The organism is Pseudomonas sp. TH31, from assembly GCF_016650815.1.
Lineage (GTDB): Bacteria > Pseudomonadota > Gammaproteobacteria > Pseudomonadales > Pseudomonadaceae > Aquipseudomonas.
In genome coordinates, this window is sequence record NZ_JAEKEZ010000038.1 from 230687 (window position 1) to 288357 (window position 57671).

36 protein-coding genes and 12 pseudogenes (2 of these 48 running past the window's edge) are annotated in these 57671 nt (G+C 61.3%); 33 read left to right on the plus strand and 15 right to left on the minus strand.

Annotated elements, in window-relative coordinates:
• The 7 genes and pseudogenes from JFV26_RS33940 to JFV26_RS31540 all read left to right on the plus strand — a co-directional run.
• Positions 1-1189 carry the 3' portion of a type I polyketide synthase gene (locus JFV26_RS33940; protein WP_242487961.1) on the plus strand. It extends 2345 nt beyond the left edge of the window, so 1189 of the gene's 3534 nt are visible here — the last part of the coding sequence; the start codon falls outside the window, past its left edge; its stop codon occupies positions 1187-1189.
• A pseudogene (locus tag JFV26_RS33945) lies at positions 1135-2555 on the plus strand (beta-ketoacyl synthase N-terminal-like domain-containing protein); the annotation flags it as partial. The gene JFV26_RS33940 and the pseudogene JFV26_RS33945, both read left to right, overlap by 55 nt.
• 271 nt (positions 2556-2826) lie before the next feature.
• The gene (locus tag JFV26_RS35085; protein ID WP_446739959.1) at positions 2827-3315 is read left to right on the plus strand and encodes a beta-ketoacyl synthase N-terminal-like domain-containing protein; all 489 of its coding nucleotides are present in this window, start codon (positions 2827-2829) and stop codon (positions 3313-3315) included.
• Positions 3204-4130: a beta-ketoacyl [acyl carrier protein] synthase domain-containing protein gene (locus JFV26_RS34305; protein ID WP_446739962.1), complete on the plus strand. Its 927-nt coding sequence runs from the start codon at positions 3204-3206 to the stop codon at positions 4128-4130. Before JFV26_RS35085 ends, JFV26_RS34305 begins: the two co-directional genes overlap by 112 nt.
• A 44-nt stretch (positions 4131-4174) precedes the next feature.
• Entirely contained in the window at positions 4175-5566 is a 1392-nt protein-coding gene (locus tag JFV26_RS31530; RefSeq protein WP_201197467.1) for an alpha/beta fold hydrolase, read from the plus strand.
• Entirely contained in the window at positions 5563-6369 is an 807-nt protein-coding gene (locus JFV26_RS31535) for a 4'-phosphopantetheinyl transferase family protein (protein WP_201197468.1), read from the plus strand. Before JFV26_RS31530 ends, JFV26_RS31535 begins: the two co-directional genes overlap by 4 nt.
• Positions 6366-7971: pseudogene (locus JFV26_RS31540) on the plus strand (ABC-F family ATP-binding cassette domain-containing protein). Before JFV26_RS31535 ends, JFV26_RS31540 begins: the two are co-directional and overlap by 4 nt.
• Positions 7972-7987: 16 nt before the next feature.
• Here JFV26_RS31540 and JFV26_RS31545 read toward each other — a convergent pair.
• From JFV26_RS31545 to JFV26_RS31575, 7 genes and pseudogenes are all read right to left on the minus strand, one after another.
• Complete coding sequence (locus JFV26_RS31545) at positions 7988-9628, minus strand: BatD family protein (protein WP_201197469.1); 1641 nt, start codon at positions 9626-9628, stop codon at positions 7988-7990.
• Positions 9625-11364, minus strand: a complete 1740-nt coding sequence (locus JFV26_RS31550; RefSeq protein ID WP_201197470.1) for a tetratricopeptide repeat protein — start codon at positions 11362-11364, stop codon at positions 9625-9627. Before JFV26_RS31550 ends, JFV26_RS31545 begins: the two co-directional genes overlap by 4 nt.
• A complete protein-coding gene (locus JFV26_RS31555; protein ID WP_201197471.1) occupies positions 11361-12440 on the minus strand; it encodes a vWA domain-containing protein in 1080 nt (359 codons plus the stop codon). The genes JFV26_RS31550 and JFV26_RS31555 overlap by 4 nt, the downstream gene beginning before the upstream one ends.
• A pseudogene (locus JFV26_RS31560) lies at positions 12433-12925 on the minus strand (DUF4381 domain-containing protein). The gene JFV26_RS31555 and the pseudogene JFV26_RS31560 overlap by 8 nt, the downstream one beginning before the upstream one ends.
• Positions 12922-13864: pseudogene (locus tag JFV26_RS31565) on the minus strand (DUF58 domain-containing protein). Before JFV26_RS31565 ends, JFV26_RS31560 begins: the two co-directional pseudogenes overlap by 4 nt.
• 5 nt (positions 13865-13869) lie before the next feature.
• Positions 13870-14829: an AAA family ATPase gene (locus JFV26_RS31570; protein WP_003218556.1), complete on the minus strand. Its 960-nt coding sequence runs from the start codon at positions 14827-14829 to the stop codon at positions 13870-13872.
• A gap of 243 nt (positions 14830-15072) precedes the next feature.
• Positions 15073-15429: a hypothetical protein gene (locus JFV26_RS31575; RefSeq protein ID WP_201197472.1), complete on the minus strand. Its 357-nt coding sequence runs from the start codon at positions 15427-15429 to the stop codon at positions 15073-15075.
• Positions 15430-15934: 505 nt separating this feature from the next.
• On the opposite strand from JFV26_RS31575, the gene JFV26_RS31580 reads away from it, so the two are divergent.
• Entirely contained in the window at positions 15935-20800 is a 4866-nt protein-coding gene (locus tag JFV26_RS31580; protein ID WP_201197473.1) for an NAD-glutamate dehydrogenase, read from the plus strand.
• 173 nt (positions 20801-20973) lie between these two features.
• Here JFV26_RS31580 and JFV26_RS31585 read toward each other — a convergent pair whose 3' ends face one another.
• The 4 genes from JFV26_RS31585 to pdxR all read right to left on the minus strand — a co-directional run bounded on the left by JFV26_RS31585 (position 20974) and on the right by pdxR (position 24429).
• On the minus strand, positions 20974-21669 hold the full coding sequence (locus JFV26_RS31585) for an ATPase (protein WP_201197474.1): 696 nt from the start codon (positions 21667-21669) through the stop codon (positions 20974-20976).
• A gap of 231 nt (positions 21670-21900) precedes the next feature.
• Positions 21901-22299 carry a cupin domain-containing protein gene (locus JFV26_RS31590; RefSeq protein ID WP_201197475.1) on the minus strand — a complete coding sequence of 133 codons (399 nt, stop codon included), beginning with the start codon at positions 22297-22299 and terminating at the stop codon, positions 21901-21903.
• A 279-nt stretch (positions 22300-22578) separates the two neighbouring features.
• Positions 22579-22872 (minus strand): putative quinol monooxygenase, encoded by a 294-nt coding sequence (locus JFV26_RS31595; protein ID WP_201197476.1) that lies wholly within the window; start codon positions 22870-22872, stop codon positions 22579-22581.
• 123 nt (positions 22873-22995) lie between these two features.
• Positions 22996-24429: a MocR-like pyridoxine biosynthesis transcription factor PdxR gene (gene pdxR, locus JFV26_RS31600; protein WP_201197477.1), complete on the minus strand. Its 1434-nt coding sequence runs from the start codon at positions 24427-24429 to the stop codon at positions 22996-22998.
• A 205-nt stretch (positions 24430-24634) separates the two neighbouring features.
• Here pdxR and JFV26_RS31605 point away from each other — a divergent pair, with 205 nt between their 5' ends.
• The 3 genes from JFV26_RS31605 (at position 24635) to JFV26_RS31615 (ending at position 27168) form a co-directional block, all read left to right on the plus strand.
• Entirely contained in the window at positions 24635-25075 is a 441-nt protein-coding gene (locus JFV26_RS31605) for a carboxymuconolactone decarboxylase family protein (RefSeq protein ID WP_201197478.1), read from the plus strand.
• A 372-nt stretch (positions 25076-25447) separates the two neighbouring features.
• Positions 25448-25927, plus strand: coding sequence for a YbjN domain-containing protein (locus JFV26_RS31610; RefSeq protein ID WP_201197479.1), 480 nt, complete (start codon positions 25448-25450; stop codon positions 25925-25927).
• Between the two features lie 260 nt (positions 25928-26187).
• Positions 26188-27168: a LysR family transcriptional regulator gene (locus JFV26_RS31615; RefSeq protein WP_201197480.1), complete on the plus strand. Its 981-nt coding sequence runs from the start codon at positions 26188-26190 to the stop codon at positions 27166-27168.
• Positions 27169-27211: 43 nt separating this feature from the next.
• Here the strand turns inward: JFV26_RS31615 and JFV26_RS31620 are convergent, their stop codons facing one another.
• Positions 27212-28162 (minus strand): SphA family protein, encoded by a 951-nt coding sequence (locus JFV26_RS31620; RefSeq protein ID WP_201197481.1) that lies wholly within the window; start codon positions 28160-28162, stop codon positions 27212-27214.
• 205 nt (positions 28163-28367) lie between these two features.
• Between JFV26_RS31620 and JFV26_RS31625 the strand changes: the two genes are divergently transcribed.
• The 11 genes and pseudogenes from JFV26_RS31625 (at position 28368) to JFV26_RS31675 (ending at position 39530) form a co-directional block, all read left to right on the plus strand.
• The gene (locus JFV26_RS31625; protein ID WP_201197482.1) at positions 28368-29408 is read left to right on the plus strand and encodes an AraC family transcriptional regulator; all 1041 of its coding nucleotides are present in this window, start codon (positions 28368-28370) and stop codon (positions 29406-29408) included.
• Between the two features lie 227 nt (positions 29409-29635).
• Positions 29636-30523, plus strand: coding sequence for a Dyp-type peroxidase (locus tag JFV26_RS31630; protein ID WP_201197483.1), 888 nt, complete (start codon positions 29636-29638; stop codon positions 30521-30523).
• A gap of 16 nt (positions 30524-30539) precedes the next feature.
• Positions 30540-31508 (plus strand): Gfo/Idh/MocA family protein, encoded by a 969-nt coding sequence (locus JFV26_RS31635; protein WP_201197484.1) that lies wholly within the window; start codon positions 30540-30542, stop codon positions 31506-31508.
• Between the two features lie 189 nt (positions 31509-31697).
• On the plus strand, positions 31698-32468 hold the full coding sequence (locus tag JFV26_RS31640; RefSeq protein ID WP_201197485.1) for a GntR family transcriptional regulator: 771 nt from the start codon (positions 31698-31700) through the stop codon (positions 32466-32468).
• Positions 32461-34190: pseudogene (locus tag JFV26_RS31645) on the plus strand (fumarate reductase/succinate dehydrogenase flavoprotein subunit). Before JFV26_RS31640 ends, JFV26_RS31645 begins: the two are co-directional and overlap by 8 nt.
• 36 nt (positions 34191-34226) lie before the next feature.
• Positions 34227-34472, plus strand: a complete 246-nt coding sequence (locus JFV26_RS31650) for a 4Fe-4S dicluster domain-containing protein (RefSeq protein WP_007946457.1) — start codon at positions 34227-34229, stop codon at positions 34470-34472.
• 588 nt (positions 34473-35060) lie between these two features.
• Positions 35061-36479, plus strand: a complete 1419-nt coding sequence (locus JFV26_RS31655) for an ABC transporter substrate-binding protein (protein ID WP_201197486.1) — start codon at positions 35061-35063, stop codon at positions 36477-36479.
• Between the two features lie 182 nt (positions 36480-36661).
• A pseudogene (locus tag JFV26_RS31660) lies at positions 36662-37442 on the plus strand (ABC transporter permease).
• Positions 37442-38290 (plus strand): ABC transporter ATP-binding protein, encoded by an 849-nt coding sequence (locus JFV26_RS31665; RefSeq protein WP_201197487.1) that lies wholly within the window; start codon positions 37442-37444, stop codon positions 38288-38290. Before JFV26_RS31660 ends, JFV26_RS31665 begins: the two are co-directional and overlap by 1 nt.
• Positions 38287-39249, plus strand: a complete 963-nt coding sequence (locus JFV26_RS31670; RefSeq protein ID WP_201197488.1) for a HEAT repeat domain-containing protein — start codon at positions 38287-38289, stop codon at positions 39247-39249. Before JFV26_RS31665 ends, JFV26_RS31670 begins: the two co-directional genes overlap by 4 nt.
• The gene (locus JFV26_RS31675) at positions 39246-39530 is read left to right on the plus strand and encodes a DUF971 domain-containing protein (RefSeq protein WP_201197489.1); all 285 of its coding nucleotides are present in this window, start codon (positions 39246-39248) and stop codon (positions 39528-39530) included. The genes JFV26_RS31670 and JFV26_RS31675 overlap by 4 nt, the downstream gene beginning before the upstream one ends.
• Positions 39531-39754: 224 nt before the next feature.
• On the opposite strand, the gene JFV26_RS31680 is transcribed toward JFV26_RS31675, so the two are convergent.
• Positions 39755-40492 (minus strand): TorF family putative porin, encoded by a 738-nt coding sequence (locus tag JFV26_RS31680; protein WP_201197490.1) that lies wholly within the window; start codon positions 40490-40492, stop codon positions 39755-39757.
• Between the two features lie 96 nt (positions 40493-40588).
• Entirely contained in the window at positions 40589-42331 is a 1743-nt protein-coding gene (locus JFV26_RS31685; RefSeq protein ID WP_201197491.1) for an amidohydrolase, read from the minus strand.
• A 103-nt stretch (positions 42332-42434) separates the two neighbouring features.
• On the opposite strand from JFV26_RS31685, the gene JFV26_RS31690 reads away from it, so the two are divergent.
• The 10 genes and pseudogenes from JFV26_RS31690 to JFV26_RS31735 all read left to right on the plus strand — a co-directional run bounded on the left by JFV26_RS31690 (position 42435) and on the right by JFV26_RS31735 (position 57042).
• Entirely contained in the window at positions 42435-43370 is a 936-nt protein-coding gene (locus JFV26_RS31690) for a LysR family transcriptional regulator (RefSeq protein WP_201197492.1), read from the plus strand.
• 600 nt (positions 43371-43970) lie between these two features.
• Positions 43971-44587, plus strand: a pseudogene (gene lexA / locus JFV26_RS31695) (transcriptional repressor LexA).
• Positions 44587-45205, plus strand: a pseudogene (gene imuA / locus JFV26_RS31700) (translesion DNA synthesis-associated protein ImuA). Before lexA ends, imuA begins: the two co-directional pseudogenes overlap by 1 nt.
• 7 nt (positions 45206-45212) lie before the next feature.
• Positions 45213-46628 carry a Y-family DNA polymerase gene (locus JFV26_RS31705; RefSeq protein WP_201197494.1) on the plus strand — a complete coding sequence of 472 codons (1416 nt, stop codon included), beginning with the start codon at positions 45213-45215 and terminating at the stop codon, positions 46626-46628.
• Positions 46604-49701, plus strand: a pseudogene (locus JFV26_RS31710) (error-prone DNA polymerase). Before JFV26_RS31705 ends, JFV26_RS31710 begins: the two are co-directional and overlap by 25 nt.
• 423 nt (positions 49702-50124) lie before the next feature.
• Positions 50125-50798, plus strand: a pseudogene (locus tag JFV26_RS31715) (CsgG/HfaB family protein).
• A 30-nt stretch (positions 50799-50828) separates the two neighbouring features.
• On the plus strand, positions 50829-51200 hold the full coding sequence (locus JFV26_RS31720; protein ID WP_201197495.1) for a DUF4810 domain-containing protein: 372 nt from the start codon (positions 50829-50831) through the stop codon (positions 51198-51200).
• A 20-nt stretch (positions 51201-51220) separates the two neighbouring features.
• Positions 51221-51855: pseudogene (locus JFV26_RS31725) on the plus strand (DUF799 domain-containing protein).
• Between the two features lie 284 nt (positions 51856-52139).
• Positions 52140-54250 (plus strand): annotated as a pseudogene (locus tag JFV26_RS31730) (ATP-binding protein).
• Positions 54251-54417: 167 nt separating this feature from the next.
• Entirely contained in the window at positions 54418-57042 is a 2625-nt protein-coding gene (locus JFV26_RS31735; protein WP_201197496.1) for an excinuclease ABC subunit UvrA, read from the plus strand.
• 232 nt (positions 57043-57274) lie between these two features.
• Here the strand turns inward: JFV26_RS31735 and JFV26_RS31740 are convergent, their stop codons facing one another.
• The gene (locus JFV26_RS31740) at positions 57275-57610 is read right to left on the minus strand and encodes a response regulator (RefSeq protein ID WP_274610397.1); all 336 of its coding nucleotides are present in this window, start codon (positions 57608-57610) and stop codon (positions 57275-57277) included.
• Positions 57611-57657: 47 nt separating this feature from the next.
• On the opposite strand from JFV26_RS31740, the gene JFV26_RS31745 reads away from it, so the two are divergent.
• Positions 57658-57671, plus strand: partial view of a hypothetical protein gene (locus tag JFV26_RS31745; RefSeq protein WP_201197497.1) — the 5' end (the start) only. Its footprint extends 247 nt past the window's final position; 14 of the gene's 261 nt are visible here — the first part of the coding sequence; its start codon is at positions 57658-57660; its stop codon lies off the right edge, out of view.

Here is a 57671-nt window from a genome sequence, read left to right on the forward strand (position 1 = left end):
CCTGATCGGGCTGGCGGTCGCCGCACGCTTGATCAGCCAGTTCGATGCCAGGGTCGTATTGGTGGGTCGCAGCCTCGCGGGGGACGCGACCCGACACAAGCTTGCCGGATTGGCCGCGCCGGCAAACGTCGACTACATCAGTGCTGACATGAGCGATAGCGCCGCAGTCGATGAGCTGGTCAAATCGGTCATTGCCCGGCATGGCGCGTTGCACGGTGTGTTGCATGCTGCCGGGATCACCCGGGATGGGCTGTTGCGCAACAAACAGCTGGCGGACTTCCAGAAGGTGATAGCGGTGAAGCTCAACGGCGCGCGTCATCTCGATAGCGCAACCGCCGATGTGGCGCTGGATTTCTTCGTGTTGTTTTCATCGGTGTCCGGGTTGTTCGGCAATGTCGGCCAGGCCGATTACTCAGTGGCCAACCATTACCTGGACCTGTTCGCCGGCGGTCGTCAGCGGCAAGTTGCCCGAGGGCATCGGCGTGGTTTGAGCCTGTCGGTGAACTGGCCTTTGTGGCTTGAGGAACAGGGCACTGGCCCACAGGATCGGGTTGCCCTGGGCCGCTATTTGCAGGACAACTACGGCATGCAAGCGCTGACCCCAGCTGCAGGCGTCGACCTGTTGGTGAGGCTGATCGATGGCGTGGACGCGAGCATGACGCAGATTGCCCCGTTCGTTGGCGACAACGAGAAAATCCGTCGCAGTGTTGCTCCTGACGGATTGCGCAGCAGCTCGGCGCAGACGGCTGGCGCAGTGGCCATCGCTGAAGGCCGCAGCGAATCGGCGACGCCGGAGCAACTGAAGCTTCGGCTCAAGGCGCTTGTGAGTGCGTTGACCGGTTTGCTCCCCGAGAACATCGATGATCGCTGCAGTTTTGGTGACCTGGGGTTGAACTCGGTCATGTTGCAACAGCTGGCACAAGACATAGAGGAACAGTTCAAGGTGCCGATGGCCCCCAATACGCTGTTCACCTACAACTCAGTCGCGCAGTTGATCGATTACCTTCATGAACGGGGGCGCAGTCTGCGGCCCCGGTCTCGGCTCCCGGCCCGGACGCACGCTCGTCGCCGGCACCGGTGGCAACGCCGGCCAGCGCTCCAGACATCGATGACCAACGGATTGCGATCATCGGCATGGACGGCCGCTTGCCCGGCGGCCAGGACCTGGCCGGATTCTGGGAAGGACTGATGGCCAATCGCAGTGCGATCAAAGCGGTGGAACGCTGGCCCGACAAGGCCTGCCATGCCGGGATCATTCCTGAGATCGGGCACTTCGATGCACGTTTTTTCGGGATATCGGCGCGCGAGGCGATGCTGATGGACCCGCAACACCGACTGTTTTTGCAAGCGTGCTACAACGCGCTGCTCGATGCCGGTTACGCGCCGTCCTCGCTCAAGCGCGTGGGGGTTTTTGCCGGCGTTCAGTTCAGTGATTACCAGACCCTGCTGCAGCGTTCCGGACAGAGTTTTCATCCCTTTGCCGCTACCGGGAACGCCCATGCGATGCTGGCTAACAGGGTGTCCTACCTGTTCGATTTCGAAGGCCCGAGCCAGTCCATCGATACCGCCTGTTCGAGTGCATTGGTGGCGGTCAACCGTGCCGTCATGTCGCTGCAGCGGGGGAGTGCGACTACGCGCTGGCCGGGGCAGTCAGCTTGTTGATCGACAGTGACATGACCGAAGCGGCGCAGAGCATGGGCGTGCTATCGCCAAACTTTCGTTGCGCCACGTTCGATAGCGAAGCCGATGGCTACGTTCGTGCAGAGGGGGTTGGCAGCCTGTTGCTCAAGCGTCTGGTCGATGCTCGCCGCGACGGTGACAGCATTCATGCGGTGATCGAGGCCGCCGAGGAGAATCACGGCGGGCGGGCCAACTCGCTGACGGCGCCCAACCCCAACGCGCAGAAACGTCTGTTGCTTGCCGCCTATACGCCGCCGCTGGCAGCCCGAGTCAGTTACATCGAAACCCATGGCACGGGAACCCGCTTGGGCGATCCGGTGGAAATCGATGCCTTGAAGGGCGCCTGGCACACGCTGGCGCCAGGCCAGACGCAGCCGGTTTTGCTCGGTTCGGTCAAGACCAATGTCGGTCATCTGGAACCGGCCGCCGCCATTGCTTCGCTGTTCAAGGTGATTCTGGCCTTCAAACACCGGGTGCTGCCGGCCAACCTGCATTTGCGCACGCTCAACCCTTACATCGACTTCGAGCATTCGCCGTTCCAGGTGCTGGATCGCAACACGCCTTGGGAGGGGCATGATCGCGTCGCCGGAATCAGCTCGTTCGGTTTCGGCGGGACCAATGCTCACGTGGTCCTGTCCGAACCACCGGCCTTCGCCGCACAGGCGTCGTCGACACACGGGGAGCACTTGATCGTCTTGTCTGCGCGCAGTCGTGACTCGCTGCTGGCCATGAAGGAGGCCTTGTTCCTTCACCTTGATTCGCCACTGGGGCGGTCGCAGGCTTTGGCTGACATCGCGTTCACCCTGGGGGTCGGGCGCGAGCATTTTGAATATCGCCTGGCCTGGAGCGTTCCAACCGTCGATGCGTTGTTGCATGCCTTGCGCGCGGAGCATACACCGGATGTTCACCACATTGGACGAGGCGCCGAGCCGGCCGGAATCGACGGGCAATGGCCGGACCCTCGCGAGCGGTATCTGCACGGGGGCAGGTGCAATGGTCGACCTTGTACCCGCTGGCTGGCCGGCTCCATTTACCCGGTTATGCCTTCGATACGCGCCGGTATTGGTTTGACGATGATTCACAGGTTCAGCCGGGCAATCGCTGAAATCACAGGAGCAGAACATGCACACGGACGAGACACACAACATGACAGCACACCTGAAACCGCAACCGGCCGAAAAAGTGGTGATTGTCGGGGCTGCCTGCCGTCTGCCCGGCAGCGAGTCGCTGTCGGCCTATTGGCAGAACCTGATGGCCGGTCAGCGTTGCGTTGCCCCGGTCACGCGATGGGCGTCTCTGCGCGGGACGGCGGTGCATGGTGGCCTGCTGGCGCATGTGGACGAGTTCGATGCGGGGTTTTTCCGCATCTCGCCCAACGAAGCGCGCTGCATGGACCCGCAACAACGGTTGCTGATGGAAACCGTGCAACATCTGATGGATGACTGCGGTGTGCCGGTCCAGACCTTGCGCGACTTGCAGTGCGGGGTGTTTTGCACCGGCCTGCCCGGGACTATAAGTTTCTGCTGGCCCAGGAGCCCGAAGCGGCTTTCAGCAGCCACAGCTTTCTTGGCAACGCCACGTCGTCGTTGGCGGGCAGAGTGTCTTATTTCTACGATTTCCATGGTCCCTCGGTGAGCCTTGATACCGCTTGCTCATCGTCATTGACGGCCTTGCAGGTTGCCGTTTCACAGCTGCGTGCCGGTGAATGCGAGGCTGCGTTGGTGGCCGGGGTCTCGGTGTTTGCCACTCCGGAGGTATTCGAGTTTGCCCAGCGCTCGAACATGTTGTCGGCGCGGGGGCACTGCGACGCTTTCGGTGACGAAGCCGACGGTTTCGTCCCGGCCGAGGGCGTGGCGGCCATCATGTTGATGAGCGCCGGCAAGGCCCGGGAGCTGGGGCTGGAAGTCCTGGCAAGCATCGAGGCGATCAGCCTGAATCACGACGGCATGAGCAATGGCATGATGGCGCCCAACAGCCAGGCTCAAGCGGCGTTGATCGCCGGTTCCTACGAGCGTAGCGGGATTGACGTAGGGCGTATCGGCTACGTCGAGGCCCACGGTACGGGCACACGCCTGGGGGATTCGATTGAGGTGGCGGGGCTGGTCAACGGTTTTCGTGCTCAGGCGCAACCTTATGACGCCTATCTGGGGGCTTCGAAAAGCGTCATTGGCCACACGCTGGTGTGCTCCGGGTTGGCCAGTGTGATCAAGACCCTGCTGATCTTTCGTCACAGCACCATTCCGGCCCAGCCTCTGGCGGGTTCCCTCAATAGCACGCTGGACCTTGATCGGTTCATGATCAGCGAACAGGCCGTCCCCTGGCCGTCCGACAAGACATATGCCTGTGTCAGTGCCTTCGGTTTTACCGGCAGCAACGCTCACCTCGTGCTCGGCAAGCCGGAGCGGCGCCAGCTTGAACCGCAGAACAGCCCGGGCCCCTGGGCTTTTTGATCAGCGCTCAATCCTGCGCCAGCCTTCATGCGCGTGTCCGGCAGGTGCTCGGCATTCTCGATGGGCTGTCGGACGATCAATTGGCGGCGCTCAGCGTGGCGCTTGGCAAAGGAAGCCAGCCGTACCGTCTGCGCCTGGCTGTCACGGCTTCGACTCGTGAGGCCCTGATGACGCAATTGCAGCAATGGCTGGCGACACCGGCAGGGCAGCTCGACGTCAGTTGCTCAAAGGTCGAGGGCCTGGCCGACGCCGTGCTCGCCGAACGTTTGCAGCGATGGCTGGCAGGTATCGACCTGCCGCTGTACGACACCGAGCAAGCGGCTCGATACCCGAGAATCGAACTGCCGGGTTACCCGTTTGATCGCAAGTCCTACTGGGTCGGGGCCGAACTGATCGCTGCTCAAGCACCCGTTGCTACATCGAGCCCACGGCGTGGCAATGTTCTGGAGACGCTGAAAAGTGATCTGGCGCGCTTACTCGGTTTCGATCAGGCCGACATTGATACCAGCCGTTCGCTGCGCGATTACGGAGTCGATTCGATTTCGTTGATTGAGCTCTTGAGCCGATTGGGTGCCGGTGCCAGCCGGATGCAGCCTCATGACGTCTTCGACTTTGCGTCCATTGCCGCACTGGCTCAAGCATTGGAGGCGCTGCAACCCGTTTCGCCAGTCGCCTCCAGGGAGGATGCCGTCGCGCCGGTCGGCCGGTCGCCAATGACCTGGACACAAACCGGGCAAGGGCGCGCCATCGTGCTGCTGCCACCGTTGAACATGAGCGCGCAGGCCTGGATGCAACAGGTCAATGTCCTGACGCGCCAGGGTTTCGCCCTGCATATTCCGTCGTATCCCGGTCATCAGGGGACCCCGCTGGATGAGGGGCGCTTTAGCCTGGAGGGGCTGGTGCTGGAGATCGAGGCCTATATCAATGAACAGCTCGAAGGCCGGCCCGTCCCCGTGGTGGGCTGGTCGTTGGGCGGCTGTCTCGCATTGGCGCTGTGCCGCCGAGCCCCGGCAATGGTCGAGTCGATGATCCTGATCAGCACCGCCGCACGTTTTGGCGATGATATCTTCGGTAAAACCATCGAGTTGAATGCTGAACTGCAGGCCCATGCCGATTACCTGGATATCTTGCTTGAACCTCGGCAGAGCATCGTCGAGCAGGTCGGGGCCGGAGCGTCGATGAGCACGCTGAGCTGCTACTACCAGATGCTCGGGCAACTGGATTTCAGTGCGCAACTCCCCGGCATTGCTGTGCGGACGTTGATTGTTCATGGTCAGCAGGATGTGGTCATCGCCGGTGCGGATGTGAAGCTGTTACAGCACCTGCCCAACGCTCGACTGGAAGTGTTTGCTGGTCAGGGACATTTCATTCCGTTGACTGCCGCGCGGCGCTTCAATGAGCTGTTGCTCGACTTTGTCCAGGCTCGGCAACCTTGAATAACCTGACCTGTACCCAACAGGAGCCGGGCCAATGCGCACTGGACGGGTTCCTCACCGGTATCGAGTCGCTGGACACGGGTCTGGCGGCAGTCACGGCGGTGTCGGGGCGCTTCAACCTGGAGCGCTTCGATCCTGGTTTGTACACCCGTACGGGGGTCGACTGTCCGCCTGCCATTGTCCGGGCTGTGCCTGGCCGCCAGGCTGAATACCTGGCGGGGCGCTGGCTGAGCCGGCAGCTGTGGGCCAAGCGCAATCTCGCGCCGGTGCAGGTTCATTCAGGGGCGCATCGTCAGCCGATATGGCCGAGCGGTTGGGTCGGCTCCATCAGCCACACATCGACTGTCGCCGTCAGTTGCCTGGCCAGGTCTTGCGAGGTTGGACTGCTGGGCCTGGACCTGGAGAACTGGCTGGCGCCAGAGGTCGCCGACAGGATCAGCACCACCATCGTCGACCGCCAGGAAGCTCGCTATCTTGGGATGCTGGGGCCTTTTGAGCACATGTTGACCCTGGCTTTTTCAGCCAAGGAAAGTCTGTTCAAGGCGGTTTATCCGCAGGTTGGCGGCTATTTTGATTTCGATGCGGCGCGCCTGGTCGAGGTACATTGGCCCTCGGGACGTCTGGTGATGAGGGTGACACAAGATCTTTCGACGTCGATCAGGGCCGGTATGCTGTTCGAAGGTCATTTTCAAATGTGGGCAGGTGCCGTGTTCACGCTCATTGCCCATCCGCCGAGTACTGTTGCGCACCATCAGGGAGTGGTTCAGTGCCTATCGGGCCGATCGTTTAAGGAAGCGTCATGACTCAACGGTTACTCCAACTAGATCAAGTGTCGTTCAACCTGCCCGACGGGCGCGTACTGTTCGATCACTTGAACCACACCTTCAGTACCAGGGCCACCGGCATCGTTGGCGCCAATGGCTGTGGCAAGTCCTTGCTTGGCCGGCTGCTGACGGGGAGCAACTGCCCACCAGCGGCATCGTCCGTCGCGAAGGGCGGGTTTACGCCGTGGCGCAGTTACTGGAGCCGGAGCGCTATCCCAGCGTTGCCGCGCTGGCCGGGGTCGACTCTATCCTGGCGGCGCTGGAGCGCATTGCCCAGGGCAGCGTCGACGATGACGACCATGCGCTGGCGGTCGACCAATGGGATTGCGCCACACGCCTTGAGGCGCAGTTGCAGCAGATCGGCCTGGGGCATTTGAACGGCGACGTGCGCACCGACACCCTCAGTGGGGGCGAACGGCAACGGGTGGCGCTGCTGGGGGCGTGGTTATCCAGGGCCGACTGGCTCATTCTGGATGAGCCCAGCAACCACCTGGATATTGATCAGCAACACAAGCTTGCGCAGCAGATCGATCGCTGGCCCAACGGCCTGGTGTTGATCAGCCACGACCGCGGACTTCTGGAGCACGTGAACGAAATCGTCGAGCTTTCGCCCTTGGGGCTGGCGGTTTATGGCGGTAACTACAGTCAGTATGCGGCGGCACGCGAGCAGGAACAGCAGTCGTTCCAGTCGGCATTGCAAGGGGAGCGGGCGCAGGCCAAGCGTGAGCAACGCGAGATGGTCGTGCAGATGGAGCGTCAGCAACGGCGCAATGCCCGCGGCGACCGCCAGGCCCGTGACGGCAATCAGACCAAGCTGATCACCAACGCCCAGAAGGAACGCAGTGAAAACAGCCAGGGAAAATTGCGCCTCAATCAACAGGTGGCCCGGGAGCAGCAGCAACAACGGATCACCGAGGCCCGTGCGCGGTGTGCGCCGGACATTCAACGCATGATGTTGTCCCCGGAAAGCGCAGTGCCCAATGGCAAGCTGGTTGTGCAACTCAACGACGTGATACTCCCGTTCGGTTACACGGCAGCGGTCAATCTGACGCTGACCGGGCCTATGCGCATGGCCATCCTGGGCGCCAACGGCAGCGGCAAGTCGACCCTGTTGCGAGTGATCGCCGGCCAACTGCCGGTGCGTGAAGGCGAACTCATCCGCAGTTGCCATATCGGCTGGCTGGATCAACACGCCGGGTTGCAGTACCCCGAACGCACGCCGGTGCAATGGCTCCACGAGGGTAATCCGCAGTTGCCCGAGGCCGAGGCGCGGACCCGCCTGGCCCAGATGGGGATTGATGCGGATCGTGCGATGCTCAAGACTTGCCAATTGAGTGGTGGAGAACGCCTGAAAATAGCCCTGGCTGCGCAGCTATATGCACAGCACCCCCGCAGTTGCTGTTACTGGACGAACCGGATAACCATCTGGATCTGCCCAGCAAAATCGCGCTGGAACAGATGCTGAATCAGTACCAGGGGGCATTGATCGTGGTGTCCCACGACAGCGCTTTTTTACAGGCCATTCATCTGGACGCCGAGTTCCATCTGGACAGCGAGGCGTTGGTGTCCGGAGCGGGGTGATGATCGGCGACTGGCATCACTTCGGATAAAGCGGCGGCAACCCGCTATCACCCACCGGGTCCTGAACCCGCTCGGCCATCGGAATCGCCCGGGTCGCGCGCCACAGGTCTTCACCTTGCCAATGCTGGCCGGTTTCGCTGTAGAGCGCGCCGTTCAAGCCGTCCAGTGCATCGGACAGCGGCACAAAACGCGCGGCCATGTCGGCCAGGGTCTCCGGTTGTTGCCGGGCCCAGGCGTCGAGGGCCTGGCGGGTGGCGTGGGGGTCGTTGGCCTGGCAGGCGCGCTTGAGGTCGTCGAGCACGGTGCGCGGGCTCGGACCGGTTTGCGCGGCGCGCAGGATCGCCGGTTGCCAGCGGGCGCGCCACCAGAGGCCGAAGCCGAGCAGGGTGGTGCAGGCCAGGATCACGGTGCTGAGTTTCCACCACCACAAGGCTTCGCTGTCGGCGCCGTAACTCACTTGTGGAGAACCCGCCGGGGTGTCGACCACCAGGCTCGGGTTGTTCGTCACTTGCAGGGTGCGAGCCGGCAGGTTGCTGTGTTCCAGGTGATCTTCGAAGGTGTTCCACCAGACCACGTCCACCGTCGGCAACTCGATGCTGCCGCTGTGGGCAGGCACCAGGGCTTCACGGTCTTCGCGACTGCCGATAAGGCCACGCTCGGTGTTCTGGTTGCCCAGCACCGGTTGGTCCGGGTAGCGGCGCAAACCGTTGGCATCGGTCGCAGGCAGCGGTGGCAACTGCGAGCTGGCCAGGCCTTCGGCCTTCAACGTCAGGCTGCGGGTCAGCGAGTCGCCGACCTGCGCATGATCGGGCTCCGGGCTCCAGCTTTCACTCAGGCTCAGGCTGCGCGCCGGCAGCCATGGTACGTCAGCCGGGTAGGTCGCGGGTTTGGCCTTGACCGTCAGTGGAATCTCGGCAGAGCTGACGCGCAGCAGCTTGCCGGATTTCGGCCCTTGGGCGCCGGCGTCCTGGGACGGTTGCGCGTCCACCAGCGTGGCGCTGAACACCTGCGTGGGGATGGTCAGCACGCCACTGTGCTGGGGGAAAATCGCATAGCGCATCTCGATCACGCCATGACGCAGGCCGTTGATGACCTTTTCATAGGTGCGCGACTCGCCCAGTGGCTCGATGCGTGCGTCGGGAATCTGCAGCGGCGTCAGGCTGCTGTCGTCGTACAGCGACACCGAATGGTAGATGCGCAAGGTCAGGATCGCCTGAGCCTGCACATACACGCTGGACTGATCGAGGCTGGCTTCGATGAATACCGGCGCCAGCGTGTTCTGGGTGTCCTGGGTTCGGGTCTCGATCACCTGGATGCTGATCGGCTGACTGCGCACTTCGCCCAGTTGCAGCGACGGTATCTCCACGCTGCCGTTTTGCTTGGGCAGCAGGGTAATGATCCAGCGCGTGGTGGCACGGTTGTCGCCGTTGATCGTGGTCAACTGGTTGACCTGGCGGGTGCCACGCACTTCAAACAACGGCTCCAGCGGCGACAGGTCGGGTTTGCCGAACTGGGTGACGTCGCTGGATTCCAGGGTCAGTTCGACCGTTTCGCCGGTGTTCAGGCGACTGCGATCCACACTGGCGACCAGATCCGCCGCCTGGGCCTGAAAGGTCCAGAACAGCAGAACGAGCAGAAAAGCGGTGAAGCGGGTCATCGAGTTTTTCCCTGATCCTGATGTTGTTGCTGTTCGTACCAGAATTTGCGCCGGAGCAATTCGCCGGGATCATCCGGGATCTTGCGCAGCCATTGCTCCAACGCCTGGGCCTGTTCGCCTTCCAGGCTATCGTTGGCCGGGCGTCGTGGTGGCGTGGTGCTTTGTTCGTCCCCCAGATCGCTGCCCGGTACTTCATTGGCGCCGGGTTGCGGCGGCGCGGCAGACGGTTGTTCGGTGTCGGGCGCGGTGGCCTGGGCGTCGGTTTTCGGCTCGCCGCTGCTCGAAGGCTGGGTGGCGGCGCCGGGCGGCGGGCCATCGCTGGCAGTTCCTGCCTCTTCGCCTTCGGTTTTGTCCGGTTCAACGGCCGGTGGTGTGGTTTTCTGTTTGATCAGGCTTTCCACCAGCGCCTTGTTGGTCAGCGCCGGACGCAAATCCGGTTGGCGTTCAAGGGCTTGGTCATAAGCATCCAGCGCCGCTTCCAGTTCACCGCTCTTGGCCAGGGCGTTACCCCGATTGTAGTGCGCCCGTGCGTCGTTGCCTTGGGCGAAGCGCTCGGCGGCGCCACTGTAGTCGCCGGCCTCATACAGCGCCACACCTTGCCATTGCGGGTCTTCGAAATGCCGGGCCGCCTCGGCCGGGTGCTCCTGATTGAGCAACTGCAGGCCTCGCTGATCGGGGCGCAGCCACAGGTCTGCAAAGTCGAAGGCGTAGCTCGGTTGCGGCATCAGGAACAACAGCGGCAGGCAGAACAACCAACCCCGGCGCCCGGCAAAGGAGGCCAGTAGCAACAGTGGCAGCAACAGCCAGTAACCCTGGTCGGCCCATGTATCCAGGCGTAGGGTCTGGCCGTCGTTGCGCAGAGTGCGCGGGCCATCGAGCAGGCCCAAGGCGCCCAGATCGGCGTCATCGAGCCGTGACGAATGGTAGCGGCCGCCCAGGTCACTGGCGAAGGCTTTCAGACCTTGATTGTCGAGGCGCGGGACCAGAATCGCGCCTTGGGCATCCTTGAGGAAACTGCCGTCCTCCTGAGTGACCGGCGCGCCTTCGGGGGTGCCGACGCCGAGCATCAGAAACTCCGTGGATTTGCCGTCCAGCGCGCGCCGAATGCCCTGGCGTTCCTGTTCGGTCAGGGAGGAACCGATCAGCAGGATCCGGCCTTGGCCCAGAGCGCCCTGATCCAGCAGCGCCAAGGCCTTGATAACCGCCAGATCGGCGCGATGACCGGCCTCGGGCATCAACGACGGCTTGAGCGCGTCCAGCAGGTTGCGGCTGGTGGACAAATCATCCGACAGCGGCACCAGCGTGTGGGCACTGCCGGCGTAGACGACCATTGCGGTCTGGGCATCGCTGCGACTTTGCAGCAAGTCGAACAACTTGCGTCGCGCTTGTTCCAGACGGTTCGGCGGGCTGTCGGTGGCGAGCATTTCCGGGGTCAGTTCCAGCAAAACTACCAGCGGGTCGGCGGGTTTCTGGCTGGTTTGTTCAACCCGTTCCCAGCTCGGACCAAGCAGCGCACCGATGGTCAGCACCCAGGCCAGGCCCAGCACCACCCACGGCAGTTTGCTGTCGTGACCTTTGCCACCACTCAACAGCGCGGCGTGGAAGGCCGGTGGCAGGATCATCTGCCAGCGCCCGGCGCGTTTCTGCCGATGCCAGAGTTGCCAGAGCAACCAGCCCAGCAACGGCAACAGCAACAGCCACCAAGGCCGGAACCAGTAAGGCCAGAGCGCGCTCATCGACGCCTCCTCAGGCGCAGGCGTTTGAGCCGTTGGCGCCAGTCTGGCAGTTGGGTTTGCAAAAACAGATCCTTGCTCAAGAAGCGTTGCAATGGGTTGTCCGGCCAGCGCTCGCGCACCACCAGCACCATGCTCAATAGCAGCGCCAACGCCAGTGGCCAGTGATACAACGTCTGGGCCGGACGGGCCTGGGTCGGTTGCTGGGTTACCGGCTCCAGTTTGTCGAGGGTGGCCCTGATCGCCTCCAGCTCTTTGCCGTCGCGGGCGCGGAAGTACTGGCCGCCGGTGGCTTCGGCAATCGCCTTCAAGGCCGGCTCATCGAGGTCCAGGCTCGGGTTGACGCCGAGCAAACCCAAGGTGCCGCTTTGTTCCGGATCGGCGCCGATGCCGATCGGGTAGATTTTCACGCCTTCACTGGCGGCCAGTCGAGCGGCGGTCAGTGGGTCGATTTCGCCGCCATTGTTGGCACCGTCGGTGACCAGAATCAGTACACGGCTTTGCGCCGGACGCAGGCGCAAGCGCTTGAGTGCCAGGCCAATCGCATCACCGATGGCGGTGTTTTTGCCAGCGATACCGATCCGCGCTTCGTCGAGCCATATGCGCACCGTGCGTCGGTCAAAGGTCAGCGGTGCTTGCAGGTAGGCCTTGCTGCCGAACAGGATCAGCCCGACCCGGTCACCTTCGCGGCTTTCCAGAAAGTCACCGAGCAAATGCTGGACCAGCAACAAGCGGCTGACGTCTTCGCCCTTCCACTGCATGTCGGGGAAATCCATCGAGCCGGACACGTCCACCGCCACCAGCAAATCGCGGCCACTGGCGGCAATCGGCAGCGGTTCGCCGAGCCATTGCGGGCGCGCCGAGGCGATCAATAACAACAGCCACAGCAGAATGAACGGTGCTTGCTGGCGCCAGGCCGGCAGGTGAGCGCGGGCACGGCGGCGGGTCAGGCCTTCGAGGTCGCTGAGGAAGCTGACTTTAAGCGCCGGTTCGCCGCTGTCGGCCACCGGCAGCAGCACGCGCATCAGCCACGGCAATGGCAACAGGGCAAAGATCCACGGCCAGGCGAACTCAAACATGTTTGCGAATCCAGGTATCGACGGCTTGGGTCAGGCCGGCAATGGCCTTGTCGTCGAGTTTGCATTCGGGTTTGTAGGCGCCTTCCACCAGCACCATCCAGCGTGTCAGGCCGGCGGCCGGGCAACGGTTGTCGAGGAACGCCAGCCATTTGCGGCCGTTGAGGGTGTGGCTCTGGCTGTAGGGGTAATGGTTGCGGCACAGGCGTTTGAGCAAACCGTTGAGTTGCTGCAGCCAGGCACCGGCCGGCGCGCCGTCGTAGGGTTTGGGCATCTGCGCCAGCTCGGCCAGGGCGGCGAGGCGCACTGGGTCCAGCGGTTGGTCGGCGCGCACAATGGGGCGTTTGCTCGCAATCATGCGCCGCAACTGCCACAGGCCGAAACCGATCAGTGGCAATAACAGCAGCAACAGCCACCAGCCCGGCGCCGGTGGCCAGAAGGCGATGGGCGGGGGGCATCAGCGGTTGCAGTTGTTCGAGGCTGCTCATCGACCTTTCCCCGGTTTCTGTGGGTTCAGGTACTCGCGCAGTTGCTCGACCATTTCACTCTGGGTGCTCAGGGGCATCAACAGTACCCGCAGCTTTTGCGCGAGCAATTCCCAGCGGGCGATGCGCGCTTCGGCCTGGGCGCGGTAGGCCTGGCGCAGGTCGAAATTCAGGGTGTCGAGTTCCAGCTGCGCGCCACGCTCGGCGAAGCGTAAAAGCCCGGCGGCGGGCAGGGCATGGTCCAGCGGATCGGACAGCGGTAGCAGCAACAGGTCGCAATGGCGCGATAACAGGCTCAGCTGTTGCTCGGAACCTTCGGTCAGCGCGCGTTCGTCGCAGATCACGATCACCAGGCTGCCGGGGCGCAGCACTTCCCGGCGCGGCGCAGGGCCATGTTGAGCGAGTCGCGGTTCTGCTCGCTTTCGGTGTGCAGCGACTGGTTGACCCGCACCAGCCGGTTGAGCAATTGCAGCAGGCTCTGCTTGCTGCGCCGGGGCTTGATTTCGTAGTGCTCGTTGTCGCCGAACACCAGCCCGCCAACCCGGTCGTTATGCCCCAGGGCCGCCCAGCCGATCAGGCTCGCGGCTTGGGCCGCCAGCACCGACTTGAACATCAGCCCGGAGCCGAAAAACAGCCGACGGCTTTGCTCGACCATGATGAAGATCGGTCGTTCGCGTTCTTCGTGAAACAGTTTGGTGTGCGGCTCCTGGGTGCGGGCGGTGACGCGCCAGTCGATGGTGCGCACGTCGTCGCCGGCCTGATAGACCCGCACTTGATCGAAGTCGACGCCACGCCCGCGCAGCTTGAGTGGTGCAGGCCGATCAGCGGGCTGCGCTGGCTCGGCGTGGAAAACAGCTGCACTTCGCGCACCCGATGGCGCATCTCGATCAGCTCGGCGAGGCTGACACGGATGCCCGGCTCGGGCGGCAGGCTGGCGTTCATCGAGGTCAAGCGACGGCTACGACGTCGAGAATCCGCTGGACCACCCGGTCCTGGTCGATGCCCGCCGCTTCGGCTTCAAAGGACAGGATGATGCGGTGACGCAACACGTCGAACAGCACCGCTTGAATGTCTTCCGGGCTGACAAAGTCGCGACCGGCCAGCCACGCGTGAGCGCGGGCGCAACGGTCAAGGGCGATGGAACCACGTGGGCTGGCGCCATAAGCGATCCACTCGGCCATTTCCGGGTCGAATTTGGCCGGCGTGCGCGTGGCCATGACCAGTTGCACCAGGTATTCCTCCACGGCGTCGGCCATGTACAAACCGAGGATTTCCTTGCGCGCGGCGAAGATCGCCTGCTGGCTGACCCGGCGCTCGGGCTTGGTTTCGCCGTTGAGGGCTTCGCCACGGGCCTGTTGCAGGATCCGTCGTTCGACGGCGGCGTCCGGGAAACCTATTTTTACGTGCATCAAAAAGCGGTCGAGCTGGGCTTCGGGCAGTGGGTAAGTGCCTTCCTGCTCGATCGGGTTTTGCGTGGCCATGACCAAAAACAGCGGTGACAACTCGTAGGTGCTGCGCCCGACGCTGACCTGGCGCTCGGCCATGGCTTCAAGCAGCGCCGACTGGACCTTGGCCGGGGCGCGGTTGATTTCGTCCGCCAGCACCAGGTTGTGGAAGATCGGGCCTTGCTGGAACACGAAACTCCCGGTTTCCGGGCGATAGATCTCAGTGCCGGTGATGTCGGCCGGCAACAGGTCGGGGGTGAACTGGATGCGATGGAACTGCGCTTCGATGCCTTCGGCGAGCTCTTTGATGGCCTTGGTCTTGGCCAGGCCCGGGGCGCCCTCGACCAGCATGTGGCCGTCGGCGAGCAAGGCGATGAGCAAACGCTCGATGAGTTTTTCCTGGCCGAGAATCTGCGTTGAAAGAAAGGTTCGCAGCGCAAGCAGCGCTTCACGATGTTCCATCGATGACTGTTCCTGGAAAGGGTGAGCGAAGACGTTCGAATAACGCCAGGGCTGGGGGCGTTACTTTAATGCATCGCAGGGGGTGGCGACTAACGGCATTTTTCAGAAAATGTGTGGTGGGTGGGGAAGATCAAAAGATCGCAGCCTTCGGCAGCTCCTACCGGGGGTCGTGTCGTGCATAGCCATTGCGTGGAACACAGTCGGTGTAGGCGCTGGCGAAGCCTGCGATCTTTTAGCGATCTATCAGGCGAGCTCGCTTATATAGGTGCCTGTCCCCTTGAGAATGTTCTGCAAGGTTTCTTCCACTTCCGCCAGGTCGCTGGCATCGGTGCTGTGAATGATTTCCAGGGAATCATCGCCATTGAGCGCATCGGCATCGCCAGCGGCGATTTCGATCAGCAGGCGGGTAGCGCCGAGGGTGACTTTCACCCCGTCCAGGGTCGATGGTTCGCCGTCGAGGGTGATGTCCAAAGCGTCCTCGTCCGGGTAGCGGGTCATCAGGAACATATCGCCCTGATCGCTGTGGCAGCAGAGCATGGCCATGTTGTCTTCTTCGTCATCGCACGGGTTGACGATCAAGAGGGCGGTGGTCATTTGCATGGGGAATTCCTGGCTCGACGAGCATTGTGAAGACGAACAAAGGGCGATTCTGCCAGCAGACGGGAATTTCTGCTCGTTTGAGTGTCAGAGCCTGTGTCGTGAACATCCTAAGTGTTGCTGGTCATTTCTGGCACGGATGGGTCGTAAAATCGGACTTTAACCTCCGGTTTTGCCCCGTGACTGCTAACGTTGTCCGATGCACAAGGCGCAAGCTGCGTGCCGATGACCGAATATGTCGCAGCACCGCAAGCAGGCACGTTGTCGCACTCGTTAAGCTGCGCATCGAATGGATACCCGTAAAGGCATTGTGCAATTCATCGTACAGTCGCTTTTGCCGATACCCATTCTTGGAAGGTGAATGTGACCTGAGTGTCTCGTCCAGCTTCACCCACCTGTCTCCTTAGTTTCCTCTGCCCGAGAATCAGGAACAGGGTGACGGATCGCCCCGAAAGGGGTTTTGCACGCGACGCTTCCATCAATAACAAGCCCAAGCGGAGTACCACAGATGGCGTTCTTCACCGCAGCCAGCAAAGCCGACTTCCAGCACCAACTGCAAGCGGCACTGGCGCAGCACATCAGTGAACAGGCACTGCCACAAGTGGCGCTGTTTGCTGAACAATTTTTCGGCATCATTTCCCTCGACGAGCTGACTCAACGTCGGTTGTCCGACCTCGCCGGCTGCACCCTTTCTGCGTGGCGCCTGCTTGAGCGCTTCGATCACGCGCAACCACAAGTGCGCGTCTACAACCCTGATTACGAACGCCACGGCTGGCAGTCGACCCACACCGCGGTCGAAGTGCTGCACCACGATTTACCATTCCTCGTGGACTCGGTACGTACCGAGCTGAACCGTCGCGGCTACAGCATCCATACCTTGCAAACCACTGTGCTGAGCGTGCGTCGCGGCAGCAAGGGCGAGCTGCTGGAAATCCTGCCCAAGGGCACCCACGGCGAAGGCATTCTGCAAGAATCGCTGATGTACCTGGAAATCGACCGTTGCGCCAACGCGGCCGAGCTGAATGTACTGAGCAAAGAGCTGGAACAGGTGCTCGGTGAAGTCCGCGTTGCGGTCGCCGATTTCGAACCAATGAAGGCCAAGGTCCAGGAAATCCTGACCGGCCTGGACAACAGCCAGTTCAACGTCGATGGCGAAGAAAAAGCCGAAATCAAAAGCTTCCTGGAATGGCTGGTGGGCAACCACTTCACATTCCTGGGCTATGAAGAATTCGTGGTCAGCGACCAGGCCGATGGCGGCCATATCGAGTACGACCAGGACTCCTTCCTCGGTCTGACCAAACTGCTGCGTACCGGCCTGACCTACGATGACCTGCGCATCGAAGACTACGCCGTGAACTACCTGCGCGAACCGACCCTGCTGTCGTTCGCCAAGGCTGCGCACCCAAGCCGTGTACACCGTCCGGCTTACCCGGACTACGTGTCGATCCGCGAGATCGACGCCGACGGCAAGGTCATCAAGGAATGCCGCTTCATGGGCCTCTACACCTCCTCGGTGTATGGCGAGAGCGTGCGGGTCATTCCGTACATCCGCCGCAAGGTCGAGGAAATCGAACGCCGTTCCGGCTTCCAGGCCAAGGCTCACTTGGGCAAGGAACTGGCGCAGGTCGTCGAAGTACTGCCGCGTGACGATCTGTTCCAGACCCCGGTCGACGAGCTGTTCAGCACCGTGATGTCGATCGTGCAGATCCAGGAGCGCAACAAGATCCGCGTGTTCCTGCGCAAAGACCCGTACGGTCGTTTCTGCTACTGCCTGGCCTACGTGCCGCGCGACATCTACTCCACCGAAGTGCGCCAGAAGATCCAGCAAGTGCTGATGGATCGCCTGAAAGCCTCGGATTGCGAGTTCTGGACCTTCTTCTCCGAGTCCGTGCTGGCCCGTGTACAACTGATTCTGCGGGTTGACCCGAAGAACCGTCTGGACATCGACCCGGTCCTGCTGGAAAAAGAAGTGGTTCAAGCCTGCCGCAGCTGGCAGGACGACTACGCGAGCCTGGTCGTGGAAAGCTTCGGCGAAGCCCACGGCACCAACGTGCTGGCGGACTTCCCGAAAGGCTTCCCGGCCGGTTACCGCGAGCGCTTCGCTGCGCACTCGGCCGTGGTCGACATGCAACACCTGCTGAGCCTGAACGAAAAGAGCCCGCTGGTGATGAGTTTCTATCAGCCGCTGGGCCAGGTCTCCGGTCAGCGCGAACTGCATTGCAAGCTGTACCACGCCGATACGCCGCTGGCGTTGTCCGACGTCTTGCCGATCCTGGAAAACCTCGGCCTGCGCGTGCTGGGTGAGTTCCCGTATCGCCTGCGTCACAACAATGGCCGCGAGTTCTGGATTCACGATTTCGCCTTCACGGCTGCCGAAGGCCTGGAACTCGACATCCAGCAACTCAACGATACCTTGCAGGACGCGTTCGTCCACATCGTGCGTGGCGATGCCGAGAACGATGCGTTCAACCGGCTGGTACTGACTGCCGGCCTGCCATGGCGCGATGTGGCGCTGCTGCGTGCCTACGCCCGCTACATGAAGCAGATTCGTCTGGGCTTCGACCTGGGCTACATCGCCAGCACCCTGAACAACCACACCGACATCGCTCGCGAGTTGACCCGGTTGTTCAAGACCCGTTTCTACCTGGCGCGCAAACTGGCCAGCGACGATCTGGAAGACAAGCAGCAACGTCTGGAACAGGCCATCGTCACCGCCCTGGACAACGTCCAGGTACTCAACGAAGACCGCATCCTGCGTCGCTACCTGGACCTGATCAAGGCCACTCTGCGCACCAACTTCTACCAGACCGATGCGCACGGCCATAACAAGTCCTACTTCAGCTTCAAGTTCAACCCGCACCAGATCCCTGAGCTGCCGAAGCCCGTACCGAAGTTCGAAATCTTCGTTTACTCGCCTCGCGTTGAAGGTGTGCACCTGCGCTTCGGTAACGTGGCTCGTGGCGGCCTGCGCTGGTCCGACCGTGAAGAAGACTACCGCACCGAAGTGTTGGGCCTGGTAAAAGCCCAGCAAGTGAAGAACTCGGTCATCGTGCCTGTGGGCGCGAAGGGCGGCTTCCTGCCGCGTCGCCTGCCATTGGGCGGCGGTCGGGACGAGATCGCGGCCGAGGGCATCGCCTGCTACCGCATCTTTATCTCGGGCCTGTTGGACATTACCGACAACCTGAAGGACGGCGCACTGGTGCCGCCGGTCAACGTCGTGCGTCATGACGATGATGACCCGTACCTGGTAGTGGCGGCGGACAAGGGCACTGCAACCTTCTCCGACATCGCCAACGGCATTGCCATCGACTACGGTTTCTGGCTCGGCGACGCCTTTGCATCGGGCGGCTCGGCCGGTTACGACCACAAGAAAATGGGCATCACCGCCAAGGGCGCGTGGGTTGGCGTACAACGTCACTTCCGCGAGCGCGGCATCAATGTTCAGAAGGACAGCATTACCGTCGTCGGCGTCGGCGACATGGCCGGTGACGTGTTCGGTAACGGCTTGTTGATGTCCGAGACCCTGCAACTGGTCGCGGCCTTCAACCACCTGCACATCTTCATCGACCCGAATCCACAACCGGCCAACAGCTTCGTCGAGCGTCAGCGCCTGTTCGACCTGCCGCGTTCGGCCTGGTCGGATTACGACACCAGCATCATGTCCGAAGGCGGCGGGATTTTCTCCCGCAGCGCGAAAAGCATCGCGATTTCCCCGCAGATGAAAGAGCGCTTCGACATTCAGGCTGACAAGCTGACCCCGACCGAGCTGCTGAACGCCTTGCTCAAGGCCCCGGTAGACCTGTTGTGGAACGGCGGTATCGGCACCTATGTCAAAGCCAGCACCGAAAGCCACGCCGATGTCGGCGACAAGGCCAACGATGCGCTGCGCGTGAACGGCAACGAACTGCGCTGCAAAGTCGTGGGCGAGGGCGGTAACCTCGGTATGACCCAATTGGGTCGTGTCGAATTCGGCCTCAATGGCGGCGGTTCCAACACCGATTTCATCGACAACGCCGGTGGCGTGGACTGCTCCGACCACGAAGTCAACATCAAGATCCTGCTGAACGAAGTGGTTCAGGCCGGTGATATGACCGAGAAGCAACGTAACCAGTTGCTCGGCAGCATGACTGACGAAGTCGGTGGCCTGGTCCTGGGCAACAACTACAAGCAGACTCAGGCACTGTCCCTGGCCGCCCGTCGCGCCTTGCCGCGGATTGCCGAATACAAGCGCTTGATGAACGACCTGGAAAGCCGTGGCAAGCTGGATCGCGCCATCGAGTTCCTGCCGGCGGAAGAGGCTATCAACGAGCGCGTCGCGGCAGGCCATGGCCTGACCCGTGCCGAGCTGTCGGTGCTGATCTCCTACAGCAAGATCGACCTCAAGGAAGCGCTGCTCAACTCGCAAGTGCCGGACGACGATTACCTGACCCGCGACATGGAAACCGCTTTCCCGCCGATGCTGGTGAGCAAGTTCTCCGAAGCCATGCGTCGTCACCGTCTGAAGCGCGAGATCGTCAGCACCCAGATCGCCAACGACCTGGTCAACCACATGGGCATCACCTTCGTTCAACGACTCAAAGAGTCGACCGGCATGAGCCCGGCGAATGTTGCAGGTGCCTATGTAATTGTCCGCGATATCTTCCACCTCCCGCACTGGTTCCGGCAGATCGAAGCCCTGGACTACCAGGTTTCCGCTGACGTGCAACTGGAGCTGATGGACGAGCTGATGCGTCTGGGCCGCCGCGCTACGCGCTGGTTCCTGCGCAGCCGTCGCAACGAGCAGAACGCTGCCCGTGACGTCGCGCACTTCGGTCCACATCTGGCGGCGCTGGGCCTCAAGCTCGACGAGCTGCTGGAAGGCCCGACCCGTGAAGGCTGGCAGACCCGTTATCAGGCTTACGTCGCGGCTGGCGTACCTGAGTTGCTGGCGCGCATGGTTGCAGGCACCACTCACCTGTACACCTTGCTGCCGATCATCGAAGCATCGGATGTGACCGGCCAGAACGCCGCAGACGTCGCGAAGGCTTACTTCGCCGTCGGCAGCGCGCTGGACATCACCTGGTACCTGCAACAGATCAGTGCTCTGCCGGTTGAAAACAACTGGCAGGCGCTGGCCCGTGAAGCGTTCCGCGACGATGTGGACTGGCAGCAACGTGCGATCACCATCTCCGTCCTGCAACAGGGCGACGGCACTCAGGACGTGGAAACACGCCTGGCGCTGTGGATGGAAGCGCACGAAGGCATGATCGAGCGCTGGCGCGTCATGCTGGTGGAAATCCGTGCCGCGAGCGGCACTGACTACGCCATGTACGCAGTCGCCAACCGCGAACTGCTGGACCTGGCGTTGAGCGGTCAGGCGGTGGTGACAGCCTGATTCAACGCTGAATGAAAAAGCCCCCGTATCGAGAGCTGCGGGGGCTTTTTTCTGTGGGCTTTTGTGTTGTCTGGGCAGGCCGCATCGCGAGCAAGCTTTGCTCCTACAGGTTATATGTCGATGGCGTAACCCTGTAGGAGCAAAGCTTGCTCGCGATGCGGCCATTAACCTCACTACAACTTCTGTCCTGTTGTGTGATCAATCATCGATACTTTATCTGTCGACCTGGTCAATAAATTACTGAGCGACTGGTCAAACTTTTGCAGCGCCCGAACTTGCACATCCTGTTGTTGGTTAATATCCGCGACAATCTCTTCGCTGCGTCCAAAGTCGGCCCAGACAGGGCTCAACGATCTAGCGTCATGCCCTTGCGCAGTCCCGATGTAATTGAACTTCGAATCATAGAGGCTCGCGCTGACATCCACCTTGATATCCGAACTGCGCGAAGTCATCAGTTGGCTGTGGGTGTCGACAATGGCGACCACGTCCGGTCTGGCGGCCCGCAGGCTTTGCATGTCCGGATAGACCGTCACCGAGCCGAACTGGCGCTGCAACGAGGCCTTGACGCCATCTACGGCAAAGTCCGGGTTGGAGCTCGCCACGTAGGCGTCGTGGATCGGTTGATCCAGCAGACTCTGGCCGAAACCGCTGCCGGCGTTGGCCTGGTAGTGGCGCAGGTAATCGCGGTTGGCCTGGGTGCTCGGGCTGTAGACAATGCCCAGCGACACCGTTCTGCCGTTGGCGACGCTTGCGGCACTGGAGCGAGTGGCCGGCATATCGAGCGAGGAGAGCGCTTTTGGGGCCGTGGGAATGGAACATCCGGTTAACAGTGCTGCGACAGCCAACGTACTAACAAGCACAAGTTTCATGGTGTCTCTCCAGTGAAACAGCGTGAGGCAAGTGTTTAAGTGTTACCGGTATCGACCGGCAATGAACTTAGACTAAACCTGTATTCGCTGAATGAAACCTGTCTATGCCTGCGCTTATTGAGTGAGTCATAGTTTTGTTTGATGTAAACGCTTCAAGCTAATTGCGAGCAGTCATAAACAGGCCCGAATTGTTCATTCGGGCCTGTTTATTTATGGCTGATGTAACAGGCATCAGTTATTCAAAGGGATCAATACTTTCTCGTCCGGCGACAACACCATGAACACCAACAGTTTGGCCGGTTGGGTCGCACTGGCGTTTTTCGAGATCAAATGCTCGGAACCCGCCGGTTCATACCAGTACTCGCCAGCCTTGTAGGTGATCGCCGTCTGGCCTTTGACCTGAGAGGTGATCTGGCCCGAGAGCACATACGCCATGGCGGTGCCGTCATGTTTATGGGCGATGGAGGATTGGCCGGGTTTGTAGTCGACCTCGATCATCATGGCTTTTTTGCCGGGCACGTTTTGCAGCAGTTCGTCCTGCAACACCGTGATTTTTTCAGACGGGTCGTGGGCGAACGCCGAAGCGGAAACGGTCAGGGCCAGGGCGGCCAGTAAACTCAAAGCTTTCATGGTTGATCACCTGGGGTGGTTAGTCGTCAGGGACCACAGTAAGCCGCGGGTGAAGGCAATAAAACGGCCAATTTTCGCGAAGGTGAGGGGACCAATCCCCTCGTATCACCAGAGCAACCCGTAGCAGCTGCCGAGCAGCGCGAGGCTGCGTTCGGCGGCGAAGCCGTCGTGAGATCAGACACTGAGGTGTATCAGGTAGACGGCATGCTCAGGGTTTTTACGACGGCTTCGCCGCCGAACGCAGCCTCGCGGTGCTCGGCAGCTGCTACAGAGGGGGGGTTACACGATAGGGAAGCTGTTGAAATCGACGGCATTGGCCAATCGGCTATCAATCAACCCAATAAAACCCTGCACTTCAGGGCAGTTGAAATGCGATTGCATGGCCGCTTCCGATTGCCAGCGGGCGCTGACGTTCCAGCGGTTGCTGTCCTCGGGGCAGCGGTCAACCATATAGGAATCACAGCCCGGAAGTTCACGCAGGGTTTCGACAATCTTTTGCAGTTGCTTGCCCAGTTCTTCCGAGCGGCCGGCGGCGGCCTGCACTTGTACGGTGTTGATCACTTCGTTGGACATTACTCACACTCCTGAATCAGGCCGGACGAATCCTGCTCATTGAGGGATAACGCATTTGCAGAATAGGCCTGCATCGGGGGACCGCCAATAGCCAATCGCCGGATAAACCCCCACACCAATGTGTCAGGCGACCTGCTGCAAGATGTCCTTCAAGCGGTCCAGCGCGGTGTCAATGTCCAGGGTTTCGATAGCGCCAAACCCCATGAGCAGCCCGGCACGCGGCGCTTGCTGATAGAAAAAGCCCTCAATGGAATAGAGCCCGACTTCGACTTTTCTGGCCAGTTCGATGATCAGCGCGAGGTCGATCGGCACCTTGCACAGCACCACCATGTGAAACCCGGCGACGGTCGGCACGGCCTCAAACCACGGTGAAAGATCACCGGCCATCCGCGCCAGGATCCGCTCGCGGCGCCCGGCGTAGATCGTGTGGCATCGGCGGATGTGCTTGAGCAGGCAGCCTTCGGCGATGAACTTGGCCAGCGCCCATTGCGGCAGCGTCGAGGTGTGCAGGTCGGTGAGCTGCTTGGCGCGGATCACCGCTTCAAGGATCGCCGGCGGCAAGATCGTATAACCGAGCCGCAACTCTGGCAGCAGGGTTTTCGAGAAGGTACCGACGTAGGCAACCATGCCGCGCTCGTCCATGCTTTGCAGCGAATCGGTCGGTCGGCCCTCGTAGCGGAATTCGCTGTCGTAATCGTCCTCGATGATGATTGCGCCCAGCTCATGCGCCCGTGCCAGCAAGGCGATTCGACGTGTCTGGCTCATCGGCATGCCCAGCGGGAACTGGTGCGACGGTGTGACGTAAATCAGCCGCGTGCCTTGCGCAATCAACTCGACCTGAATGCCTTCGGCGTCCACCGGGACCCCGACCACGGTGGCGCCATGGCTGGCGAACAATAGACGCGCTGGCGGGTAACCGGGATCTTCCATTGCCACCAGACTGGCGGGTTGAATCAGCACCCGGGCAATCAGGTCCAGGGCCTGCTGCGCACCGTTGCACACCACCACATCTTCGTCCTGGCAATTGACTCCGCGGGAAAACGCGATGTGCCGGGCAATCGCATTGCGCAGCGCCGGTAAACCTTCGGGCAGGCTGTAAAAGCCCTTGGATCCGGCCATCTGGCGCAAGGCGTGAGAGGTGCAGCGCCGCCAATCGTCCTGAGGGAATTGGCCCTTGCTGGTGGCGCCACCGATAAAGTCGTAGCGCAGCGAACCTTCCAGCGTCGGATGGCGCAACAACACCGGCAGGTTGCGCCAGGACTCGATGATCTCGGCACTGGCCAGCTCCGAATGGCTTTGCTTGCGCTGGATTTTCGCCGGCCGCGCATTGACGTAGGTGCCTTTGCCGATCACCCCGGTGAGGAAGTTTTCGTAGGTCAGTTGCGAGTACGTATCGGAAATGGTCTTGCGTGAAATCCCCAACTGTTCGGCCAGCAAGCGGCTGGGCGGCAGTTGCGTGCCGGCTGCCAGGCGACCGGTTTCGATGGCACTGCGCAGTTGTTGGTACAACTGGCCTGCCAGGTCTTTGCGGCCGTTGATGACAACGTGAAGTTCCATACCGGCGGGGCTCCTGGGGCAGTGGGGCGACTGTGGGTCGCGCCAGATTACCCCCATTGCGCCGTCGCATAGAAGTTGCGCAGGCAAAAAACGCCGGAGGGGGCTGTTGGCCGGTGGTCCCTGGGTTTTTCGTTGAATTGGATCTGTAACGTCGCGGCATCAACGCCTACCGTGGCAACACCTGTCTGCGCTGCGAGGTCTTTCCATGAATCCGCGTCTGGACTACTACAGCGCGTCACCCAAAGCGATGAAAGCGATGATTGCCATGGAGGCATTGACCGGCAATTTGAGCATCGAGGCCGCTTTGCTGCACCTGGTCAAAATCCGTGCCTCGCAACTCAACGGCTGTGCGTTCTGCACCGACATGCACTCGGTGGATGCCCGGCGCCTCGGCGAGACGGATCGGCGTTTGTATTCGATCGTGGTCTGGCGTGACAGCGGCTTCTTCAACCCTCGGGAGCGGGCGGCTTTCGCCTGGACCGAAGCAGTCACTTTGCTTTCTGAAAGCCACGTGCCGGATGATGTTTACACCCAGGCGCGGGAGCAGTTCAGTGAAGGCGAATTGGTGGATTTGACCATTGCCGTGACCACCATCAATAGCTGGAATCGGCTGGCGGTAAGCTTTCGCCAGACGCCCAGCGATTGAGCATCTCAAGTCGAACACAAAGTCCGCGTACACCACAAATCTCTGAGGAGCGCCGAAGGCTGCGATCTTTGACTTTGATTTTTAAAAACCAGATCAAAAGATCGCAGCCTTCGGCAGCTCCTACGGGGGTGGGGTGGCTGGTGATCTCCGGCTTACGAATAGTTGCTGGTCAGGCCCGCGTCAAAGAGGCAGAACAGTCTAAGCTCCAGACGCAATTGGCTGAACGTGACACACAAGTGCAGCAATAATCAGTCAAGAATCAGCAGATGTACGGCGCTCGGGTCTAGTTCGAAGAACTGGGCCAGCGCTTTGGAAAATGCAATACGACGAGCCCCTGGTGGCGCTCGCTCACTGAATCCAAGGACGACTTTTATGACTCAATTGATCAGCCACGTATCACCACAATCCCTGACCGACGTGCTGCAAGCCGCCGGTTACCGGGTCAACCAGACCGAACAGAACGGCATTGTGCAGTTGCTCAGCGCCAGCCAGGGCATCGGCTATGCCGTGCGTTTCGGTAACCCGGCAGTGGAGCAGGGCAGCTACGTCGACTTCACTTTCAGCTGCGCCTTGCGCGTGCAGGGCGAGTTGCCGGCCGGGCTGGCGGAACTGTGGAACGCTTCGCGGCGCTTTGCCCGGTTGTCGGTGCAGGGCGAGTTCCTGGTGATGGAAATGGACGTGGTAGTAGCTGCCGGGGTCAGCGCCGATCACCTGAAGGGCAATCTGGAGTTGTGGGATCGCCTGCTGCAGGAATTCATCGTGTACCTGCGTGAATACAGCCAGAACGCCGCGCAATTGCAGGCTCAGGCTGAAACCGCCGAGGCTGCCACGCCAGAGGTTTCGACGCTCTGAAAAAACACTGAGCGTCGATGGCACCGACCTGAACAAATGGCTGGAGGAATCCAGCAGGCCCGTGGCCAGGCACAGAAGTGATGAACAACCCCGATTCAATGTGGGAGCGAGTTTGCTCCGGGTAGCGTTCCGACGATGAGGCCATCACATTCAACGATGAAGTTGACTGATCCACCACCATCGCGAGCAGGTTCGCTCCCACGGGGCAGTTCAGTGGGGCAGTTGAAACAACCCAAACAAGGATCGACAGGGAGTCATCGATGGCATTCACAGAACCCGCAGGACGCCAGGGCATTACCGATTACCGCGCGCCGCCGCATACCCCCGACGCCTGGCTGGCGCTGGCCGCCGGGATCGAGGACGAGGTGACGCAGTATTTTATGGTCAGCGCCCGCTGCGGCTGTTTCATGCAGGCGGCGCGCAGCCTCAATGTCCGCGCCACCTTGCTGCGCAAGCAACTGGCGCAACTGGAGGCGCGTTTACAACGTTCATTGTTCAACTTCCAGGGCAGCGCCCTGAGCCTCAGTCGCGAAGGCCAGCAGTTGCATGCGCAGTTGACCGCCCTGGTCCGGGAGCGCCAGTTGCCCGTGGTCGAGCAGCGCTCGATTCGACTGGCGGTGGCGGAATCTCTGCTGCATGACATCCTCGGCCGCGACCTGGTCTCGCTGCTGCGGCGCAATGCGAGCATCCGCCTGGAAATCATCTCGCTGGACAGTGAACTCGCCCTGCAAGCCATCACCGCCGATGTGGTGCTTTGGCTGGCTGCCGGTGATTCACCGCTACCCGGCCCGACATTTGACACCCATGAGCCGCAGCATTTGGCGCAGTTGAGTTATCTGCCGCACATCGCCAAGCGTTATTCGCGGGTTACGACCCGGCCGGCCAGTGTCGATGACTTGACCGATTTCATGTTGGTGCAATGGCAGCGTGATCGCCAGATCGACTGTTTTCGGCCCTGGAACACCCTGGTGGAACAACGCCTGGCCGGGGTGGTGACATTGCAATCCTATGAATTGATGCTCGACATGATTCGATGTAGCGCCTGCATCGGCCTGCTGCCCGGCTACATGAGCCACTACGATCGCAGCCTGGTGGCGTTGCCGGGGTTGTTCCGCGAGCCGATGCAGCATCAGGTGTGGCTGGCGGTGAATGCCGATTCCGGTGACGTGGCCGAGGTGCAGATGATCGCGCAACTGATCCGCGACACCTTCGCCGAGCGACGGGAGTGGTTTGAGTCCTGAATCAATCCAGTGGCCCGATTACCTGGCGATATTGCTTTGTCACTCAAAACGCATACGGAATGCTGACCTTCGCCCAGAGCATGTCGCCCTCCGGACGGTTCTCGACATCAAACTCCCTGGCCCAGCGAATCTCGGCGCTGGCGTACTTGAGGAAGGTCAGGTGCAGCGCCGGGCCGATGGCGAACACCTGGCCGCGCACGCCGTCGTTCACGTCTTCGCCGTTGAACTGCACGGTTCTGCCGAACTGTTTGTCGTCGGTGGTTTGCTTGAGGTAGTAGCCGTTCAGCCCGAGCATCAGGTCGTCGGTGATCTTGTAGCTGGCGGAATAATCGAAGTGGAAAATCTGCCCCGATTTATAATCGGTGTCCTTGTTTTTCTCGTTGAAGCTGTACGTCGTCTTCATCGACACCTCGGTGTTGTCCGTTGGCAGCCAGGTGAAGGAAAACAGCGGCTTGTAGGTGTAGAAATTGTTGCTGGTATTGGCCAGGCGATCAGGACTGTATTCGCCGGTCGGCACGGTGACCTCCACGGCGGCACCGAGGGTCAGGTTTTTACCCATGTCCCAGAGAATGATCGGCGCAATGGTGGTGTCGCCCATGCCTTCACGGGTGTCATGCAAGCCGAACACCGAGACTTCCTGCTTGAGCCAGGGTTGCGCGATGTAACCGGCCAGCCGCCCACCGAAAATGTGCACCGGGCTCAGGTAATCCAGGCGCGGGATCACGGCGGTGGATTCGATATCGACATCCGGTACCTTGCCGCCGAGGGAACTGATATGGAGTTTGGTGGACGTGTAATGGTTGTAGTAGACGTTGAACGCCACCATGTTGTCCGCAAGGCTGTTTACATCCAGCGGCAGCATGAAGAAACCATCGGTGCCCGGGCCGATATTGTCCACGCCGGCCTCGGTGGCCAAGGCTTGCAAGTGAATGGCAAACACGCCGGCCAGGCTGACGGCCAGTCGCAAGCAGAATGTCGTGCGGGTCGGGTTCATGGGTGTACTCATTATTATTGTTAGGGAGGCACCGCCGGCCGCGCGGGCCGTTGCATAGAAATAAGCTGTCCAGGCCTTGGCCGGCAGGGTATTGGCGGCCACATAGGGGGACTTCTGCGGACAGCCGTTAAACCCTGTGCTAACTTTCCTCGACATAACCGGTAACAAAAATAAGAATTCAGCTTGATCCGGGATGTCTTGCGCCATGCAAATGAAAGTCGTCGACCCTACCTACGAACTGGCGCTGGTTTCGCCATTTCTGCTGCAAACACTGGCCGAAGTCGCCGAGCTCAAAGGGGTCAATCCCGAGAATCTTTGCCGAGGTCTGGGCTTCACCCTTGAAGATCTCCAGGACCCGGCGCAGCGTATTTCCTACCGCCAGGCCGTGGCGATGATCCAGCGCGCGCTCAAGGTCTTGCCCAATCGCGGGCTGGGCTTGTGGGTTGGTGCGCAGAACGTGCTCGGCACCCTGGGTTTGCTCGGGCATGTGTTATCGCTGTGCAAGACCTTGCGCGATGCGTTTGAGCTGGGCATCCGCCATCAGCACACCTCTGGCGGCATCGTGGTGTCGAGCGTGGAGGAGGCGGGCGACCGGGTGTTTGTCGATATCGAATGCCGCCTGCCGTTTACCGACGTGCAGCTGTTTGCGGTGGAGGAGTTTTTTGCCAGCCTGCTGGTGTATGGCCGGGCGTTGGTCGGGGCCGATTTCAAGCCGATGGCGGTGGAGTTCGTCCATGCCGCGCCGGATTACGTCGCCGAATATGAGCGCTTACTCGGGCCGGACGTGCGTTTCGGTTGCCTGCAAAACCGCATGGTGATTGCCGCTCACTGGCTGGATGTGCGACTGCCGAACCATCACTCGCTGGCGTTGCGTCAGGCAGTCAAGTTGCTGGAGCTGGAAGCGGCGCAGGTTCACCAGAAAATTGATCTGATTCAAGCCGTGGAGCGGGCGATTGCCCGGGACCTGACCCAAGGCAGCCACATCGAAAAAATTGCCGGCGACCTGAACATGAGCAGCCGCACCTTGCGCCGCCGCCTGACCGAACATGCCCTGACCTTCGAAACCTTGCTGGAGCAGGTGCGCCAGGCGCGCACCCTGAGCCTGTTGGCCAATCCCGAGATGTCGATCGAGCGGATCACCGAGGAAGTCGGCTACAGCGACGTGCGCAGCTTTCGCCGGGCGTTCAAGCGCTGGACCGGGATGAGCCCGAGCGCGTTTCGCCAGGACTCCTGGCCCGCCCTGTAGCAGCTGCCGAGCACCGCGAGGCTGCGTTCGGTGCAGGCCGCGATCGGACGAAGTCGTCGTGAAATCAGACAATGCGGTGTATCAGGTGGACCGCGTAGCCAGGGTTTACGACGACTTCGTCCGATCGCGGCCCGCACCGAACGCAGCCTCGCGGTGCTCGGCAGCTGCTACAAAACACACAGCTGCCTTTGTCCCGGTTAAACTCAGCCTCTTTTTAAGGAGTTCATATGAGTTACTACCAGCCGGGCATTCTCGCCACCCCCGTTCCGCCTCAAGCCCGTCATATGTTCTTCGCCCTCGAATCCGTCGCCGCACTGCCGGCCGCGCTCGACAACTTGATGCAATGGGTGGACGGCAAGTCGGCGGTGGTCGGTTTCGGTGAATCCCTGGTCAAGGCCCTGCACGGTCAGGTCGAAGGCCTGCGAGCGTTCCCGGCCATGACCGGCGTCGGCGTCGACAACCCGTCGACCCAACACGCCCTCTGGTGCTGGCTGCACGGCGTTGACCGTGGCGAGTTGCTCAATCGCAGCACCGTTATCGAAGCCGCACTGGCCCCGGCGTTTCGCCTGGTGCAGATGAACGAAACCTTCCGCCACCTCACCGGCCACGACCTGACCGGTTACGAAGACGGCACTGAAAACCCTCACGATGAAGCCGCCGTAGCCGCCGCACTGGTCAGCGACGGCGCTGAAGGCAGGGTGGGTGGCAGCTTCGCCGCGATTCAGCAGTGGCAGCATGATTTGAAAGGTTTCAATGCCATGCCGTCCCATGAAAAGGACAACATCATGGGCCGTCGCCTGAGCGACAACGAAGAACTCGACGACGCGCCAATTTCTGCTCACGTCAAACGCACCGCCCAGGAAAGCTTCGCCCCCGAAGCCTTCGTGGTACGCCGTTCGATGCCGTGGATCGAAGGCGACCGCGCCGGCTTGATGTTCCTCGCGTTCGGCTTCTCCCTCGACGCCTTCGAAGCGCAACTGCGGCGTATGAGCGGTCTGGAAGACGGCATCACGGATGGTTTGTACCGCATGAGTCGTCCGATCACCGGCGGCTACTACTGGTGCCCGCCGCTCAAGGACGGTCAGCTGGACCTGCGCGCGTTGCGCATCGGCTAAATCTCAAGGAGTGAATATGAACGTGGTGCGCTGGGGCATGATTGGTTGTGGGGATGTCACCGAACGCAAGAGCGGGCCGGCGTTTTACAAGGCGCCCGGTTCGGCGCTGGTGGCGGTGATGGGACGACGGCTGGAGGCGGTGACCGATTATGCCGCACGCCACGGTATCGCCCGGGTCTACACCGATGCCGAGTCGCTGATCAACGACCCCGAGGTGGACGCGGTGTACATCGCCACGCCACCCGACAGTCACCTCGGTTACGCCCTGATGGTTGCCGCCGCCGGTAAACATTGTTGCGTCGAAAAACCGATGTCGCTGAATGCCGGGCAGAGCCGTGAGATGCAACAGGTATTCAGCGCTGCCGGTTTGCACCTGTTCGTTTCCTACTACCGACGTTCGTTGCCGCGCTTCCAGCAAGTTCGGCAATGGCTGGAAGAAGGGCGGATCGGCGAGGTTCGGCACCTGACCTGGACGCTGACCAAGGCTCCGTCGCCGGCCGATCTGGGTGGCAGCGACAACTGGCGCACCGACCCGGCGATTGCCGGCGGCGGCTACTTTGCCGATCTCGCCAGCCATGGCTTCGACCTGTTTCAGTACTTGCTCGGCGACATCACTGAAGTCGCCGGTTTTACTGCGCGGCAAGCCGGGTTGTATGCGGCTGAAGATGCTGTCAGCGCCAGTTGGCGCTTTGCGTCGGGTGCTACGGGGATGGGCTGCTGGAATTTTGTGGCGGATCGGCGTGAGGATCGGGTTGAGGTGATTGGCAGCAAGGGCCGGATCAGCTTTTCGGTGTTTGATCAGCATCCCGTTCAGCTTGAAGCCGAGGAAAACATCAGCCTGCACATCGACCATCACGAACATATCCAGTGGCACCACGTGCTGGGGATGAATGCGCATATCCGTGGCGAAGTGCAGTACCCGGCGGTGGCCGCAGAGGCGCTGAAAACCGATTGGGTGATGGACCAGATTCTCAAGCGCGGCTGAAAAGATCAAAGATCGCAGCCTTCGGCAGCTCCTACAGGTGTACGCAATCCCCTGTAGGAGCTGCCGAAGGCTGCGATCTTTTGATTTTGCTTTTGACCCGAATCTAACCTTATGCTCAAACAGTATTTCTCAACCCCCGCCTCATCTCTCTAAGATCACGTCATAACTCGTTATGACAAGTGATCCCAGATGACCGATAACGTTCTCTCCCTAAGCAGCGTCCCCCTGCACACTCAACTGCGCGACGTGCTCCGTGCCCGGATCCTCGACGGCGAATACCCGCAAGACAGCCAGATGCCGTCCGAAAGCGAACTCGGTGCGCTGTTCAAAGTCAGCCGCATCACCGTGCGCCAGGCCCTCGGCGATCTGCAAAAAGAAGGGTTGATCTTCAAGATTCACGGCAAAGGCACCTTCGTTGCCAAACCCAGGACGTTCCAGAACGTCAGCACCCTGCAAGGCCTGGCCGAGTCCATGACCGGTCGCGGCTACGAGGTGATCAACCGCCTGCGCAGCTTCAAATTCATCGCCGCCGACAAACTGGTCGCCGAACGTTTGCAGGTCGCCGAAGGCGAAACCGTGGCGCAGATCAAACGCGTACGGCTGATCAACCGTGAGCCGATCTCGCTGGAAATCACCTACCTGCCCAACGCCATCGGCGAGCGGCTGGAGAAGGCTGACCTCGTCACCCGCGACATCTTCCTGATCCTGGAAAACGACTGCGCACTGGCCCTCGGACATGCCGACCTGGCCATCGACGCGGTGCTGGCCGACAGCGACCTGGCCCAGGCGCTGAACGTCGAACCCGGCTCGCCGATCATGCGCATCGAGCGCCTGACCCACGACGCCAGCGGTCAGCCCGTGGACTTCGAACACCTTTACTACCGCGGTGATGCCTTCCAGTACCGCTTGCGGATCGACCGGCAAAAGGGGATCAGGCATGACTCGCAACGCCATGACTAGAGCCACTCTGGAGCAGGAATACGACATCGTCGTGATCGGCGGCGGCACCGCAGGTCCCATGGCGGCGATCAAGGCCAAGGAGCGCAACCGCGATTTGCGGGTGTTGCTGATCGACAAGGCCAACGTCAAACGCAGCGGCGCGATCAGCATGGGCATGGACGGGTTGAACAACGCGATCATTCCCGGCCACTCGACGCCGGAGCAGTACACCAAGGAAATCACCATCGCCAACGACGGCATCGTCAATCAGGCAGCGGTGTATGCCTACGCGACTCACAGTTTCGAAACCATTGAGCAACTGGACCGTTGGGGCGTGAAGTTCGAGAAGGACGAAACCGGCGACTACGCGGTGAAAAAGGTCCATCACATGGGCGCCTACGTGCTGCCGATGCCCGAAGGGCACGACATCAAGAAAGTCCTGTATCGCCAGTTGAAGCGGGCGCGAGTGAGCATCACCAATCGGCTGGTCTGCACCCGTTTGCTGAAGGACGAAGAGGGCGCGGTCAACGGTGTGATGGGCTTCGATTGCCGCACTGCCGATTTCCATGTGATCAAGGCCAAAGCCGTGATCCTCTGCTGCGGCGCTGCCGGGCGCCTGGGTTTGCCATCCTCAGGTTACCTGATGGGCACCTACGAAAACCCGACCAATGCCGGTGATGGTTACGCGATGGCGTATCACGCCGGTGCCGAGCTGGCGAACCTCGAATGCTTCCAGATCAACCCGTTGATCAAGGATTACAACGGCCCGGCCTGCGCCTACGTCACCGGTCCATTGGGTGGCTACACCGCCAACAACAAGGGCGAGCGCTTTATCGAGTGCGACTACTGGAGCGGCCAGATGATGTGGGAGTTCCATCAGGAACTCGAAAGCGGCAACGGCCCGGTGTTTCTCAAGCTCGATCACCTGGCCGAGGAAACCATCCAGAACATCGAAGAGATCCTGCACAGCAACGAGCGCCCGAGTCGCGGCCAGTTCCACGCCAATCGTGGCACCGACTACCGAACGCAAATGGTCGAGATGCATATCTCCGAAATCGGCTTTTGCAGCGGTCATTCAGCGTCGGGGGTTTGGGTCAACGAGCGGGCCGAGACCTCGGTAAAGGGTTTGTATTCGGCGGGTGACATGGCGGCGGTGCCGCACAACTACATGCTTGGTGCGTTCACTTATGGCTGGTTTGCCGGCACCAACGCGGCGGACTTTGTCGCCGGGCGCGAATTTTCCTCGGTCGATACCCAGCAGATCGAAACGGAAAAACTAAGGGTCTACGCGCCACTGGACCGCGAACACGGTCTGCCACCAGCCCAGGTCGAATACAAGCTGCGGCGCTTGGTGAATGACTACCTGCAACCGCCGAAAGTGACCAGGAAGATGCAAATCGGCCTGCAACGCTTCAGCGATATCCAGCGCGACCTCGATCAGATCAAGGCCCATAACGCCCACGAACTGATGCGCGCGATGGAAGTCAGCATGATCCGCGACTGCGCCGAGATGGCCGCCGGGCCTCGTTGTTTCGCGCCGAAAGTCGCTGGGGGCTTTACCACTACCGGGTCGACCACCCGCAACGCAACGACAGCGACTGGTTCTGCCATTGCCACCTGAAGAAGGGCGACGACGGCCAGATGAGCAGTTTCAAGAAAGCCGTCGAGCCTTACATCATCCCGCTCGATGCCGAAGAAATGCAGGCTTACGACCGGCTGCGGGTCGGCGCGTTTGCGGCCTGACGCCTAAACCAAGAGAGCACCAGGAGAGTCCGAACCATGGCCTATCAACCCCAGGAAATCTTCTTCCGCTCCAACGCGCCGGTTACGGTCGATGAGGACCTGTGCATCGCCCACAAAGGCTGCACCGTGTGCGTCGACGTCTGCCCGATGGACCTGCTGGCGATCAACCCGGCCACGCAAAAGGCCTACATGGCGTTCGACGAATGCTGGTACTGCATGCCCTGTGAAAAGGACTGCCCGACCGGAGCGGTGAAAGTCGAAATCCCGTACCTGTTGCGCTGAAACACAGTTCCAATGTGGGAGCGGGCTTGCTCGCGAAGGCGTCGGTATATCCAGCATTGATGCCGACTGACCCGCCGCTTTCGCGAGCAAGCCCGCTCCCACATTGGATCGAAGTCGAACACAAATACCGCGCTCACCAACGATCAACTGTGGGAGCGAGCTTGCTCGCGAAGGCGTCGGTATATCCAGCATTGATGCCGACTGACCCGCCGCTTTCGCGAGCAAGCCCGCTCCCACATTGGATCGAAGTCGAACACAGATACCGCGCTCACCAACGATCAACTGTGGGAGCGGGCTTGCTCGCGAAGGCGTCGGTATATCCAGCATTGATGTTGACTGACCCGCCGCTTTCGCGAGCAAGCCCGCTCCCACATTGGATCGAAGTCGAACACAGATACCGCGCTCACCAACGATCAACTGTGGGAGCGAGCTTGCTCCGGGCGGCGTTCCGACGATGAGGCCAGCCCAAACAACGCTAAAAGCCATCCGGCAGCACCGGACGCCAGATTCAAAACACCCCTCGTTTCCCACCGCGCCCTGATCGCGGCGGAGACGAATATCCTGAAAACGATTCGAGGGGATTCACCCATGTCTTTGCAAACATTGCTACGTGCAGCATTAGCCGGTCTGGTACTGGCCTCATTCACCTTGCCGGCTTCGGCTGAAACCATCCGCATTGCCATCGGCACCCAGGACACCACCATCAATTGCGCCGCGGGCGGTCTGTTGATTCGTGAACTCGGGCTGCTGGATAAATACCTGCCCCACGATGGCCAATACAAAGACGCCAACTACGAGGTGGAGTGGAAGAACTTCACCAGCGGCGCGCCTCTGACCAACGAGATGGTCGCCGGCAAGCTCGACTTCGGCGCCATGGCCGATTTCCCCGGCGCGTTCAACGGCGTGGCGTTTGAAACCGTCGGTAAGCACAGCCTGTTTATCAGCGTGCTCTCGGGCAGCATCAAAGGCAGCGGCAACGGCATCGTGGTGCCGAGCGCGTCGGGCGTGCAGTCGCTGGCGGAGTTGAAGGGCAAGACCATTTCCGTGCCGTTCGCTTCCACCGCGCACGGCATGTTGTTGCGTGCCGTGGCTGCCCAGGGCTGGGACCCGCTCAAGGACGTGAACATCATCGCCCAGCCGCCGGAAGTTGCCGGCTCGGCGTTGCAGGCCGGGAAGATCGATGCCCACGCCGACTTTGTGCCGTTCGCTGAACTGTTCCCCAGTCGTGGTTTCGCCCGCAAGATTTATGACGGTGCCCAGGCCAATGCGCCGACGTTCCATGGTGCTTTGGTTGATCAGGCCTACGCCAGGAAGTACCCGGAAATCGTCGTGGCTTACCTGCGGGCGAGCATCGAGGCCAATCAGCTGCTGGCCGCGGAGCCGGAGAAGTACAGCGAGTTGATCGCCAAAGTCACCGGAGTCGACGCCGAGGTCAATTACCTGTTCCACGGTCCACTGGGCGTGCAGACCCGCGACCTGAGCTGGAAACCGGAATACCGTCAGGCGCTGGGTACGGCCATCGATACCCTCAAGCTGCTGAAAAAGGCTGATCGCGGGCTCGATCTCAATACGTTTATTGACGATCAATACATTCGCGCCGCGTTCAAGGCTTCGAACCTGGATTACACCGCGCAACTGGCCAACTACGCGCAGGCGCCGCTCAAGGCAGTGGATGCGTCGAGCGGCAAGACCATCAGCGATTTCAGCCATGTGGCGCAAATTTGGGTGCGCGGCGAGCCGAAAGTCCGGCAGTACGCTTCGGCGGAATCGGCGTTCACTGCGTTGGCTGCCCTGAAGCAGGACGGCAAAAACATCCGCGCCGTGTATGCCCAGGCGAGTGACAGCGGGATCAAGTTGCTGGCCGATCAGGCGTGGTTTGCCAGTGACGCGAAAGGCCGGCTCAGTGCGTTCCTGCTCAAGGGCCAGGCCCAACAATTCGCCACGGCCCAGGGCGGCAAAGTCTTCGACTTCACCGATGCCACCACCCAGGCCGTTGCCACCCGATAAAAGGCCCTTACACCGGTTCCCCGTAGGAGCTGCCGAAGGCTCGGGCCGCGTTCGGACGATCTTTTGATCTTGATCTTTTCGGTGCCGATGAAGATCACAAGCAAGATCAAAAGATCGTCCGAACGCGGCCCGAGCCTTCGGCAGCTCCTACAGGGTGATGTGTTCGTCATTGGAAGTTATGTATGTCCGGATCCTATTTGCGCTGGCTCCCCCGAGCCGCCTCACTGCTGCTCTGCCTTTTATTCTGGCAACTCGCAGCGAGCGGTCACTGGAACCTTGGCCTGGTCACCTTCGCCAACGTCCCGAGCCCACTGGCCGTGATCCACGCCGCGTTGGGCCTCGGCGACTCCGGCAGGCTCGGCCAACATCTCGCCGCCAGCCTCAGTCGGGTCTTCGCCGGTTACCTCGCGGCGCTGATCATCGGCATCGCCCTGGGCCTGGCCATCGGCCGCTCGAAATGGGCCGAGGACGTGTTGCTGCCACCGCTGGAAGTATTAAGACCGATCCCTGCAGTGGCCTGGATTCCCTGGCGATCCTGATGTTTCCCTCGTCAGAACTGTCGATGGTCTTCATCACCTTTACCGGCGCGCTGTTCCCGATCCTGCTCAACACCGTGCACGGCGTCGAAGGTGTCGACCCACGGCTGATTGCTTCAGCAAAAGCCTTGGGGCCGGGCGCCGGGCGATCTTGCTGGAAGTGATCCTGCCCGGCGCCGCGCCGAGCATCATCACCGGCCTGGCCATCGGCATGGGCACTTCGTGGTTCTGCCTGGTCACCGCCGAAATGATCTCCGGCCAGTACGGCATCGGCTATTACACCTGGGAGTCCTACACCATCCAGAACTACGCCGACATCGTCGTCGGCATGTTGCTGATCGGCCTGCTCGGGATGGGCAGCAGCCTGCTGATCAAACGCCTTGGCGGCTTGTTCACGCCTTGGCATCGACCACGAGGAAAAGCCTGATGAGCGTCTTTCAACACCCGCAAGGGCGAATCGAGATTCACGGCTTGTCGATCAGCCTGGGGGAGAGCCGCGCGACGTTCGAAGCCGTTCAAGGCCTGGATTGTCAAATCGAAGCGGGGCAGTTCGTGTGTATTCTCGGACCCTCCGGTTGCGGTAAATCCACGTTGCTCGGCGCTCTGGCCGGGCACCTGCAACCGCGTTCCGGCACCTTGACCGTCGATGGCGCGCCGATCTCAGGCCCATCACCCCAGCGCGGCATGGTGTTCCAGCACCACACGCTGTTCCCTTGGCGCACGGTGCGCGACAACGTCGCTTTCGGCCTGAAAATGCGCGGTATCGGCAAAGTCGAACGCCATAAAGCTGCCGATGAAATCCTGGCGTCAGTGGGGTTGCAAGGCTTTGCCGAACGCTGGCCGGATCAGCTCTCTGGTGGCATGCAGCAACGGGTCGAAATCGCCCGGGTGCTGATCAACCGCCCACGGCTGTTGCTGATGGACGAACCCTTCGGCGCCCTCGACGCCCTGACCCGGCTGAACATGCAGGAACTGTTGCTGGACATCTGGATGCGAATTCGCACCACCGTGGTGTTCGTCACCCATGACATCGACGAGGCGCTGTTCCTCGCTGATCGCCTGCTGGTGATGAGTTCGCGGCCGGGTCGAATCATCGAAGATCTGCACCTGGACTGCCCCCGTCCACGCACCACCGAACGGGTGACAAGCCACGAATTTTCCCGCTTGAAGCGTCATTGCCTCGAGTTGCTGCGTCACGAGGACGGTCGGCAGTTACCCCGCCTGAACCCCCTCGGACTTCCCCCTGAAAACAAACTGCCGCGGTTTGCCCTATGACCTCTCTATTCGATGTGACCGATAACGCCGACATCCTTGTCCTGCAACTGCGCCTGACCGACGAAGACCCTGGCGTGCGCCGCATCGCGCTGATCGAACTGGCTGATCTTGAAGAGCCGGAAGGTTTGCTTTGGCTGGTCGATCGCCTGGCGCAAGACCCGACCGAAGACGTCCGCGCCGAAGCCGCCCGGCTGCTGGAAGCCTGGGAGGATGAACCGGTGGTTGAAGCGTTGTGCCAGGCGCTGACCGATTCATCGTTGACCGTGCAAGCAGCTGCCGCGCAAAGCCTCAGCCTGCTCAAGAGTGAAGCCGCGGGCCGGGTGATTCTGCCGTGGACCGGGCATGCCGAGGTCAACGTGCGCATCGCCGCGTTCAGGGCCTTGCGCGAGTTGCGTTTTGCCGATGCCGCTGGCGCTGCGTTGGGTGCTTTAAACGATAAAGATGCCAGCGTGCGCCGCGAAGCCGTCGGCGTGCTCGGCTGGCTCAAGCAGCTCGATGCGTTGCCGGCCCTGGCCCGATTGGCCAGCGACGATCCGGACACTGAAGTCCGCCGCGCCGCTACCGGCGCCCTCGGCCTGGCGTCCGACAGTCAAGTCCTCCCGGCCCTGCGCCAGGCCTTGCAGGATCACGCCTGGCAAGTGCGCGAAGAAGCGGCCACCACCTTGGGTAAGGTTGGCCACGTTGACGCCGGTCCGGCATTGATCGAGGCCTTGAGCGACGATTACTGGCAAGTCCGCCTGCGCGCCACCCGCAGCCTCGGCCGCTTGCGCTATGTCCCGGCGCTTGAAGGGTTGATCGAAACGTTAGGCCATCGCATCAGCAACCTGCGCAAGGAAGCGGCGCTGGCGTTGGGCGAGTTGAATGATCGCCAAGCCATCGCCGCATTGCAGGCCGCCCAGGATGATGGCGACCCGGAAGTGCGCAAAGCGGTGCGGATTGCCTTGAGTCAGTTGCAATGAATCCGCTGGCCGTCGGTAATTCCCGGAACAAACAGCAATTGCGGTTGAACTGGCCGGATGGGCGCGAACAATTGCTCGACCATGCCGAGTTGCGCCGTCAGTGCCCGTGTTCGCAATGCCGGGCGTTCCGGTTGCAAGGCCTGACGGTGAAAGTCGATTCGCGGATTCGGGTGGTCGAGTTGAATCCCCAGGGTTACGGCCTGCAACTGGTCTTCAGCGACGGCCACGAACGCGGCATCTACCCCTGGCCCTACCTCTCAGGATTGACCCCAAACCTGTAGGAGCGAGGCTTGCCCGCGAAAGCGTTTTGTCAGGTAAGCCGCCTTCGCGGGCAAGCCTCGCTCCTACAGAGGTAGCGTCCTGCCGCCATTCCTGGCACTGCGCAATGGGCGTAGGAGCTGGCGCAGCCTCGGGCCGCGTTCGGACGATCTTTTGATCTTTGTCTTTAAAAAGCAAAGTCAAAAGATCGCAGCCTTCGGCAGCTCCTACAGGGGGGTTGTGGTGGTCAGAAGGATTGGCTGATGCTCGCCACCACCGTCGCCGTACACACATCGCCATAACCCCAATTGCTGATGCACTGGCTCTGCGACAAATCCGTATCGATGTAGCTCAACCCCAGCATCACTCCGGCCAGTTCGTGACTCAGCTTCACTTCCCATTCGTGGTACGCGTCCTCGGCATGGCCGTCAGAGGCGTACAAACGCGGGTCCTTGAAGTCCATTTCGCCGTAGCGCAGCTTCAGGCCCAGCCCATAGGGCAATTCGGTTTCGTAGCCGATGTAGCTGTACAACGTGCTCTGTTTGCTGTCGATGCCCGGTGCATCCGCCGAGTAATAAGCCCCGAGTTTCACGCCGTAGGCACTGAGAATCCCGTAGACCTCGCTCTGGTTGAACTGGCTCTCTTTCGGATAAGCATATTTGAGATAACCGACGTCCAGGCTAACCGCATCGGTCGCCTGCCATAGCCAGCCGGTGTAGTAATCAAGTTCTTGCCGGGTTTTCAGACCGCCGCCGAAGTCGACATTCGAACTCCACACCCCCACATACAAACCGCTGCCATGGGCCAGGGTGGCGCCGGCCTGCACGGCAGGGTCGTTCTGGGTTTGCGAGATGCCACGGGTTCGATAGTCGCTGGCCAGGGTCAGGTCCACTTGCACGGAAAAATCATCATTCAAGGGGATCGCCTGGCTGCTCAAGGGCAACAGGCTCAAGGATCCGAGGGCGAACAGGGTGAGCGCTTTCATGGGGCAGTGCCTTTGTTGTGATTGTTTTGGGCAGATAGCGGACAAGGCTGCGCCATACCCCGGCGACAAGCGCGGGGCGGGCAGCAAAGGGTTTTCTTATAGGGTCGGTGCGTAGACTTCGCGACCGGCGAACCAGGTTTGCAGCACTTGGGTGTCGTGCAGGGCTTTTTCATCGACGGTGAACACATCGCGGTCGAGCACGATGAAGTCAGCCTGCTTGCCAGCGGTCAGCGAACCGATCTGCTTCTCCAGCCCGATGGTCCGGGCAGCGTTGAGGGTATAGGCGTAGAACATCGTTTCCCGGTCGAGACGTTCATCGGCGTTGAGCACGCCCAGCGGGCCGACCCGCGTGATGGCTTGGGCCATGGCATTAAACGGATTTGGCGAGGACACCGGCCAGTCACTGGCGCCGGCAATCGTCGCGCCCTGTTTCAACAGCGAGTGCGCCGGGTATTGATAGCGGAAGGCCAACGCACTGACGTAGGGCTTGATCATGTCCGTGGTGTAATCGTCAGCGCTGGCCCATAGCAGTTGCATTGAAGCGATCACGTTCAGCGGTTTGAAGCGTGCGAACTCTTTCGGGTTGACCATTTGCAGGTGGGTGATCGAGTGAGTGATGCCGCTCTGGCGATCCTTGCGCGCCTGCTCGATGCCGTTCAGGGATTCGCGCACCGCACGGTCGCCAATCGCGTGGATGTGCACCAGCCAGCCGCGTTGATCGATGGCGCTGACCAGTTCGCCGAAATGCTTCGGATCGATCAGCAACTCACCCTGTTTGTGCGAGTTGGTGTACGGGTCGATCATCGCCGCGCTCTGCGCCGGGTATTCAATCACGCCGTCGGCGAAGATCTTGATCCCCGGCAGCGTCAGGTTGGGAATGCCCTGGAATTGCTGGCGGACCTTGTCCAGGGTGTCGAGATCGGCCGGCACGCTTTTCGGGTTGGCCACCAGCAGCGCGGCGACGTGGACGGTCATATCACCGGTTTCGGACAGCGCTTTATAGGCGGGCAGTACGCCAACGGTTTTCTCGGTCGGCTTGAGTGCGAATACCGGTTCGCCGGGCGCGGCGTTGGCGGCGGGGTCCATCCACGCGGTGATACCGAGGCTGTTGTTGTAGCGCATGGCCGATTGCGCGGCTTTGAGCATGTCGGCGGCGCTCGGCACCGGCATTTTCGAGGCGACCCGGTCCCAACCGGCGTCGACCATGAATCCATTGGGGCTGCCATCGGCGAGTTTGCCGAGGGTATCTTTCTCGGCATCAGGCAGGTTTTTCAGCAGCTCGGCATCGATGCTGGCGCGTTTCAGCATGACGTTGTTGGCCCATGCGGTGTGGTGGTCGCTGCCGGTGAACACCACCGGCACCGTGGCCCATTCGCCACTGTTGAATTTCTTGCCGAAGGCTTCGGCCTGCGCCCAGTAAGCGGAACTCATGCCGGCCACGCTCAGCACATCGCCGTGCCTGGCCTTGCCGTCGTCACGCCAGCCACGCAGGCGTTTTTCCAGCTCGTCGAGGTCGACCACCTCGTCTTCCATGTTCGCCGAGACCATTTCCAGTCCACCGAAAATCGCGTGGGAATGGCTGTCGATCAGGCCGGGCATCAGCGTCTTGCCGTCGAGGTTGACGACTTGGGTGCCTGACTCGATCAAGGCCTTGATCTGCGCATCCGTGCCGACTTTCAGCACCTTGCCGTTCTCCACCGCCAAGGCCTGCACCTGCGGTTGGGCGCGGTCGGCGGTGAAAATCTTGCCGTTGAGTAGCACCAGATCGGTGCCCGCCATGGCTTCCATCGAGGCAAAACTAACGGCGGCCACCAACAGATTCGGGATGAATCTTTTCATTGAACATTTCCTTGTTATTGCGTCTGATGGCCAGATTAGTGGCTGCTCAGCCGCAGCAGAACGTCTCCCTCACGAAAAACGTTTTTGCCGGAATGGAAAAAGCATGGACAAGTTGGGTGCATTAAAAATGTTCGTGGTCACCGCGCAGCTCGGCAGTTTCAGCCGCGCCGCCGAGCAACTGGGCAAAACCCCGTCGGCCTTGACCAAAGCGGTCAATCACCTCGAAGCCGAACTCGGCGCCCGGCTGTTTGAACGCAGCACCCGGCGGATTTTGCTCACGGAAGTCGGGCGGCTTTACCTGGAAACCGCGCGGCAAGTGTTGCAGCGACTGGAGGAGGCCGGTGAGGAAGTCGAGCAAATGCAGCATGGTCTGCGCGGCAGCCTGAAAATCACTGCGCCGCTGGCCTATGGGCAGGCGTTTCTTGACCAAGTCTGCGGCGGTTTCCTTGAGCAATACCCGCAGATCAACCTGCAAGTGGACCTGTGCGATGAGTTCGTCAATTTGCTGGAAAGCGGCTATGACCTGGCCCTGCGCGAGGGGCACGACAACTTGCCGGGGTTGATCGCCCGGGTTGTCGGCAGCAATCGCCTGGCGTTGTGCGGCAGCCCGGCCTATCTGGCACGCAAGGGCTTGCCGGTGACGCCGCAAACCCTCGATCAGCACGAATGGCTGCTGTATCGCCACCCGCTGCTCAGCCGCGAATTCTGGTGGGCCGAGCGCGACGGCCAGCGCCTGAGCCTGCCGCAACCGCAGTCGCCGCGATTGCGCAGCGACAATTACGACTTGCTGCTGGCCAATGCCCTGGCCGGGCGCGGCTTGCTGCACACGCCGTTATGGAGCGCCGCGCCGTACATCGCCAACGGTCGGCTGGTGCGGCTGATGGCCGACTATGACATCGACCCGGACAGCTTTGGGCCGCACATTCTGGCGGTGTACCCGAGCCACCGGCGGGCGACGGCGAAAGTGCTGGCGTTTATCGATTACATCGCAGGGTTTCTGGCGGCCCGTGGCTTGGGGGATGACTGCGCTCGTCATTGACTTGGCTTACCCCTGTATCTGGCCCCCTTGTATCTGGACTCCCTTTGTACCGGGTCTCCTTTGTACGGGGTCTTCTTTGTACCGGGTCCCCTTTGTACGGGGTCTTCTTTGTACCGGGTCCCCTTTGTACGGGGTCTTCTTTGTACCGGGTCTCCTTTGTACGGGGTCTTCTCTGTACCGGGTCCCCTTTGTACGGGGTCTTCTTTGTACCGGGTCCCCTTTGTACGGGGTCTTCTTTGTACCGGGTCTCCTTTGTACGGGGTCTTCTTTGTACGGGGTCTTCTTTGTACCGGGTCCCCTTTGTACGGGGTCTTCTTTGTACCGGGTCCCCTTTGTACGGGGTCTTCTTTGTACCGGGTCTCCTTTGTACCGGGTCCCCTTTGTACGGGGTCTTCTTTGTACCGGGTCCCCTTTGTACCAAGTCTCCTTTGTACTGGGTCCCCTGTAGGAGCTGTCGAGTGAAACGAGGCTGCGATCTTTTGACGTTGTTTTTAAAGAGCAAGATCAAAAGATCGCAGCCTCGTTTCACAAGACAGCTCCTACATAAGTTCCTGCACAGTTCCTACAGGTACTTGTCAGGAAAATGCCGAAAGAGTACAAATGTACTCCATGACGACTCTCACTCCCCGCCGCACCGCCATCCTGACCTTTATCCGTGATCGAATCGCGGAGCACGGTCAGTCCCCGAGCCTCGCTGAAATCAGCGAGGCCTTTGGTTTTGCCTCCCGCAGCGTGGCGCGCAAGCATGTGCTGGCGCTGACCGAAGCCGGTTTTATCGAGGTCAACCCACATCAGGCCCGGGCATTCGTTTGCTCGGGCAACCGGCGCGGCCCGAGCTGCTGGAGATCCCGGTGCTCGGTCGGGTGGCGGCGGGTGCGCCGATTGGCGCGGATGCCGAGGTCCACAGCCGTTTGCTGTTCGACCCGTCGATCTTCTCCCAGGTGCCGGACTACATGCTGCGGGTCCAGGGCGATTCGATGATCGGGGACGGCATTCTCGACGGCGACCTGGTGGGCGTGCATCGCAACCCGGAGGCGCTCAACGGCCAGATCGTGGTGGCGCGGCTTGACGGCGAAGTCACCATCAAGCGCTTCGAACGGATCGGCGACAGGGTGCGGTTGCTGCCGCGCAACCCGGCCTATCAGCCGATCATTGTCGAAGCCGATCAGGACCTGGCTATCGAAGGGGTGTTCTGCGGTCTGGTGAGGCAAGGGTGATGGGCGCCGTCGTTGCGCTGGATACGCTGTTCAATGGCGGCCAGGTCTGGAAGGGCCGGCCTGCACCCCCGGCCGTCAGCCCGCAACCCACCGGGCATGCCGCGCTGGATGCCGCGCTGCCGACCGGAGGCTGGCCGGAAGCGGCGTTGACCGAAATCCTGTTGACCGGGCAGGGCGTCGGCGAGTTGCAACTGGTGTGGCCAGCGCTGGCGCGGTTGTCGGCGGCGGGCGAGCGCATCGTGCTGATCGCGCCGCCGTACGTGCCGTACCCTCAGGCCTGGCAGAACGCCGGGGTCGATCTACGCCAGTTATCGATCATCCAGGCCAGCGAGCGCGATGCGCTGTGGGCGGCGGAACAATGCCTGCGTTCGGGCAGTTGCGGCGCGGTGCTCTGTTGGCCACACCAGGCCGATGACCGGGCGCTGCGGCGCTTGCAGGTGGCGGCGGAAACCGGCTCGACCCTGGCGTTTGCCTATCGCTCGCTGGCCGAAGCGGTCAACCCTTCGCCGGCGGCCCTGCGCATTGCCATCGACGCCAAGCCTGCGCAGTTGCGGGTCTTGAAGTGCCGGGGCGGGCTGGCCCGTACGGCACCGGATTGCCTTTGCCATGGCACATTGAGGTTGCCATGCGCTGGGTCTGCATTCTTTTTCCGCAACTGGCGCTGGACGCGGTACTGCGTCAGCGCCCCGACCCCGATGAGCCGCTGGCGCTGCTGACCGGCCCGCCCCAGCGCCGCGTGTTGCAAGCGGTTAACGGCCCGGCCCGGGCGCTCGGTTTGCACCCCGGCCAGTCCATGAGCGCCGCCCAGGCCTTGAGCAAAGGTTTTGTCAGCGCCGAATACGACGTCGCCGAGATCGAACACTGGCAGCAGTTTCTCGCGGCCTGGGCCTATCGCTTCAGTTCCCAGGTCAGCGTGCATTACCCGCGTGCCGTGGTGTTTGAAATCGAATCGAGCCTGGGCCTGTTTGGTGCCTGGCCGCAGTTCGAAGCACGCTTGCGCACCGAACTCACCGAGCTGGGCTTTCGCCATCGAATTGTCGCCGCGCCGAACCCGGTGGCCGCGCGGGTGCTGGCCAATGTTTATGACGGTCTGGTCGTGCCGGACGATCAAGCCTTGCGCTATCACCTGGGGCAATTACCCGTCGACCGCATCGCCCTGGAACCGACGGTGGCCACGGCATTATCACGTATGGGCCTGCGCACCTTGAGTCAGGTGCAGGCGCTGCCGCGGCACACCCTGGCCCGGCGTTTCGAGGCCCAGGTGCTCAAGCATCTGGACGCCTTGCTCGGTTTGCGGCACCTGGCCCTGGCGTTCTACCTGCCGGCGGACCGCTTCGATGTGCGCATCGAACTCAACTTCGACGTGCAATCCCATCAGGCATTGCTGTTTCCATTACGCCGGCTGACCGGCGATCTGTCGGCGTTTCTCTGCGGCCGGGACAGTGGCGTGCAGCGTTTCGACCTGCACCTGGAGCACGCCGGGTTGCCGGACACGCTGATCAAGGTCGGGCTGCTCAGCGCCGAGCGCGATCCGGCGATGCTCTTTGAGCTGGCCCGTGGCCGATTGGAACAGGTGCAGGTCGAGGCCCCTGTACGCGGTTTTCGCCTGCGCGCCGAAGACCTGCCGAGCTTTGTGCCCCAGCGTCAGGAACTGTTTGACGACCGTGTGCAGCAGTCCTTGCCCTGGGAGCAGTTGCGCGAACGTCTGCGGGCCCGGCTGGGGGACGAGGCAGTGCAGGGTTTGCGCTTCCAGGCCGATCACCGTCCCGAGTGCGCGTGGCAAACCACCGTCGACAGTCAACTTTGCGGCGGCTTGCCGGCCGTTCAGCGGCCGGGCTGGCTGCTGACCGAGCCATTGGCGGTGCACGAAGGTTCGGCACGCATCCTGATGGGGCCGGAACGCATTGAGTCCGGCTGGTGGGACGGCGCCGATGTACGCCGCGATTATTACCTGATCCAGACCCGCGCCGGCCAACAGGGCTGGGCCTACCGAGTGGTGGGCGAGGGTGGCCCGTTGTGGCTGCAAGGCTGGTTCGCATGAGCGTCGAGTATGCCGAACTGCATTGCCTGTCGAACTTCAGTTTCCAGCGCGGGGCTTCCAGCGCTCAGGAGCTTTTCCAACGGGCGAAACAACAGGGCTATCAGGCGCTGGCGATCACCGATGAATGCACCCTGGCCGGTATCGTCCGCGCCTGGCAAGCGGCCAGGTCGGTGGAACTGCCGCTGATCATCGGCAGCGAAATACGCATCGAGGATGGGCCGAAACTGGTGCTGCTGGTGGAAAACCTTGAGGGCTATCAGGCGTTGTGCCGATTGATCACTCGCGCCCGACGCCGTACGCACAAAGGCCAGTACCAAGTACTGCGGGACGACTTCAACGAACCGCTGGCGGGGCTGTTGGCGTTGTGGGTCCCGGATGCGGTCGATGCCTTTGAACAGGGCCTCTGGTTGAAACAGGTCTTTGCCGAACGTTTGTGGCTGGCGGTCCAGTTGCATCGCGGGCAGGACGATACCCGGCGATTAAACGCGTTGCTGACGTTGGCAAGGGAACTGCGAATCCCGGCGGTGGCCAGTGGTGATGTGCACATGCACGCCCGTGGCCGGCGCGCCTTGCAGGACACCATGACCGCGATCCGCCATCACCTGCCGGTGGCCGCGGCCGGATTACGCCTGCACCCCAATGGCGAGCGGCACCTGCGCAGCCTCGACGCCTTGGGCGATCTCTACCCGCCAGCCTTGCTCGACGAAACACTGAACATTGCCCGGCGCTGTACCTTCGATCTGGGCCAGTTGCGTTATCAATATCCCCGGGAACTGGTGCCTGAGGGGCATTCGGCCACTTCCTGGCTGCGTCATTTGACCGAAGAGGGCATCCAGTGGCGCTGGTCCAAAGGGCCGAAAGCCGAAGTGCTGACGCAGATCGACAAGGAACTGGCGTTGATCGCCGGGTTGGGCTACGAAAGCTATTTCCTCACGGTTCACGACATCGTGCGTTTCGCCCGTACGCAAAAATCCTCTGTCAGGGCCGGGGTTCGGCGGCCAACTCGGCGGTGTGTTATGCCTTGGGAATCACCGAAATCGATCCGGATCGCACCACATTGTTGTTCGAACGCTTCCTCTCGAAGGAACGCAACGAGCCGCCGGACATCGACGTGGATTTCGAGCACGAGCGGCGCGAAGAAGTCTTGCAGTACGTGTTCCAGCGCTATGGCCGCATCCGCGCCGCACTGACCGCCGTCGTCAGCACTTACCACGCGGCCGGCGCGGTGCGCGATGTGGCCAAGGCGTTGGGCCTGCCGCCGGATCAGGTCAACGCCCTGGCCGACTGTTGTGGCCACTGGAGTGACAAGACCCCGCCGGTCGAGCGTCTGCTGGAAGGCGGGTTCGACCCCGAGAGCCCGGTGCTGCATCGGGTCTTGAGCCTGACCGGGCAGTTGATCGGCTTTCCCCGGCACCTGTCCCAGCACCCCGGCGGCTTCGTGATTTCCGAGCAGCCGCTGGACAGCCTGGTGCCGGTGGAAAACGCGGCGATGGCCGAGCGCACGATCATCCAGTGGGACAAGGACGATCTCGACGCGGTCGGTTTGCTCAAGGTCGATATCCTTGCGCTGGGCATGCTCAGCGCGATTCGCCGCTGTTTCGATCTGCTGCGCCGCCACCGCAACCTTGACCTGAGCCTGGCGACGATCCCGCCTGAAGACGCGCCGACCTACGAAATGATTGGTCGTGCCGACACCATCGGCGTATTCCAGATCGAGTCCCGGGCGCAGATGTCAATGTTGCCCCGGCTCAAACCGGTGAATTTCTATGACCTGGTGATCGAGGTGGCGATTGTCCGTCCGGGGCCGATTCAGGGCGGCATGGTGCATCCGTACCTGCGCCGTCGAAACAAGGAAGAACCCGAGGTCTATCCCTCCCCGGAACTGGAAACGGTGCTCAAACGCACCCTTGGCGTGCCGCTGTTTCAGGAACAGGTGATGCAGATCGCCATCGTTGCCGCCGACTACAGTCCCGGCGAGGCCGATCAGTTGCGCCGTTCAATGGCGGCCTGGAAACGCCATGGCGGGCTGGAACCGCACAAGGAGCGTCTGGCCACCGGGATGAAGAAAAACGGCTACACGGCAGAATTCGCCGCGCAGATTTTTGAACAGATCAAAGGCTTCGGTAGCTACGGTTTCCCCGAGTCCCACGCTGCCAGTTTCGCCTTGCTGACCTACGCCAGTTGCTGGCTCAAATGCCACGAACCGGCAGCCTTCGCCTGTGCGCTGATCAACAGCTGGCCGATGGGCTTCTACAGCCCGGACCAGATTCTGCAGGACGCCCGCCGGCATCATTTGCAGATTCGCCCGGTGGATGTATGCGCCAGCGATTGGGATTGCAGCCTGGAGCCGGTCGCCGGGGCGCAACCGGCGATTCGCATGGGCTTGCGGATGATCAAGGGCTTTCGCGAAGACGATGCCCGGCGCATCGAGGGCGCACGGTCGAGGGGCGCATTTGCCGACATCGCCGATCTGGGCGAACGGGCGCAACTCGATGCCCGTGCCCAGGAACAACTGGCCGATGCGGGGGCCTTGCGCGGATTGGCCGGCGACCGTCATCGCGCGCGCTGGGAAGTGGCCGGGGTGCAGAAACAACTCGGGTTGTTTGCGGGGCTAGCGCGTCAGGAAGAACCCGAGGTGTCGCTGCCAACACCTACCGTGGGTGAAGACTTGCAGGCTGATTACGCGGCGGTTGGCACCACCCTCGGTCCGCATCCGCTGGCGTTATTACGCGCCGAATTGAAGGCCCGGCGTTGCCGCAGCTCGAAGGAATTACTCGACGTCGAGCATGGTCGGCCCGTCAGCGTCGCCGGACTGGTGACCGGCCGCCAACGCCCGGGCACCGCCAGCGGCGTAACCTTCGTGACCCTTGAGGACGAGTTCGGCAACGTCAACGTGGTGGTCTGGCGCGACCTGGCCGAGCGGCAGCGCCAGGTGTTGGTGGGGTCGCAGTTGCTCAAGGTTGATGGGCGTTGGGAAAGGGAAGGTGAGGTTCGGCATTTGATTGCCGGACGGCTGAGCGACCTGAGCCCGCTGCTCGACGGCATCAGCGTGCGCAGCCGGGATTTCCGCTGATGTGCATTCCCCCTGTAGGCGCTGCCGAAGGCTCGGGCCGCGTTCGGACGATCTTTTGATCTTGATCTTCGACAATCTTAAGGCCGCCAAAAGATCGCAGCCTTCGGCAGCTCCTACATTGATCGTTCCCACGCTCTGCGTGGGAATGCAGCCCGGACGCTCCGCGTCCCATTGGAACGCGGAGCGTCCCTTGAGGCATTCCCACGCAGAGCGTGGGAGCGATCAGTAGGATGTCAACGATCTGACGCCAAAGTATTTAAACGCTGTTACAGGTGATGGCACTTTGGCATAATGCTGGCCGCCGACGTGCCAAACGTCGATTTTTGATCCAAATCCCCATCGCTTTTTCGTCGCTGCAACCCGCAGCGGTTGGCCATTGCCGTGCCGGGATCAACAGCACTTCAGAAGGAATGCACAGTGAGAATGATCTCTCGGATGTTGGTATCAGGGGCAGCGATTGTCGTATTGAGCGCGGTCAGCGGGTGTGCAACCGAAAGCTCCCGGCTTTGCCGGTAGAAAAAGTCGAAAGCGCCACCCAGGCCTGGGCCGGGGTTCGCGTACCGATGGCGGTGGGCAAGTTTGATAACCGTTCGAGTTACATGCGCGGGATCTTTTCCGACGGCGTAGATCGCCTCGGCGGTCAGGCCAAGACCATTCTGATTACTCACTTGCAGCAGACCAACCGCTTCAGCGTGCTGGACCGCGACAACATGGGCGAGATCCAGCAAGAAGCGTCGATCAAGGGCCAGGTTCAGCGCCTCAAGGGTGCTGACTACGTGGTAACCGGCGACGTCACCGAGTTCGGTCGCAAAGAAACCGGCGATCAGCAGTTGTTCGGCATTCTCGGTCGTGCCAAGACCCAAGTGGCGTACGCCAAGGTCAACCTGAACATCGTCAACATCAGCACCTCGGAAGTCGTCTATTCGACCCAGGGTGCGGGCGAATACGCCTTGTCCAACCGCGAAGTCGTCGGTTTCGGCGGCACGGCGTCCTACGATTCGACGCTCAACGGCAAAGTGCTCGACCTGGCGATGCGTGAGGCGATCAATCGCCTGGTCGATGGCATGAACTCCGGTGCGTGGAAACCGGGTAACTGATCAAGGTCGATGACAAGGAGCGCAAATCGTATGAACAAGTATCTGTCGTGGCCATTGATGGCATTGGCTCTGTCGGGCAGCGCGTTGCTGGCCGGTTGCAACAGCGGCCCGAAAACCCTGTACCAGTGGGAAAGCTACCAGCCGCAAGTCTATGAGTACTTCAAGGGTGAAACTCCTAAGGAAGCACAGGCCGAAGCCCTGGAGCGTGACTTGCAGAAAATTGCCTCGACGGGCAAGACGCCGCCACCGGGTTACCACGCCCACTTGGGCCTGTTGTACCTGAGCATGGGCAAGGATGATCAGATGGTTCAGCAGTTCCGAACCGAGAAGACGTTGTTTCCCGAGTCCGGGACCTACATGGATTTTCTGCTCAAGAACGCTAAAACCGGAGACGTCAAATGATCTCGCGCTCATTGAAACTGATGGCCGGCCTGCTGGCACTGGCCGTTCTTGGCGGTTGTGTCAGCCCCAAGACCGTGGACTACTCGGCGTACAAGCAAAGCCGCCCGAAAACCATTCTGGTGCTGCCGCCGCTGAACGATTCCCCGGACGTCAAGGCGTCCTACAGCATGCTGTCCCAAGTGACCTTTCCCTTGGCTGAGGCGGGTTACTACGTGCTGCCGATAGCTCTGGTCGACGAAACATTTCGCCAGAACGGCCTGACCACACCGGCAGACATTCACCAGGCCCCGGCCGACAAGTTGCGCAATATCTTCGGTGCTGACGCGGCGCTATACATCACAGTGACCGAGTACGGCACTCACTATATTGTGATCAGCAGCGAAACGGCAGTTACCGCTACCGCAAAACTGGTGGACCTGAAAACGGGGACCACCTTGTGGACCGGCTCGGCGCGTGCGTCGAGCGAAGAGGGGGTAACAACAGTGGTGGCGGGTTGATCGGCGCGCTGATTACGGCAGCAGTGAAACAGGTCATCAACAGCTCCACCGATGCCGGTTACCCGATGGCCGGTGTCGCCAGCAACCGCTTGCTGTCAGCCGGCCACCCGGCAGGTTTGCTGTACGGTCCGCGTTCGCCGAAATACGGTACTGACTGATACTGTCCCGACCATGATCGTTCCCGCGCCGCGCGTTGGAGCGATCATTCGCCTACGGGCCGGAAGCGTTTCCTTCCCTCCATCAAATAGGCCCTCGAGAAGTCCTTTCTCGACATCGCCGTCCCCCTGAAAACTGGCTAACATCCGCCTGGGTCGTTGATTGCGGCATGGCTGCCAGAGCCGCTCCCAAAGGGAAAGGCGAGAATCAGCTATACCTCCATGAAACCATTGGCGCCCACCGTGCTCGAAACAAACGGGTGCCACTACAGGACGCAAAGTCAGCGATGCAGTTTCTATCTGATAGCCATGGGTGTGCCGGCTGGAACGGTGAAATGGCCGGACGCATCCGCGCGTTCGACTGGAGCCAGACCGAGCTTGGAAACATTGATCGCTGGCCCCGCAGCCTGAGCAGTGCGGTGCAGTTGGTGCTGGCTTCGCCTTTGCCGATGGTGATGCTCTGGGGACGGCTCGGCTACATGATTTACAACGACGCCTATTCGACTTTCGCAGGCGGTCGCCATCCCTACCTGTTGGGCACACCGGTAGAGCTGGGCTGGCCTGAAGTGGCTGACTTCAACCGCCATGTGCTGGATACCTGCCTGGCCGGTGGTACGTTGTCCTTTCGCAATAAAGAGTTGGTATTGCTGCGCGACGGTGTACCTGAAAACGTCTGGATGGACCTCTATTACAGCCCGGTCGCCGATGATCAAGGGCGACCTGCCGGGGTCATGGCGATGGTGGTCGAGACCACCGCCCATGTGATTTCCGAACGCCGCCGCGAGGCAGCCGAGTACGCCTATCGTGCCGACAACGAGCGCGTGCGCCTGGCGCTCAACGCCGGGGCCCTGCTCGGTTCGTTCGTCTGGGACATCGAAGCGAATGTGTTGTCTGGCGACGAGCGCTTTGCCCGCACGTATTCCTATCCCACCGAGCATAATCTGGCCGACCTGCCATCGAGCATCGCCGAATCGCGCATTCATCCCGACGACCGCAGTTGGGTTCAGGAGCAGGTCGATCAAGCCGTGCAAAACGGAGCACCTTATAACGCCGAGTACCGGGTGCTGCGCCCGGACGGCAGCTACTTGTGGGTGCTGGCCAGCGGCTGTTGCGAGTTCAATGAACAGGGCAAGGCATTGCGCTTTCCGGGGTGTTGATTGACATTCACGAACGCAAGACCGCCGAAGAATCCTTGCTCAGGTTCACCCGCAATCTGGAGCAGCGGGTGGCCGACGAAGTCGGTGCGCGGCTGGCGGCCGAGGAGCAATTGCGCCAGGCGCAGAAGCTGGAAGCGATTGGCGGGCTCACCGGCGGTGTGGCCCATGACTTCAATAACCTGCTGCAAGTGATTGCCGGCAATCTGCATTTGCTGGCCCGCCATGAACCGGACAACCCCAACGTGCAGCGCCGGGTCAGTGCCTCGATTGCGGCGGTCGAGCGCGGGGCCAAGCTGTCTTCGCAACTGCTCGCGTTCGCCCGGCGCCAGCCATTGTCGCCGGCCGTGTGCGGCCCACGACAGATCTTCGAAGGGCTGGGAGAGTTGTTGCAACGGGCGCTGGGGGAAACCATCCAGATCAATGTGCGCGTCGCCGACGACGCCTGGCGCGTCCATGTCGACCGCAATCAGCTGGAAAACGCCATCCTCAACCTGGCGATCAATGCCCGCGATGCCATGAGCGGCGAGGGCACCATCGGCCTGAGCGCCGAGAACATTGCCCTGGATCGCCCGTTCTGCGAGGGCAAGGGTATCGTCGCCGGTGACTACCTTCGAGTGACGGTGACCGACGCCGGCCTGGGCATGTCGTCCCAGGTGCTGGCCCAGGCGTTCGAGCCGTTCTTTACCACCAAGGCGGACGGCCATGGCACCGGCCTGGGGTTGAGCATGGTGTTCGGTTTCGTCAAGCAGAGCGGCGGGCATATCGAAATTTACAGCGTGGTCGGCGAGGGCACTCGGGTGCAGCTGTATTTCCCGCGCAGCCTGGGACCGTTGCCCGATGAGACGCCAGTGCACGCGCCACAACAACGGGGCGGACATGAAACGATTCTGGTGGTGGAGGACAACGAAGCCGTGCGCATTTCTGCGGTGGAGTTGCTACGCGAAGAGGGCTATCAGGTGCTGACCGCCAGCAACGGTGACACCGCTATGCAGATGTTGTTGGAGGGCGTGGCGGTGGACCTGATCTTCACCGACGTGGTCATGCCCGGCCTGATCAAGAGTTCGGACCTGGCGGCCTGGGCCAAAGTGCAAGAGCCGGCGGTGGCGGTGCTGTTTACCTCCGGCCACACCCGGGACATCATCTCGCGCAATCATCAACTGAGCCCTGACACGCATCTGCTCAGCAAACCGTATGGGCCGCAAGCACTGACCCGGATGGTGCGCACGGTCCTCAACGATTAACACATACCCCCTGTAGGAGCTGCCGAAGGCTCGGGCCGCGTTCGGACGATCTTTTGATCTTGATCTAAAAAGCAAAGTCAAAAGATCGTCCGAACGCGGCCCGAGCCTTCGGCAGCTCCTACAGTTGAATCGCATCCCTTCAATGCATCTTGAATTAAGGCTGGTCCATGACTTCAAAGCGCACCTCCAACCCTCCCACCGGCATGGTCAGGGTGCGTGGCGCCCGCGAGCACAACCTCAAGAACGTCGATGTCGACATTCCCCGCGATGCCCTGGTGGTGTTCACCGGCGTCTCCGGTTCGGGCAAATCGTCCCTGGCGTTTTCGACCCTGTATGCCGAAGCGCAACGCCGCTATTTTGAATCCGTGGCGCCATATGCCCGACGCCTTATCGATCAGGTCGGGGTGCCGGATGTCGATTCCATCGAAGGCCTGCCGCCGGCCGTGGCCCTGCAACAACAGCGGGGCACCCCGAGTACGCGCTCTTCGGTGGGCAGCGTGACGACCCTGTCGAGCCTGATCCGCATGCTCTACTCCCGCGCCGGTAGCTACCCGCCAGGGCAGCCGATGCTCTACGCCGAGGACTTTTCGCCAAACACGCCCCAAGGTGCGTGCCCCGAGTGCCATGGTCTGGGCCGGGTCTATGCAGTGACCGAAGCGCTGATGGTCCCGGACCCGAGCCTGACCATCCGCCAGCGGGCGATCGCCTCCTGGCCACTCGCCTGGCAGGGCCAGAACCTGCGGGACATTCTGGTAACGATGGGCATCGACGTCGACATTCCCTGGCGCAAACTGCCGAAAAAACAGCGTGACTGGATTCTCTTCACCGAAGAAACGCCCACCGTGCCGGTGTACGCCGGGCTCACTCCGGAAGAAACCAAAGTCGCCCTCCAGCGTAAGATGGAACCGAGTTACCAAGGCACCTTCACCGGCGCCCGGCGCTACATCCTGCATACCTTCAGCCATTCCCAAAGTGCGCTGATGAAGAAGCGCGTTGCGCAATTCATGTTCGGCAGCCCGTGCCCGTTGTGCGACGGCAAACGGCTCAAGCGTGAAGCGTTGTCGGTGACCTTTGCCGGGTACGACATCGGCGAGCTTTCGCAGATGCCGTTGCTGCAAGTGGCCGACGTACTGAAACCGGTGGCGGCGCAGACCTATCTGGAACAGGCCGACGAGCCGGGCGAAGTGTTGACCCACAGCCAGACCCGCGAGGCCCGTGAGCAACGAGTCGCCCACGGCGCCAGTGGCCACGCCAACGCCCCGGACGTGCGCCACACGCCAAACCTGTCGGTGGAGAAACGCCTGGCGGCGCAGCGCATTGCCCAGGACTTGCTGGAGCGGGTCAGCACCCTGACCGACCTCGGGCTCGGTTACCTGGCACTGGAGCGCAGCACGCCCACCCTGTCGTCCGGCGAACTGCAACGTTTGCGCCTGGCGACGCAATTGGGCTCGCAATTGTTCGGTGTAATCTACGTCCTCGATGAACCGTCCGCCGGCCTGCACCCGGCAGATGGCGAAGCGCTGTTCGAAGCCCTGCAACGCTTGAAAGCGGCGGGCAACACCTTGTTCGTGGTTGAGCATGACCTGGAAACCATGCGCCGCGCCGACTGGCTGATCGATGTGGGCCCGGCGGCGGGCGAGCATGGCGGGCGCATCCTCTACAGCGGTCATCCTTCAGGGTTGGCCGAGGTGATGGACTCGCAGACCCGCGCCTACCTATTCGCCGAACAGGTCACGGCACCGCGGGTTATTCGCAAGGCCAGGGACTGGCTGAGACTGGAAGGCATCACCCGCAATAACCTGAACAACCTCAGCGTCGAATTTCCCTTGGGTTGCTTCACTTCAGTGACGGGCGTCTCGGGCTCCGGCAAGTCGAGCCTGGTGAGTCAGGCTTTGCTCGAACTGGTGGGCGCGCATCTGGGACGAGCTGCCAGCGAACCAGAGGAACTGAGCCTTGAGGACGATGCCCCGCACGTCAGCGGCGGTCAGGTCACGGCGGGGCTGGAGTCGATCAAGCGTTTGGTGCAAGTCGACCAGAAACCGATTGGCCGCACGCCGCGCTCGAACCTGGCGACCTACACCGGGTTGTTCGACAACGTGCGCAAACTGTTTGCCGCGACGCCTGAGGCGCAGGCCGAGGGCTACGACGCCGGGCAGTTTTCCTTCAACGTCGCCAAGGGTCGTTGCCCAACGTGCGAAGGCGAAGGGTTTGTCAGTGTCGAGTTGCTGTTCATGCCCAGCGTCTATGCGCCGTGTCCAACCTGCCACGGCGCCCGCTACAACCCGCAGACCCTGGCAATCACCTGGCAAGGCCTGAGTATCGCCCAGGTGTTGCAGTTGACGGTGGATGAGGCGGTGATGGTGTTTGCCGAGCAACCGGGCATTCGCCGCTCGCTGGAAGTACTGCGGGATATCGGCCTCGGTTATCTGCGACTTGGCCAGCCAGCGACCGAATTGTCCGGCGGCGAAGCCCAGCGGATCAAACTGGCCACCGAACTGCAACGCAATCAGCGCGGCGCGACCCTGTACGTGCTCGACGAGCCGACTACCGGTTTGCACCCACGGGACGTTGATCGTTTGCTGGAACAGCTCGATACGCTGGTGACGGCAGGGCACACGGTGATCGTGGTCGAACATGAAATGCGCGTGGTCGCCCAGAGTGACTGGGTGATCGACATCGGGCCGGGAGCGGGGGATCAGGGCGGCAAGATCGTGGTGGCCGGCACACCGCAGACCGTCGCCAAAAACAGGAAAAGCCGTACGGCGCCGTTTTTGGCCAGGGTTCTTGCTTGAGTTGGCGGTGTTCCTGCGGGCCTCTTCGCGAACAGGCTCGCTCCCACAGGAAATCTCTGTTGAACACTTTATTTGTGTACGCCAGAAATCCACTGTGGGAGCAGGGCTTGCTCGCGAAGGGGCCCTTAGCCTCACATCAATGCTGACTGACACGACAATCAAAAGATCGCAGCCTTCGGCAGCTCCTACGCCGATCCCTGTAGGAGCTGCCGAAGGCTGCGATCTTTTGATCTTAAGTTACTCCGGCACCATCGAGCGTGCGCCGTACCTTATCCAGCAGTCCACTGATCTGAAACGGCTTCACCAGCATGTCCATGCCTTCACCCAGAAACACCTGGCGATTCAGGGCATTTTCCGCATAACCGATCATGAACAAAATCGGCAAACCTTCACGCCAACCCCGGGCGACATCCGCTAGTTCCCGGCCGCTCATGCGCGGCAACCCGACATCGGTGAGCATCAGGTCAATCGACGGATCGTTCTGCAAGCGTTCCAGCGCAGCCAGCGCCTGCACGAACTGAGTCTGATGTAATTGAACCCTGCGCCGGGTATGGCTTCGAACCTTCAAGGCCCGACTGTTTCAGCCGCGCACGTGCAGTGACGAATGAGGTACCTATGAAAGACGAATC

What these genes read in the sequence shown, in the direction of transcription:
- pdxR (WP_201197477.1), bottom strand. Translation starts at nt 24,429, where the DNA reads ATGGAACTTCACGTTGTCATCAACGGCCGCAAAGACCTGGCAGGCCAG.
- JFV26_RS31545 (WP_201197469.1), bottom strand. Translation starts at nt 9,628, where the DNA reads ATGACCCGCTTCACCGCTTTTCTGCTCGTTCTGCTGTTCTGGACCTTT.
- JFV26_RS31655 (WP_201197486.1), top strand. Translation starts at nt 35,061, where the DNA reads ATGTCTTTGCAAACATTGCTACGTGCAGCATTAGCCGGTCTGGTACTG.
- JFV26_RS31680 (WP_201197490.1), bottom strand. Translation starts at nt 40,492, where the DNA reads ATGAAAGCGCTCACCCTGTTCGCCCTCGGATCCTTGAGCCTGTTGCCC.
- JFV26_RS31625 (WP_201197482.1), top strand. Translation starts at nt 28,368, where the DNA reads ATGCAAATGAAAGTCGTCGACCCTACCTACGAACTGGCGCTGGTTTCG.
- JFV26_RS31570 (WP_003218556.1), bottom strand. Translation starts at nt 14,829, where the DNA reads ATGGAACATCGTGAAGCGCTGCTTGCGCTGCGAACCTTTCTTTCAACG.
- JFV26_RS31675 (WP_201197489.1), top strand. Translation starts at nt 39,246, where the DNA reads ATGAATCCGCTGGCCGTCGGTAATTCCCGGAACAAACAGCAATTGCGG.
- JFV26_RS31585 (WP_201197474.1), bottom strand. Translation starts at nt 21,669, where the DNA reads ATGAAACTTGTGCTTGTTAGTACGTTGGCTGTCGCAGCACTGTTAACC.
- JFV26_RS31575 (WP_201197472.1), bottom strand. Translation starts at nt 15,429, where the DNA reads ATGCAAATGACCACCGCCCTCTTGATCGTCAACCCGTGCGATGACGAA.
- JFV26_RS31690 (WP_201197492.1), top strand. Translation starts at nt 42,435, where the DNA reads ATGGACAAGTTGGGTGCATTAAAAATGTTCGTGGTCACCGCGCAGCTC.
- JFV26_RS31590 (WP_201197475.1), bottom strand. Translation starts at nt 22,299, where the DNA reads ATGAAAGCTTTGAGTTTACTGGCCGCCCTGGCCCTGACCGTTTCCGCT.
- JFV26_RS31620 (WP_201197481.1), bottom strand. Translation starts at nt 28,162, where the DNA reads ATGAACCCGACCCGCACGACATTCTGCTTGCGACTGGCCGTCAGCCTG.
- JFV26_RS31735 (WP_201197496.1), top strand. Translation starts at nt 54,418, where the DNA reads ATGACTTCAAAGCGCACCTCCAACCCTCCCACCGGCATGGTCAGGGTG.
- JFV26_RS31615 (WP_201197480.1), top strand. Translation starts at nt 26,188, where the DNA reads ATGGCATTCACAGAACCCGCAGGACGCCAGGGCATTACCGATTACCGC.
- JFV26_RS31610 (WP_201197479.1), top strand. Translation starts at nt 25,448, where the DNA reads ATGACTCAATTGATCAGCCACGTATCACCACAATCCCTGACCGACGTG.
- JFV26_RS31630 (WP_201197483.1), top strand. Translation starts at nt 29,636, where the DNA reads ATGAGTTACTACCAGCCGGGCATTCTCGCCACCCCCGTTCCGCCTCAA.
- JFV26_RS31670 (WP_201197488.1), top strand. Translation starts at nt 38,287, where the DNA reads ATGACCTCTCTATTCGATGTGACCGATAACGCCGACATCCTTGTCCTG.
- JFV26_RS31720 (WP_201197495.1), top strand. Translation starts at nt 50,829, where the DNA reads ATGAACAAGTATCTGTCGTGGCCATTGATGGCATTGGCTCTGTCGGGC.
- JFV26_RS31635 (WP_201197484.1), top strand. Translation starts at nt 30,540, where the DNA reads ATGAACGTGGTGCGCTGGGGCATGATTGGTTGTGGGGATGTCACCGAA.
- JFV26_RS31550 (WP_201197470.1), bottom strand. Translation starts at nt 11,364, where the DNA reads ATGAGCGCGCTCTGGCCTTACTGGTTCCGGCCTTGGTGGCTGTTGCTG.
- JFV26_RS31705 (WP_201197494.1), top strand. Translation starts at nt 45,213, where the DNA reads ATGCGCTGGGTCTGCATTCTTTTTCCGCAACTGGCGCTGGACGCGGTA.
- JFV26_RS31595 (WP_201197476.1), bottom strand. Translation starts at nt 22,872, where the DNA reads ATGTCCAACGAAGTGATCAACACCGTACAAGTGCAGGCCGCCGCCGGC.
- JFV26_RS35085 (WP_446739959.1), top strand. Translation starts at nt 2,827, where the DNA reads ATGACAGCACACCTGAAACCGCAACCGGCCGAAAAAGTGGTGATTGTC.
- JFV26_RS31555 (WP_201197471.1), bottom strand. Translation starts at nt 12,440, where the DNA reads ATGTTTGAGTTCGCCTGGCCGTGGATCTTTGCCCTGTTGCCATTGCCG.
- JFV26_RS31580 (WP_201197473.1), top strand. Translation starts at nt 15,935, where the DNA reads ATGGCGTTCTTCACCGCAGCCAGCAAAGCCGACTTCCAGCACCAACTG.
- JFV26_RS31605 (WP_201197478.1), top strand. Translation starts at nt 24,635, where the DNA reads ATGAATCCGCGTCTGGACTACTACAGCGCGTCACCCAAAGCGATGAAA.
- JFV26_RS31665 (WP_201197487.1), top strand. Translation starts at nt 37,442, where the DNA reads ATGAGCGTCTTTCAACACCCGCAAGGGCGAATCGAGATTCACGGCTTG.
- JFV26_RS31685 (WP_201197491.1), bottom strand. Translation starts at nt 42,331, where the DNA reads ATGAAAAGATTCATCCCGAATCTGTTGGTGGCCGCCGTTAGTTTTGCC.
- JFV26_RS31640 (WP_201197485.1), top strand. Translation starts at nt 31,698, where the DNA reads ATGACCGATAACGTTCTCTCCCTAAGCAGCGTCCCCCTGCACACTCAA.
- JFV26_RS31650 (WP_007946457.1), top strand. Translation starts at nt 34,227, where the DNA reads ATGGCCTATCAACCCCAGGAAATCTTCTTCCGCTCCAACGCGCCGGTT.